The sequence below is a fragment of the Marinomonas sp. IMCC 4694 genome (genome assembly GCF_008122525.1).
In the GTDB taxonomy this organism is placed as follows: Bacteria; Pseudomonadota; Gammaproteobacteria; order Pseudomonadales; family Marinomonadaceae; genus Marinomonas.
On sequence record NZ_VSRV01000002.1, the window covers coordinates 1 to 46952 of the forward strand.

The 46952-nt window shown below is 48.6% G+C and carries 1 protein-coding gene; it reads right to left on the reverse strand.

The window, feature by feature from the left end:
• Window positions 1-46734 (reverse strand): LEPR-XLL domain-containing protein (locus tag FXV75_RS16240; protein WP_148835493.1); only part of this gene is annotated, 46734 nt, incomplete at its 3' end.
• Window positions 46735-46952: the final 218 nt, after the last annotated feature.

Genomic DNA, 46952 nt, shown 5'->3' on the forward strand with positions numbered 1-46952 from the left:
AAGACGAGCATCACTGTGGTTCGTGGTGATGGTCGCATCGTTCGCCATGGTGACGTTACGAGCCGCCAACACATCCACAGTTTTATCTGTGCCGGTAGTGGTAAGCATTGCGTTGAGCAACACGTCTTGCGCTGCGTTTAGGCTGATGTGGCCTGCGCTGCTGATCACGTTGGCGTTCAAGGTCAGATCAGAGGTTGTACCGACTGCACTTAGCAATAAGTTACCGGCGGCCGTCACAGCATTGTTCGCAGCAACGGTTAAGCTACCACCCGTCACTATGACCAATTCTGCGCCACTGGTCAGGCCAGATTGTGCCGCGTCTGTCGTTGAAGCAGTGACACCACTCGCGTTCATTGTGTCAATGGTCAAGTCAACGCTGCCAACGGTGATGCTGTCAGTTTCCGTTATAAAGGTGCCCCTACCGCTCACTGTGCTGATGGTTGCTACTGTGGTGGTTAAATGACGATCACTTGCACCAATAGCATTTTTAGCATTTAGACGTAGGTTGGTTGCCGTGACGTTTATGGTGCTGCCCGCGGCATTAATCATGCTGCCGGTATCCGCTACCAAGCTCACGTTTTGTGCAACCACGTTACCCACTGTTAGGTTGGTGGCGGCATTTAAGCGCGCTGAGCTGTTGGTCGCAGTCACCTTCGCAGTGCCTGCCATCGTCAGAGCGCCAGACTCAGCGTCTAGGGAGATGGTGCCACCGGTTGATGAAATATCAGCTGAGATACCAAGATCAGTCTTCGCATTCAATACGATATTGCCTGTGGCTGTGGTCACACCTGTTAATGTCGATTGGGTGTTGCTCGCAACGCCGCTATTATTAATGGTATTGACGTCTACGGTGACTGTACCCGTTGCTACGGAAGTTGTATCGCTGACAAACACGCTGCCATTATTCGAGTTAAGTGCCCATGTGGTGACGGTTGTTTCGATTGCGTTGCTGCTTTCACCCGCGCCGTTTTGTGCATTAATAGACAATCCTTTTGCAACCACGTTGGTGCTTGTAGCTGTGGCTTGATTATCCAGTATTTGGCCTGCGGTGCTGTTCAGCGCCACGTCGCCATTAGTGCCTGCGTTGATCACGCTCAGTTTGATGTTATTCACCGCGTCTAAGCGTACATCGCCACCAAAGGTGAAGATACTTGAGCCAGATGCCATGGTGATTGCATTCTTGGCGTCTAAGTAGACCGTACCTTTATCCACCGATAAGATCTGGCTCACTGCCGCTAGGGTAATGTTACCCTTCGCTTCTAACTGCAAATTACCAGAGGTGGTCGTGCTGTCGAGTTCCACTTGACCGTTGACGGCTAGGTTACCCGTTGTTGCAATTAACTTCGTATGACCATCGCCTTGCAAGTAGATAGCACGACTGCCCGCTGTACCGGCATTAATCGTAAGATCCGTAGCAGAAATAACGACATCGCCTCCGCTGATGGCTGACACATCTTCTTGAGCCGCATCGGTTGTGGTAACGGATGTGGCATTTGATTGCACTCGTTCTACCGAAATAGCGGCAACGTTATCAATGATCAAACCGTCTGTTTCATCAATGAAAAGACCATTTTGACGAGTACTTGCTGTCAAGGTAGTCACGGTTGTTTCTAGAGCGTTAATGCTTGTCCCATTGCTGCCCACACCCTGCGTAACGTTCAATCGAAGGTTTGATGCCACAATATCTGTTGCCGCATCGCCCGCGTCTAAGACACTTCCGCCGACCAAACTGACGCTGCCTGTGCCCGCATTTAAATGGCTGATCGCCATTGTGTGCGTTGCACCGGAGGCACCGGTTAATGGTTTGGCTGAGTAACGAATATTACCGTCTTTGGTTACGGTCGTTGACGTATCTGCCATCGTTATTGCTTTACCCGCCAAGACATCAATGGTTTTGCTTGCTGCATCCGTACTGACATTGGCATTTTGCAACACGTCTTGACCCGCATTTAAGCTGATGTGCCCTGCGCTGCTGGTGACGTTGGCGTTCAAGGTCAGATCAGAACTTGTACCATTAGCTTGCAACAATAAGTTACCGGCGGCCGTCATCTCGCCACCCGTTGCCAACGTTTCAATGCTGCCTGCAGCGACAATCACAAGGTTACCGGCGCTGTTGAGGTTGCTTTGTGCAACGTCAGTTGTCGCCGTTAATGTGGTGCCGTTGGTACCAACTTGATTGACGTTAATCGCGCTCAAGGTACCGACTTGCAGAGCATCTGCTTCGGTGATGTACAAACCACCCGTGCCTGTGCCTTTCACGTCTACAGCCAGTTTCGCCACGTTCAGTTCTAGGTGATTCGCACTGGTGCCTGCGCCATTGGCATCCGCGGTTCCCGTGGTCACGATGCGTACTTCATCGGCCGTTAGGTTATTTGTTCCTACAGTAACAGCGTCGTTCGCATCGGTGATGCGGCTGGCGCTTAGGCTGATGTCGCCCGCTGTGGTCAATTGACCCAAGGCAAGCGTCGTGGTTGCTATATAACGAATGTTACCGTTTTCTGCTGTGGTGATTGCTGCCGCGTTCATGTCGATGGCATTGGCTCGGACATCGATCGTACCTGCACCCGTTGCCGTCATGTCACCGTTGGCGTTTTGAGTGAAAGTATCACTGCTCACCACACTGATATGACCGGAGCCTACGTTTAATCCCGCATCCAATGTGATTTGACCAGTGACATTCAGAAGCACATTACCGCTGCCTGTCGCTGTTACGCCTACTGAATCGTCAGTGCCGTCATTGATCGTTAAACCACCCGCGTTCACCGTTAAAACAATCGCGCCATCGGCTGTGGTGATTAGGTCTTCTTGAGCACTGTTTTGATCCGCCACACCCGCTTGTGCGTTCACACGACTAACATTGAAGTCAACGGTATCAACCACAAGCGTGTTGCTTTCTGTGACAAACACACCACCGGCACCCGCTTTAGCAGTTAAGCTCGTGACTGCGGTGTCGATGTGGTTTGCACCAGAACCGATAGCAGAGCCTGCGGTCATGATCAGACCACTTGCGGTGATATTAGCATCCGCTGTATTGGCCGCATCGACAATGGAACCTGATGTTCCTGTGATCAGCGCAACGCTGCCTGAACCTGCTGTAATAGTACGAAGCGCGATCGTATTCACCGCTTCTAAGCGAATATTACCCTTGTTGCCGGTAATGCTCGTTGTAGCGGCCATGGTGATGTCGTCACCGGCTTTCAGGTCGATGGTTTTGCCTTCGACCGTTGTCGCACTGATGTTCGCGCTGACCAAGATGTCTTGGCCTGCTTCCAAGCTTGTATGGCCAGCCGTATTAGTGACCGTACCGCCCAAGGTCAAATCAGAACTCGTGCCATTGGCTTGCAACAATAAATTACCGGCGGCCGTCATCTCGCCACCCGTTGCCAACGTTTCAATGCTGCCTGCAGCGACAATCACAAGGTTACCGGCGCTGTTGAGGTTGCTTTGTGCAACGTCAGTTGTCGCCGTTAATGTGGTGCCGTTGGTACCAACTTGATTGACGTTAATCGCGCTCAAGGTACCGACTTGCAGAGCATCTGCTTCGGTGATGTACAAACCACCCGTGCCCGTGCCTTTCACGTCTACAGCCAGTTTCGCCACGTTCAGTTCTAGGTGATTCGCACTGGTGCCTGCGCCATTGGCATCCGCGGTTCCTGTGGTCACGATGCGTACTTCATCGGCCGTTAGGTTATTTGTTCCTACAGTAACAGCGTCGTTCGCATCGGTGATGCGGCTGGCGCTTAGGCTGATGTCGCCCGCTGTGGTCAATTGACCCAAGGCAAGCGTCGTGGTTGCTATATAACGAATGTTACCGTTTTCTGCTGTGGTGATTGCTGCCGCGTTCATGTCGATGGCATTGGCTCGGACATCGATCGTACCTGCACCCGTTGCCGTCATGTCACCGTTGGCGTTTTGAGTGAAAGTATCACTGCTCACCACACTGATATGACCGGAGCCTACGTTTAATCCCGCATCCAATGTGATTTGACCAGTGACATTCAGAAGCACATTACCGCTGCCTGTCGCTGTTACGCCTACTGAATCGTCAGTGCCGTCATTGATCGTTAAACCACCCGCGTTCACCGTTAAAACAATCGCGCCATCGGCTGTGGTGATTAGGTCTTCTTGAGCACTGTTTTGATCCGCCACACCCGCTTGTGCGTTCACACGACTAACATTGAAGTCAACGGTATCAACCACAAGCGTGTTGCTTTCTGTGACAAACACACCACCGGCACCCGCTTTAGCAGTTAAGCTCGTGACTGCGGTGTCGATGTGGTTTGCACCAGAACCGATAGCAGAGCCTGCGGTCATGATCAGACCACTTGCGGTGATATTAGCATCCGCTGTATTGGCCGCATCGACAATGGAACCTGATGTTCCTGTGATCAGCGCAACGCTGCCTGAACCTGCTGTAATAGTACGAAGCGCGATCGTATTCACCGCTTCTAAGCGAATATTACCCTTGTTGCCGGTAATGCTCGTTGTAGCGGCCATGGTGATGTCGTCACCGGCTTTCAGGTCGATGGTTTTGCCTTCGACCGTTGTCGCACTGATGTTCGCGCTGACCAAGATGTCTTGGCCTGCTTCCAAGCTTGTATGGCCAGCCGTATTAGTGACCGTACCGCCCAAGGTCAAATCAGAACTCGTGCCATTGGCTTGCAACAATAAATTACCGGCGGCCGTCATCTCGCCACCCGTTGCCAACGTTTCAATGCTGCCTGCAGCGACAATCACAAGGTTACCGGCGCTGTTGAGGTTGCTTTGTGCAACGTCAGTTGTCGCCGTTAATGTGGTGCCGTTGGTACCAACTTGATTGACGTTAATCGCGCTCAAGGTACCGACTTGCAGAGCATCTGCTTCGGTGATGTACAAACCACCCGTGCCCGTGCCTTTCACGTCTACAGCCAGTTTCGCCACGTTCAGTTCTAGGTGATTCGCACTGGTGCCTGCGCCATTGGCATCCGCGGTTCCTGTGGTCACGATGCGTACTTCATCGGCCGTTAGGTTATTTGTTCCTACAGTAACAGCGTCGTTCGCATCGGTGATGCGGCTGGCGCTTAGGCTGATGTCGCCCGCTGTGGTCAATTGACCCAAGGCAAGCGTCGTGGTTGCTATATAACGAATGTTACCGTTTTCTGCTGTGGTGATTGCTGCCGCGTTCATGTCGATGGCATTGGCTCGGACATCGATCGTACCTGCACCCGTTGCCGTCATGTCACCGTTGGCGTTTTGAGTGAAAGTATCACTGCTCACCACACTGATATGACCGGAGCCTACGTTTAATCCCGCATCCAATGTGATTTGACCAGTGACATTCAGAAGCACATTACCGCTGCCTGTCGCTGTTACGCCTACTGAATCGTCAGTGCCGTCATTGATCGTTAAACCACCCGCGTTCACCGTTAAAACAATCGCGCCATCGGCTGTGGTGATTAGGTCTTCTTGAGCACTGTTTTGATCCGCCACACCCGCTTGTGCGTTCACACGACTAACATTGAAGTCAACGGTATCAACCACAAGCGTGTTGCTTTCTGTGACAAACACACCACCGGCACCCGCTTTAGCAGTTAAGCTCGTGACTGCGGTGTCGATGTGGTTTGCACCAGAACCGATAGCAGAGCCTGCGGTCATGATCAGACCACTTGCGGTGATATTAGCATCCGCTGTATTGGCCGCATCGACAATGGAACCTGATGTTCCTGTGATCAGCGCAACGCTGCCTGAACCTGCTGTAATAGTACGAAGCGCGATCGTATTCACCGCTTCTAAGCGAATATTACCCTTGTTGCCGGTAATGCTCGTTGTAGCGGCCATGGTGATGTCGTCACCGGCTTTCAGGTCGATGGTTTTGCCTTCGACCGTTGTCGCACTGATGTTCGCGCTGACCAAGATGTCTTGGCCTGCTTCCAAGCTTGTATGGCCAGCCGTATTAGTGACCGTACCGCCCAAGGTCAAATCAGAACTCGTGCCATTGGCTTGCAACAATAAATTACCGGCGGCCGTCATCTCGCCACCCGTTGCCAACGTTTCAATGCTGCCTGCAGCGACAATCACAAGGTTACCGGCGCTGTTGAGGTTGCTTTGTGCAACGTCAGTTGTCGCCGTTAATGTGGTGCCGTTGGTACCAACTTGATTGACGTTAATCGCGCTCAAGGTACCGACTTGCAGAGCATCTGCTTCGGTGATGTACAAGCCACCTGTGCCTGTGCCTTTCACGTCTGCAGCCAGTTTCGCCACGTTCAGTTCTAGGTGATTCGCACTGGTGCCTGCGCCATTGGCATCCGCGGTTCCTGTGGTCACGATGCGTACTTCATCGGCCGTTAGGTTATTTGTTCCTACAGTAACAGCGTCGTTCGCATCGGTGATGCGGCTGGCGCTTAGGCTGATGTCGCCCGCTGTGGTCAATTGACCCAAGGCAAGCGTCGTGGTGGCCACATAACGGATGTTGCTTAAACCACTCGTGATGCTGGTTACCGCGCCATCTTTCATGTCAATCACGTTGGCTCGGACATCGATCGTGCCGGTCGTGCTGATATCTCCGGCAGCAGCCTGAGTTAATGTGCCACTCGCTACCGCACTGATATGACCCGTTGCAGTACTGATGGCTTTATCAATATTCAATGCGCCATCCTGTGCTTGCAGCAAGATGTTGCCGTTGCCTGCGACGCTCAGTGCTTGCGACAAGGTTAAGGTGCCTGTTTTCGCAATCAGAACCACATCGTCGTTGCTTGCATCACTGGAATCCGTTGTTACCGTTGCGCCAACTAAAGCTGAGCCCGCTGTGGTGCCAGTCGTGCTGCCATCGGTGGCCACACGGTTCACGACCACGTCATTCACACTAGATAGTTCCAGTGCTGTGCTGTCGGTGACGTAAATACCGCCTTCAGCAACAGACAAGGCCATATTTTGCACTTCGGTTTCAATCTGGTTCGCACTGGCACCGATTGATTGAGCCGCACTCATGCGCACACTGTTCGCAAAGATATCAACGGCTATGTCGCCGTTAATGGCGGTATCGGTAATCGTACCCGTCGCGGCACTAATCAGGACAGACCCCCACGTTGCTTGATTACTCAACCCTGCAGGTGAACGATCACTGTTAACGCGCGCATCTAGCAAGCCAACCGCCACATTGGTGTTGGCTTGTAAACGAATATTACCTTGATTGGTTTGTACTCTGGTTGCCGTAATCGCCCCAGCTGACGCCAATAGTTCTATTGTCTTCGTAGCCGCTGATGTTTTTATCTCACCATTGCTACCAGACGCTGTCATGGCAATCGCATCGGCGGCTAACACGCTGACGTTTCCAGAACTGCTGCGCACGTTATGATTGATGTTCACATTCGCTGTGGTGCCTGCATTACGGGCATCCAACAAGATGTTACCGCTTGTTCCCGTGGTTTCTAACTGGTGGTTAATCGTTAAACTGCCATTTAATAGAACAAGACTGATATCACCCGCATCACCGGCAACAAGGGATACTCCCGATGTTGCAAGCGCGTCTTTCTCAACGATAAACACGCCACCGGTTGCAGTTAACTCAGCCGCGGCGGTATTAGTAATTTGGAACGAAGCGATGTCTGTTTGCAACGCTTTTGCGCTCTGGCCAACGCCTTGGGTGGCATTAAAGATGACGTTAGTCGTACCACCACTGATATTGGTGCCTGTGGTGAAACTGTCGTTAGCTTGAATCCAACCCGTTGCATCCGCGTTGTTGTCTGCAGTTAACGTTATTGTTGTTATTGCGTTAAGCGCCCATAACTCAATATTATCACCCGCCGTAAAGCTGATCGTACCGGCTGTCGACGTTCCTGTGCTGGCATCCGCTAGAGTGTTGCTGCTCATTAAAATGTCATTACCCGCGGTGAAGGTGATGCTTCCACCCGCCGTTAGGACATTCGCTCCTTGTGCAATATCACCCAAGCGTGAGGTTAAAGCGATCTGTCCAGCAGCGGTTGTTTCAATAACACCCAATCCTGTTGTTGTGATGGCTTGACCCGCTTTTAACGTAATCGCTCCTTGAATTGACTGGATAGTTTGAGCAACGGTAATCTTATAAAGATCATCACCCGCGGTCGCATCGGCTTTTGCTTCTACTGTGATTGTGCCTTCTGTTGATTGCGAAATAATACCTTGGCCACTTGCAGAGACTGTAATGTCACCACGGTCTGTGGTGATGGTAATGTTGCCCGCACCCGTATTTTGCTGTGTCGCTCTTAATACAGTGAGGTCACCATTCACTCGCTCATCACTGCTTCCTGTTAAAAAGTAATCGACCGCTGTTGCCGTTGCCGTTGTTGCGGGTTGACCTTTGTAAACATTCGCAAGGATGTTGCCAGACGTTGTATTCGTTACATCTAGGGTATTGATCTCTAACCATTGTAGATCGACGCCCGTTGCGGCACGCACAACGAGATTATCCACTCGAAGCGCCTCGTTATATTGACCTAAGAATACATTGGCTGGGTTTGCTTGCGTCACTTTACCGGCTTGCGAATAAAGTAAGGCATCCACGGCATCAATTTGGTTTTGAATGGTAATGTTGCTCGTAGCATCCAGTTTTAAGTCGCCTTTCACTTTTAGCCACTTACCTTGTGTCGAGCTGTCTTCTACCAGCACTGAGGTGCCATAGACATTAAAATCCGTATTAATAAGGAAATCACTGTCGTCCGTGGTCTCTGTTACCCCAACCGTTACACCGTTGCCGGCACGCGTTTCGGCTCGTATGTCAGAAACGTCAACCGTGCCAGAACTAGTAGGTGCGGTGAATACTAATGAATCTAATCGAGGGCCTTGTGAAACAGTCAATACCCCATCAACTGCGCCAGCTTGATACACCACCCCCGTCGTTTGCGACGTGTAAGCATAAGACTCACTGGCATTAATTTGACTGGCGAAAGCACTGGCTAAGGAACTGACAGTATGACTACCCGCCGTCACTGCAACGGTATAATCCACACCATCTAGGGTTATTGTGTAATCGCCCACGGTCGCAATGTCTGCACCACTTACTGTCAGCCCAGAAAGGTCTATGGTACGTTGCTCATGCCCAATGGTCACTTCATCAAAGGTGGAATGATCGATTCTATTCAACAAGGCATTGGATAGATTTAACGTACCTGATTGAACCTGCCCTGTACTACCGACTAACACAGCACGAGCATCACTGGTCGGACGGACAATAAAGTGTGACCCTGCTTCAGTGGCGGTAATAGCATCGTTAGACAGTAAGTTTAATGACAGTGTATTGGTTTCGATAAGAATATCACCACCATGGCCATCTTTAATCCCATTTAAGCTAAGCCCACCACTTTCGAACACAACTGAACTGGCGCCGTTAATGATTAAGCTGCCACCGTCGTTAAGCGTAACACCTTGCTTAAAGCGTACCTCACCAGTCGCGTTAATAATCAAATCACCGTTTAGCACCACAGAATCACCAAAGATGACGTTGGTTGCGGAGAGAATAGTCAGCTGATCCAGTGGTTTAACATCGACACCAACATCACCCACGCCACCAATATTACCCGTGAAATTAATCACACCAGCGGCCGATAGCTCCAAACGATTTTCTGTTATAGACGTGCTCTTAGCATTGATGGAACCATTACCTTCTGAGCCTGCCTCTACTGTAATGGAGCCTGCCGAACGCAAAAAAGCATCGCCTGAGACGACAATAGAATCCTGTATCCCAATACCGCCAATCGACGATGTTACACCGGTGCTATTTAAATAAGTGGTATGCCCAGACCCTTTGATCGTAACAGAAGGTGCGGTCAGAGCACTGTTCAAGAATATTTCCCCTCCCTCACCTGGGGCACTTAAAATGACGGTATCTTTAAAGGTTGTGTCTTCATTGATGGAAATGGTGTGGCCACCCTCTTCACTACCAATGATGATTTGACGGAAGCCTTCTTGCAGTTTATTCAGCTCAGCCGCACTTAACGTCAACTCTGTGGCGTTATCTGTACTACTGCTGATGACAATATCTTGATTCCCATCCATAGGACGGATAGACAAATCAGCGCCAGAGCTACGAATATCTCCGTCAATGGCCAACGTATTACCGGTTAATACAATGTTTTCACCGGCGGCATCGATCGGCGCAGAGATGGTTTGAGTACTGTCAGCACGACGATCGAAGTTAGTTAAGTCAGTGGAACCGCCTCGTGTTCCGGTATTCACCAACTGCGTACCGCGAAGCGTGATTAACGAAATGTTTGCACGTTGAGCACTTTCAACGTTGAGTGTGACAGCGTCGACCACAATGGCCAACGGACTGTTCAAGAAGCCAACCGAGTTGTCGCCTATTTGACGCGTAAAGTAAGTATCAAACTGGCCATCGTTTAACACGCCGCCGTCTGTCGCTAACTTACGACCGATCTCACCTTGTGCCTCGATAATGACTTTTCCAGACGTCGAATAGATGTATGGAGAGTTCGCCTCACGCAATACCGTGCCATCGAGAATATTTCTCAACTGAGCATTGGTATCAGTAGCGGCAATATTAGTAATCACGGCACCCTCGTCGGTTACCGTAAATTTACCTTGGCGCAACACCCAGTCAATACGAGTATCAAATGCGGCCGTCGAGACAACGCCGTCTTTCGTACCAAAGCTACCGTCCGTACGCAACCAGCCAGATTGGTTTGGATCCAGCAACACACTGCCTTGCGGAGCAAGCAGACTGACATCCCCTACACCATTAATGAGTATGGTACCGGCAAAGGTAATATCGCCGTCTTCTGTGGTTAAGCTGACGTTTCCGCCTTCAGTGATAATATTAGCGTCTAAATAAATACTCGAGCTAGGCGCGCCCGCGTAAAGAGTGAAATCACCGGTTTCGAGGGTGATATCCCCTGTTACGATGACTTCGCCACCCGACGTTTCCATCATCACATCGCCAGATTTTTGTGAAATCAACTCAATATCTAAGCCGCCAACGTTAGCAAGGTAAACCCCACCTTCGTTAGTGTTCGTCAATTGAATCGTGGCAATGGATGTGGTGAGCGCCTGTACACTGTTACCAATACCGTCTTCCGCCTGAATAACCAAGCGCGCTAACTCACCCGCATTAATACTCGTACCTTCGTCGAGCTCATTACTGATAGCACCACCAGATGTGATGACTATGTCGGCATCACTGGTGGTGACAATACGACCCAGAGCGATATCGCCGCCCGCCGTCAAGGCAACCTCACCCGAACCTACGTCAATTAAAGTGCCGCCTGTCATAATCAGGTCGCCAGTACTTGTGCTCAAATCAAGATCACCTGATTGCAAGTAAACATCGGCGCTTTCGCCCAAGTGTATATTTTGGTTCGCCTTGATCGTTAAATCACCAGAATCCCCCGTAATAACATCGTTTAAGCGAATGCTGCCGGAGTCGCTGACCAAGCGAATAGTATCCTCACCTGTCACTGTCAAAGCACTATCAATATTAACTGAGCCTGTTGATGTCAGATCAACCGTGTTGCCTTCATTAACTAGGCTTGTCACCTCAAGCGTTCCAGTACCGGTATTCACCAGCACAACATCACCTTGCGCCGTGATGTCTAAACTAGTGGTGTTGATCTTACCTGTGACCGTTCCACCAGCAATGATTGATAAGTTCTGCATAGCAATTGGCGTATAATCATCACTGTTTTTAAAGGTAACAGAACCGGTCACATTAAGGGTCACATTACCAGCGGTGCCAGCAAAGTCACCAATAGTAAGATCACCTTCCACATTGATGGCCACGTTGCCACCGTTTAAGGTCAACGTTGATAAGTCTAGATCACCTGTTTGAATGATCTGAACACCCGCACCTTCTTGGGTAATATTAAGGTTCAGCTCAGTCACTTTCGAATTAAGCGATACCTCACCACCCGCTGTTAAATTAAGCTGCCCAGCCGTTACTTCGCCGCCTAATGCTAAGGCTTTACCAGCAGACAATGTCACTGTGCCTGTACCGGCGTTTAAAGGATCAACAATAACTAGGTTTTGAGTAGCGGTTAAACTGACCGTACTGTCAGCTTTAATTGGCAATGACACAATCGTAAAGTTGCCTTCTACATTCAGACCAAAATTAGTCTGCTCAGTCGGCATATTAAGCACATAGTCACGTTTTATCGTTGGTGTATCGATGTTTTGGTTTTCAGAACGCGCACTGGCGGTAAAAGTCACACCCGCTTCTTTAGAGCTCAGCGTAATCGTCGTGCCACTGAGTGTTGCGTCTACCGTGCTTTCTTCCCCGTTAGAAACTTTTTCGGCCAATGTTGTCAAGATCGTCGTGAGATTTGCGCTGGCATCTAAACCAGTGGTAACCCCCGGACGAACCGAGTAGTTCACACCATCGACCCGTACCGTGTACTGAATGTCTGCAGACGCATCGCCACTAAAGCTTACATCAGTAACTTGTTTTTGCGCTACCACTGCAGCCTGCAGTGTTGACGCCATAACAGCATTACGATCTTGTTGGATAGCCGTAAATTCCGCACGAACCGCCGTAATAGTAAAGGGCGTATTAATCGCATCCGCTTCTAAACGAGCCATCGCTACGTCCACTGTGACATCACCCGTGTCCGTCGCTAACGTAACATGGCTCAGGGCACTGGCACCAATGCCCTCTATAGCATCCAGCTTAGCAGCCAGTTGCGCCATAATTGGCGTCCATAACTGATGCCCTGTAGGCGCGCTACTCGCGATTACTGTTGACACACCCTCAACAACAAGCGTCGTTGAAGAATCCCCAGCTGTAATCGAATCCACGTTGACGGCGTAAACCTGTCCCGCTATCTCAACGCTGTAACGCATGCCAGCGACTGGAATTTCATCGACTGCAAATTGAATGTCACTGACTTGTCGACTATTTACACCCGCTTCTGTCGTTGGAATAGCCCCTGTATCAAGAAGGCTACCGCTTTCTACACGATTACCATCGACCAGAGGAGCGGGTCCTGGATGAGTAAATACCAACGCGGCATTTTGACTGTCAACCCTAATGTCTAGGGTATTATCCAGCGCTAATAATTGGGCTTTGAAAGCGTCAAGTCGCAGTGCCCAAAGATCAGAAGCATCAACGGTAAATGTCTCAGCGCCGATCTTCAACCTGAGCATTCCAGGCGTAACGTTTGTTAAGTCCACACTCGTTATTTGTGACTGTTCGTTGGCCACCGCCTCTTGCGTTGGCGCAATCTCTGTGCCGTTAAGCGTGATGGTCTGTGCGGTTTCACTCACAATAACAAGCGCACTACTGCCGTCGTCATTTATATATTGAGATCGGATCGTCACAAGAGACAAAGCCGACCCTTCAGCCGCCGCTTCAGTCACTTGGGTAACTTGTGCCACGAAGTCGGTCATCACCATAGACCAAGGAGAGTCAACAATTAACGCGTCCACCTCAGGTCCTGTCACTGAATTATCACCGATTCTGACTTGCTGCACCCCTGTTGGCGCTTGAGATGGCTGTCCCAATATCATAACCGTCACCGCAGGGTAGACACCGCTAACAGAGAAGGGCTTATTATTGGCATCGGCGGTCAAAATCAGTGTTTTCGCGGCTTTATCAACGCTTGCTGTAATATCAAGTGCACTGTCTGCATTGACACTGTTCGCTAGGGTAGATAAAACCAAAGCCCACTCATCACCATCCACTGTCGTTGTAGTGGAACCAAGAGTAGAACCAAGAGTAACAACGTAATCGCCACTGGGTTTTGTTCCAGTAAAGGTGAGCGTTGTGATTTGGGCTTTTTCAGCAATAGACACGTCGTCTGTAGCATAGATCGCCGTCACAGCCGGGTCGCCAGTGACCGTTTGCAATGTCATGGTTTCAGCAGAGGCCAAGGCACTCAATGTAATGTCTTTGTTTATCTCAATCGCCAAACCTGCGACTATCGCAGCGACATCATCGCCACTTTGTGCTTGGTAAGTAAAGACCTTGGCTCCGATGGTCAAGGTGTAATCTAGACCCGCTGTCGCGCCGCCTTCAAGCGTCAACACGCCAGTGTCGGTTGCAAAGCTTGACGTTATGCTCTGTTGCACTACATTCTGCGCCGCCACAGTGGTTGTGACTGTGAAGGCTTCCCCTTCCGCTCCAGTGACTGTGATGGTTTTCTCTGCCGTATCTGCGACTGCGGTATAACCTGAGTTATCCTCCTCTAAAGAGTCGCTCAGTTGATCAAGCAGATAAGCCCAAGTATCGGCACCCTTCGCTTCAAAAGCACTCGCTTCCGCGGTGACTGTGTAGCCAATATTGGTCACATCCCCTTTGTAGACAATCTTAGTAATTTGAGGCTGTGTAGCACTGGCGACCTGTGTAGGAAGCGGTGCCGTTTGCGTTTTCAGTGCTTGCAGTGCAAAAGAAGACAAAGCAAACGGTACGTTAGCGACTTTTGCCTGTAGCTCAAGACCATCGGTCACTTTTGACACGGTCAAACGGTCACTTTCACCCGTTTCTATCGTGCTCTTTAATGCCGTCAATAAGGCATCCCAAGTGGTATAATCGCTGCCCTTAATACTGTAAATACGGGTATCAATAGGCGCGTCGTCCGTTGCAAACGTCGTGATATCACCCGATGTTGTTGAGGTGTAACCGCCGACAATGACCCGATAAGTAATAGCGGCACTCGGTAAGCTCGACGTATCAAAAATCACTTGAGAGGTTTGAGCCACCGCGGTTTCAGCAGTAACGGTTGGTTGAGAAGCGTCGTCGGCAATAGCCGTTTCAATACTGGTTTTGTTTTCAACCCCTACCGTAGACTGGTCAATGCTGTAGTTTAATGAAGAACTGAACTCTAAACGTCTTAGAGAAGCGTCCTCTAGCGTGATCGTAATATTATCTGTTGCCGCCTCAAGCTGAGTTTTCAACGACGTTAAAATAGACGACCAATCGGCTGTAATGTCGTTTTTACCTACCGTCGCGATGACAGTGTGCTCGGTAGAGGCTGAATCGGTCAGTACAACGGTAAAGATCATGCCGCTTTCAAGAGTTAGATCGGCATACTGCAATAGATCTTGTTGCTCAACCCCTGTTTGCGCTTCTTGTTTGGTATCGGCTTCTACTTTTGATACCGCTGCTGAGCTTTCAAACGCATCTGACTCTAAGCCCGAGTCCTTGAGCACAGTAACGTCTTTAAGAGTTTTACTGCCTGTTTTAGTGAAGTCTATTTTGACACGTTTATAAGGGTCTAATGCGGTTGTGAGTGTTTTGTTATTTTCCAACACTAATAACGGCCTAGCAATGTCACCGCGAATTTCGATGTTATTCGCGTACAAGTTTACCGTGGTGGCTTCGCCAGACGTAATGTCCGCTGTTGCATATTCAAAGACACGCAACTCGCCTTCAGACGCTAACGTAATACCACTGGCTTGCTTTAAGGACCCTAAGTTGACCGCGGTTTCAATTTTATCGACGGTCAAATTGCCTAAACTTGCCAGATAGATATCTTGATTAGCGCTGTCTTTGTTACCCACCACGTAAGTGTAGACTTGACGTGCATCAAGGTCTCCCCCAGAGGTCACATCAACACGGCCATTATGGGCAATAACCGATTCTAGAATAATGGCATCGGATTCATTTAGTACCAACGAGCCCGCAGAGGCCGCGGCAAAACCTTCCATTGTGGCGCTGGATTCAGCACGCACTACGTTTCGAACCAAGGTATTTAACTGAATAGCCGACGAGGAGCGAACGTCCAAAGTATCGCCAATGAAAACAGAGCTAGTATCACCCGCAATAGACCGAGCTTGTACCGTCAACACACCATTATTACTGCCTGTTTCTGGCGCTTGGTTTGCCGACACAATGGCGCCTTCTGCGACCAAACTACCACGGGTAATAATCGTGATATTTTCTGCCGCATCAAAGCCACTGACGCCACCTAAGAACCCAGTAAGCTCAAAATCTTCCTGGAGATCCAGTGAAATGTCTTCTTTTGCCCTTAATTCAAAACGCTCCGCGGCTAACTCGGTTGTTTTGACAATAAGATTACCGCCCGCTGTGCGGGTGATGACTTCGTCTTCACCTGGGAGCGTCGTACGTTGCAACGCATCCAACTGACCTGTAGCGGACATAATGACATTTGCAATCTTATTGTCGCCGCCATCTTTGTGGACAATGTTGCCATCAATGCGAATATTCGTGGCTGAAATCAGCTCTACTCTATCCGACGCCGTCAGTACCCCTGTGATCGAAATAGTACGAGGCATTTGAATGGTAATACTGTCAGACGTTAAGTTGCCAGGCAGCAAGGTGCTGAAACTTCCCTCTGTACCAAATCTAAAGCCAGGAATCGGCGGTGTATCGTTGACCACATCGTAATTGTCGTAATCAAAGTTCGTTCCAATACGATATTCAATAAAATCTGGCGCATTAAAGAAACGGTACAGGTTCATCGCGTTGCCTGCAGAAAACCCAATGCCTTTCGTAAATTGCAAGCTGTCTGTCGTATTTGAACCGCTGGCTCCAGTAAACCCAGTAAAGCCTGTGGGTGTTTCAACCAAAATATTATGCTCAGCGCTGACCAAGCGGATGCTTTCTGCTTTTATTAAGGAGTCAGCCAACACCTCTAACATACCTTGAGCTTGTATGTTGGCTTGAAGCGCTGCATTAACTTGATCGACTTTTAAACCCGTAATAAGCGATTCTGGTCGAGCTTGATCAATGATGTCCACATTCCCCGTGGTTGCGGTGACAGATACCAAGCGATTCACACTGGTCGCCACTTGAATGTCGTTACCGGCTTTGAGTGTCAAACGATCAGAAATCAGGTTAAGCGCATAATTGGTATCACCCAAAATAGAACCCGCGACGTCCAGTTCAATCAAACCTTCTGCGGCAAAAAACTGCTCTTCTGGTTTGGTTAAGTCGCTAATTTGCACGTCAACCAAGTCACCATCGGTATTTGTTTGCTTGATATACAAGGTACCATCGGCGTTTTCATAATAACGGCCAAATTCGACTCGGCCCGCGATTAGGTCGCCTCCTGTCGTTTTAATGAACAAACGGTTTTCGATTTGTGACTCGACCGCCACACTTGTATCTTTAATCGCCGCCGCAGAACGGACGTCGCCCAACACAATACGCTGATCACTGATCACACTAAGGTCGCCATTAAACACGGTAACCTTGTCCAAATTGACGCTGGAACGAATGCTTTGGTTAATACTCACGTCGCCCACACCGGTGGTTTCTAAGCGAATGGTATTCACTTGAGTTGATAACGCAATCGCCCCTCCTGCCATAATATCCAGCGTGTTTGCAGAAATAGCGTCAGCCACATCGCGTAAACTTAACGACCCTTGGGTACGCAGGGTCACATTACCGCGATCCACCGTACTGACTTGGCCAATGACCATATTGTTGGCGCTGCCCGTATTGCGTATATCAATGCTGTTACGGTTGCTCGGTGCTAATGTGGCCACTTTCGCAACGGTTAGCGCCCCTTTGGCTTCTACGGTAATCGCGCCATCTTGAGCGGTAAGGTTAGAAAGCGTGGCTCCACTGGCTAGAGCAAGGGTAATGTCGCCACGGCTGGTTGAAACAAGCGTGACGCTTGTTGCCGTGGTATTGGCAATTAAAGACAGATCCGTTTGCCCAGCGAGTTTAATGTCTCGTTCGGCTGATACCGTCAATGTGGTGGTCACAAGCTGACCACCCTCAACACTGACGCGACCTGCCGCTGACGTAGCGGTAAAGGTTTGGTCGGCACGAATAGAAGCATCAACCAAACTCACAGAGCCACCGAATTGCCCTGTTTTTAGGGTGATGTCTTGAGCCACTAGCTTAGCTTGATAATCGGATGTGATTGACCCTGTTGCGCCTGGCGCTAAGGCATTATCACCCGCTGCAACAATCATGCTTGTTACGGCAGAGACATCGGCACTCAGCTGAACATCGCGACCGGCCGTAATAAGCAGCTGATCTTTCGCCGTGAAAGTGGCCGACATATCACCCAAAGAGGCACTCCCTCCCGCAGAGATAGTCCCTGTGGATGCAGCCCCTAGGGATTGTCCCAATACGACGTTTTGCGCGGCATTCAATGCCATTTTACTGTCAGCACCCGTCACCGTTAAATTAGCCGCGTCAGTGACGGTTAAACTCGCACCTGAGTTGACGGTCATGGCGCTGCCTGCCTGTAACACAGCCACCGAAGGTAACGACGCGCCAGTGGCCAATTTGCCACCAATAGTGACACTCTTCTGTGCTTCAACCGTTAGAGTGTCGGTTGCTGTCACCACACCATTAACCAAGGTGTTACCACCAGACTTAATGGTGATGTTCGCTGCGTTTAACGTTTCGCCCCCAAAGCTACTGCCTAAAGTGTCAAGAGAGACGTAAGTGACATCCGTCACTAATCGTGTTTGTTGTTGAGTAATCGCTTGTTCGGCCCATACCGTCTGGGTTTCAAAACTTTCTACTTCCTTGGTATAAGTCACTTGCTCAAAAACAGGCACATAATCAAAAACGGTTTCTGCGTAACTTGTCCAATTATAATTTTCTGTTGCGCGTAAGTCGAAAATAGGGTTCCAGCCAGACTGCCACTCATAAGCGTAATCTTTGAACGTTTCATACACAAAACGGTCTACGTTCCAGTAAGGTTCAATTTCAAAAATAGCATGATGCTTACTATTATTATTTAAGTCGTTCCATTTACCGCCATCGTACATCTCAACGCCACTTTCGCCGCCATCGTTATTAGGCTCTCCTTTACTCCAGTTCGTATAAACCAAGTTTTGAGAATTACCTGAATTGCCTGTATCACTGGCTTTAATGAAACCTTGGCCTTTGGCATAGTAAGCGAAATCTCCACCTTTTGATAAACGATGCATACCAATCCATTCTCGTGTACCAGTAAGCTTTTCAATCGCTGTATTTTGAATTGAGTTAGTCGGCCAAGCCATATGCACATCAATGCTGGAGTTACCTTTGAGGCTCCGTAAAAGCTGCTGATAGTTATAGGCCCACTTAGCATGACCCCAATAATTTTTCTCTGTTTTAACAACAAAATAATCACGCTTATTATAACCATAGCGTTCATAACCAACTTTTTCGTAACTGGATGCAACGGCGCTCCCACCATTTTGAATTGATAAGCTGTTGGTCGTTTCAAGGAACAATTGATTTGCGGTTATAAAGCGGCCAAAATTCATTGATTTAGTCGAGTACTCTACGTCGGCCTTATTATCTGTGCCAATATTATAGCTGTAGCCATTACCCTCTGTAGTGGTGTAATAACCGCTGGTATTACTGACACCGTATGTCTTCGTATCGGTACCTGTCCAATGCCAGTCTGGCACTCGGTTCATAGTGATCGAATTAGAACCGGTACGGCCATCAATGATCTCGAATTCTCGAACACCACTATCATTTGTATATTTAACTTCCCAGCGCGCTGGGCTGTCATCATGGTCGTTCCAAATACTGCGAGGGTTAGGACCTTCCCAGTCATTGCCATAGACGCGTTGATCACCATACAATGGTTCACTGTTAAGCGTATAAGTATTGCTATTTTTAGGATCTCCATCGGAATCGGTTTTACTGCCTTTTCCGGTTTCAACGTAGGCCGAGCGGTCTTGCTCATAAATAATATCGGCTAAATCACGGTATTGGCCCACGTAGGTCTCTGCCGTCGAAGCTTCACCAAAGAAGACAACCCGTTCTACATCTTCGTTTGCGCCTTCTGGCATTAGTACAAAACGATCACGCCAACCTGCCACATCGACAGAATAGACAGTCCAATCTTGACGCGCTAAACGATCTGCGTAGGTCTGATCACTGGCCTTACCCGCCGCGTATTTAGTGGCCCATTCTGGCGTCCAAGTTTCTAATACAGGATCATTAACCCCCCGGGTTTTAAGCACTTGGGCACTGCTATAGTTAAAGTCGTAAATGGCCTTGTAACCTAATTGGCTTAACACAGCCGCTCTTGCATCCGCTGACAAGTCAGAGAAGGTTTTGTAATCATCCGGTTTTGTATAATCACTGGTCATGGCCGTATTGATGCCATAATCCGCCCATTTAATGACCTTGCTCTCCTTGTAGCTTGTTCCGTACAGACCTTTAGCATTGGTAGCATTAAAATAATCGATCCCTTCAACCAAATACTCACGGAAGCGCTCAGACGCTTTCGCATTAGGGTTCCAGTAGCCGATCTGCTGCATGTTCACCGACATGGTGTAAACATTGTTACCGACAGCAACCAGTTCTGTTCCTGTTTGCTGCTCTAGGCTGATGGTTTCCAACGTAATGATAGGGACTTTTATGGTTCCAACGGCAACATTTTGATAACCCACAATCTCATCGTACGTTTCACTTACCGTGGTATAAACTGGCACTAAGATGGTTTCAGGAGCCGCTACCAGTGGATCAGCATCTAAGGAGACGTTGCCGCCTGCTTGCACGTTGATGTCATTGGTTGCTTTCAGGATCGCCTGACCCGTAATAAAAATATCACCACCAGCCAGTTGATCTTCTGAAATAACCCCTTCAAGTTGTGCTCTTGACCATGCGGTATCAATACCCGCATTGAGATCGATACGGTCGTTCGAGGTAATAAAGCCTTGTGTACGTAAAGTGCGCTCTGCGTTGAGTAACACACGGCCGTCTTCCGCTCCAACACTGTCATAACCCGCATTAATAAGACCATCTACTCGCATTTCGGGGGCCACTAGATGCACGAGCTTATCGGCCTGAATAATGGCCGCTAGTACATCGCCGCTTTTCGCTTCGACTGTTAGCGCATTCGATGCAACCATATAGATGGTTGAATCTTCTCCCGTAGCCCACACTCGACTGCCTGCCAAAACACTGACGTTTTGTCCAGACATAACCACCGAGTCTCTGAAGTCCACATCACGTAATAACTTAATGTCACCAATGGTGGAGGTAATTTCAAGCGTACTAATTTTACCTTGACCAAGCTCTTGCTGGCCGACAACACCACGAATAACGATGTCATCTACCGATTGCAACAACATGGTACCGCCGCTACTTGTATCCAGTGTTCCCCCAGAAACATACTGGTTACTGTCGTCTAACGTTAACGTATCGATTAATAAGCCAATACCGCTGCTGTGGGTTCCGGCAATGATACTGACTTTGCTGTCGGCGCGAACAAGACCATCAACCGCCACTTGCGATTGTGAGCGTATATCAATGGTTGCATTAAGGCCCAAAGATTCCACCGCGGACTGAATAAGAACACTACCGTCTGATACCAAACTAATACGACTCGCGGCACTGCCATCCAGCGCCACCAAGGTCGCGCCACCAAATCCAGACGCATTCACACTGAGTGTACTGGCCGCTGTTTGCCAGATACCCACTCCTGACTCAGCTTGTCCAGTATTAACAAAGATCTGACCCGTAGAGCGAACGTCTGCTCCTTGGTCTGTTGTTCCTAAAATCACCGAATGGTTAGAAGTTAAGTCGATGCGTGTGCTTGCACCTGTCCAGCTGGCTTTTTGAGTATCAATATCAAAAGTAGCGCCCGACAGTAAGCTGCCGTATACCGCAATATCATCCGCTTGAATACGCAAACGTGAACTTTGATCGGTAGTATAAAGCTGGGCATCTTTTGCCAAAATAATCTGATTGTTCGCGGTGAGCGACAATTGATTACCGGCTTGAACCACAACACCGCCGGTATGGCTACCAAGCGTACCCAACAAAATCGACCCTGCGGCTTGTAACTGAATATTGTGCGATACCGCGCTAATCAGTTGTAAATTGGCCAAAATAGCATCCGAACCGGCGACAACAGACAAATCTCCAGCTACACGAATCGTTCCGGCTAATTTGACTTGTTCTGTTGCTGTTAGGTTGACCGATGCACCACTGCGATTTGCCGCTTGTTGAGTGCCAATTTCACCAGCTAAATCAAGGTTTTTAGCAGTAAGGTCTAGTTCAGATTGACTGAATAAACGACCACTTTTAGCGTCCAGGGTTAACGTGCCGACTTTTGACTCAATACTCAGAGTTTGCGGACTGCGCGCCTCGGGATCATCACTTTGTGTGATATCGCCAATTTTATTATTGATACTGATGTCATTCATGGCTTCAATATCAATGTAGCCCTTATCACTTAATACGGTGAATTCTGCCGTACCATGTGTGGTCAAACTGGTGGTATTAACTTGTGCCATGGTGCCCGCTTTGATCACAATACCTTCACGAGCAATCAATGAACCGTAAATATCCAACTTGTCTGCGGCGGTCACAGTGATCACAGCATCCTGACCACGAGCAACTAAATCACCGTACAAGGTGCCGGATGCACCTAAATTAAACTCCACGTTACCAGACAAGGTTTCAAGTCGGCTGGTGATGGTCAATTCAAGATCTTGCGCAGCAACGGTGGCGCCGGCACTGGTGAAATTGATGGAATCATAAGCACGAATCCAGCCCGCTACTCGAATATCGCCTCCCTCGGTCCCTTCCGAGATGAAGTTAACCATTGAGCCTTCTGCTGACGCGTCAATCGCATAAAAAGTATACGAATCAAGCGACTGCGTATCGAGTTGACTAAACCCAAGTAAAGTCGCCGCATTTTCGCTCGTGTTGTCGCCCACTTGTTGTAGGCTAAATTCATAGTCACTGGTCAACAATAAACGGCTGTCATTGAGGCGAACGTCAATTTTATCGGTTTTGGCCGTACTGCCAACAACAGGCGACCCCGTTGGTGAGTCAATCACGTCAAAATCGGTGCTATCAATTGCGGTTTTTAACGCTTGCGCTAATGTGATCAGACCGCCTGAACGTACCTCAGCAGGAAGCACGACCTTACCCGCGACAGTATGAGTACCAAGATCGACCGTCATGAACAGAGTAATGTCTTCTGTCGTCGTACCGTTAGCGTATTGTGCAAAACCTTCGGCAAGCACTTGCTGGTTCCACGCTGGCGCCATCAATGACACATCGCCCGTACCACGAATATTAATGGTGCTGCCTTGATTCAAGGTCTTTAGTTGTGCCGAACTCAACAACACTAAGCCAGGGTCTTCATTGTCTCCACTGACATCTCCTAAACCACCACGCAAATCAAGCAATGCACCCGCCGATAAATCTCGGCCAATTTTTAATTGACCCTGTGCGGAGATAAGGATTTGAGAATCCCCACCATAAGAATCCACGAGTCGACCTAACGTTAAGCCTTCGCTGTCACGGACACGAGTCACCTCTGCACCTGCCGCAATGACGGCACTGGCTGTCGCGTTGCTCGCTGAACGGATGTCAATCGTGCTGCTGGCTCCGTGAGTGACGATTAATGCCGAACCAGGCAGACGCACACCCACACCTGAGGTGTGTTGGCCACCGATGATGGTGATGTTATCTAAGGCACGTAATGTGCCCCCAATCTCAACAATTTCGTTAGTTGAATTAAGCGTTTCACCTCCTAGCCAGACCTGTTGAGCAGATTCAACTACTATGTTCGAAGATTCTGCTCCCCAAGTAACCACGTCATTCCGGCTGGTACCGCCGGCTAATATCTCGCCCATTAGTTGGATATCACCACCAGAATAAAGCGTGACATGGCTGCCAGAATTATCCGCAGTCACACCCCGTGATACAACACCCGCCGATGACGCTAAGATCAACATGGGCTGCTGCGCATCAAAGCCAGACAAGGTTCCACTGGTCATACTCACGTCCCCAGACGCTAATACACTGTTGGTCAGCGATAACTGCCAACCAGCGGCAAGATCAATAGTAGAGTCGGCACCCGCCCAGGTCACACCTTCAGAGCCAATCACGCCACCCGCTACAACGGCAGCGCCCATGTAAACATTTTTTCCGCCCTTAACCGTCACCGATGTGCCGGCTTGCTTCGTTTCAATCTTCGTGGTTTCGTCGACCCACACGCTCAGATCGTTGCTGTTAGCGCCGCCCAAATTCGTCCCGTCTAGCGCCACGCCACCAAGGATCTTAATATTGCCCGTTACGTCCATGGCACTGGCAACATAAGTATATCGATCAGACTGCAAGGTGAGATTTGAGTTGGCACCAAGAAGGTTGATATCACCACGTACTATGGTGTCTTGTGCGCCCGTTACCGTGAAATCAACGTTGTCTGCAAGGGTGGTCAATGTCCCGGTTAAAAGGAAACCAAAACCGCGCTGACCAAATAACTCATGTACTTCGCGTAATTCAATGCTATTGATAATGCCGTCCCCTTCTGGATCGGCACCGTAGACCATGTAGTTATTAATACCATCCGTGACGACCCAACGATTTGGCGTGTCGCCTGTTAACCCTGGTACAGTCGCATTGGTATAATCCGAACCCAAAATAAAGGTCGTGGCAAGCGGACGCTTAAGGTTGTCGTTATCTAAATACACCGTACCTTCGTACGCCGTATAGCCCAACTGTTGCGCAACGTATTTCTGCTGCTCATTAGTCAAATCTGCAAACGCAGTATCGGTGTTAGGTACGTCGACCAATTCGCTCCAAGTTACACTTTCTACTGTGTAATCTTTGTCATCACCTTCAACAAAAGACGTGGCAAAACGAGAAGCCGATGGGTTGTCAGCTTTATAGTAAAGTTCACCGCGGTACTCTTCATAACCCAATGAACGTGCAACCGTTCGTTTCTGATTGTCATTTAAGTCAGCGAAAGCCGTTGTTTCTGCTGGGACATCAAGTCCCCAATCAATATCCGTGAACACATAGTCGTCTGTTGTGCCTTCGCCCATGGCAAAACTTTCATGCCATTGTTCACTAGGCTCAGCGCTGGCATTGAAATAAACCTGACCAGTATAGTCACTGAACCCCATATGACGGACTACGGCGTCTTTTTGTGCCGTGTCCAAATCACTCCAAACCGTTCCAACCTCAGGTTTAATCGCTCCTACCCAAATGGATGTATTGCTGTAATCCGGTGCGGCTCCTGTGACTAATGCCGCAACAAGACGCTCTCCCTCAGGGGCATCCGCATTGTAGTACCAGTCGCCTTCCAATATTTCGTAACGCAAGCTATTAGCTACCGCGGTTTTCTGAGCCTTGCTCAAATCAGCAAAAGCGGTACCCACACTCGGGGTGCCTGCTGTTCCCCAATAGACGTCGTCAATGCTGTAATCAATTGGCTGACCTTCTGTTAACGTCTCGATAAAACGCTCACCGTCAGCGGCTTGATAATTAAAATACACCGCACTGTAACGATCATCCGCACTGGCAACAGGGTCATATTCGTAACCTGTTTGAGCTAACACAACGGCTTGTTGCTCTGCTGATAATTGCTCAAATGTCGTCCCTGCTACTGGGGCCGCTACGTCACCCCAAGCAATATTTTCATTTTGGTATTGTGGAGAAATACCGGTTCTAAAATCAGTCAGCACTTGCTTGTCGGCATCGGCGCTTAAATTGACGTAAACCGGACCAGACAATAAAGTGTATTCGCCTTCTGTTGGCATTGGCCCTTGACTAAAGTCGGTAGCCAAATCGCCCGTTTCAGCATTGTAGAAAACAAGACCCGTTGTGGCTTCTCCCGTATCGTCTAGTTTCTCTGGTCCCGTCACCACGGTATACCCTAGAGCTCCGGCGACTTTCGCTTTATCGGCGTCCGATAAATCCACAAATTGAGTATAAACACCCACGCTTTGTAGCGCGAAATCACTTGATTCAGTGTCTAGCGTTAGATTCTTGCTGTGAATTAAATTCAACACGGCCGCAGGAAGTTGACCGCTATTGAGAGCAGACAAAAGTTCTGCAGAAACCGTCATTTCATCAATTTTTTGACCTAAAATTTGGTCAAAGTATTCTTCATGATCACGTAAGGAATCACCGTAGTTCAACGTCATATTGCCGGCAGAAGTGACCGATCCGCCAATGAGAAGCTCACCTTGTGTATCTATAAGCAGGGTGGCGTTTTGACCTGATATTTGAGGTGTTTGCACCTCATTAACAATAGTAAACAGCGCACCTGAGGTCACTGCAGAACCTACATCTAGGTGCATAAACGTACTGGACTTAAGCGAAATACTACTGTCATCGCCACGGGTCGCCAAAACAGCGCCTTTCAGGGCGGTCAATCCTGTACCTGCTTCGATTTCTAAGCTGGCACCTTTCGCTGTTAAAACAACTTCCGTACCAATGCGTACCGCCGCATTGGTTTTAATCAGTACTGAACTGTCGGTATTTTTGGTTTGAATGACACTTCCGATGTCAGCAACGAAACCGACAGCGCCTTCGCTGTAACTTTGCATCGCACCTATGCCATCTGAGTGTTTCACCCAGATATCGACTAATGTGTCCGCTTTGATCCAGCCACCATGCAACATCTGCTCGCTTACTGTGAAGAAAGCTCTGCCTGCCGTTACGCCTGAGTTAGAAGCACCAGCCGGACCATGCACATTGGTCCGACGAATTTCTAATAGATCACTTTCCAGTATGATGTCACCTGTCGCTTGAACATCGCCAACCACTTGGATGGTGCCACCAATAATACGTGTTCGGTCTCGTAGACGAGCGTCGAAGGCCGTTGAAGCAACAGCAAATTGATACTGACCTTCAAAATTACGCAGTCCAGCACCATCACCGTCTGTCAACAATTGCATGTAGGAAGCAAACGTGGATTGTTTTAAATCACCAATAATAATGCGATTTGTGTTACTGGCATGACCGATAGTGACGTTTTGGAAGCCAGTCGATAAAGCATCGACATCACGCATTGAAAGGTTCATGAAACCATCGTACGTCCGGGAAGAGTAATCTAAACCAAAGCGAGACTGGGCCGCAGAACCTATACGATAGCTGCCGTCATCATCATTAGTGCGAAGCGTCAGATCCCCTCCACCTTGAATAGAGCCTTGTCCAGCACGGAAATCAACGTCATCCGCCTGTATATTAATATCGTGATCATCGGCCGTTTGAATGGTGCCACTGCGATGCGTTAATTTCGCTCCGCTTTGTGATAGGCGTAGATCGATTTCACCATTTTTAGCGATCAAGCCACCGGCGCGATTATCAAAGTCAAAATACGTCGCAATATCCACACTGTTTAACTCTCGGACAACAATATTGGCGTTATCCGTTACGCTATTATTGACCACGGTTAACACAGCAACATCGGTATTCAAGGTGCCGATCAAACCTTTAGCATAAATAGCCAAACGCCCATCGGGTGCAATAAAGGTCAAGGATTCGACATTCACGGCCGCGACGTCGTTGATCACAGAAAGTCCGCTTCCCGCCCAGCTATTCCCTTGGCTGGAGACACTGCGCAACACGGTGCCAGCACTTGATGTGTCGGTCATGTTGAGCATATCAAAGTCGTTTTCAAGGTTGATTTTAAGATCACCCAGCGTGAACGAACCGTTTCCGATACGTATCTCTTCGCCTTGAGTGTCTAAGTTCAACCACGCCTGATCAAAGCCTGAATTACCAATTAACGTATGTTCGCCATCCGCGTTTATATAGACGTTGGTCTCACCATCACCTGCGAAGATGGAGTTAATGCCTGCTGCATTAATTTCCACCACATTATCGCCTCGACCGAGTTGGATCGTGTTATTACTCGCGCCATTTATCTCGATGAGATTATCACCGTCTCCCGCATTAATTTTCTTATTGCCTGAATCTTGTACATAAATCTTATCGTCGGAACCGTACGTTGTAATTTCATCGTTGCCTTTACCAACGTAGAGGATCTCGCGACTGTCACCCCCAACGTATCGGTTATTGCCATCGCCTAAATAAATGGTAATAGGATCAAAGCCTACATACTTCAGATTTTCATCGTAGTAAGGCTGTGCGGTCTTGTTAACAACCGTGTTATTACCCGATCCTGAACGTAATACACTGTTACCGCTTCCGCCATAAATGAACATGCCGTCGTTACCAGCACCCATATCAAGATCTAGCGTACCCGTAGCTCCCGCTTCAACCTGAAGGTAGTCATTACCATCCCCCATATCAATGCGTAAGTCAGCGGTAACACCAGTGCCTACCTCAAAACTATCAGAGCCATCACCAAAGTCACCAACGATGGTTTTCACACCGGTAAACGTCTGAGTAAAGCCAAGACCTTCAACCGTGGTCACACCATTTTCTTCTGTTATTTGATACGACTCGGTACTGATGTCTTCATAAATTTCACCACGTCTACCGCCACGATCACCCACATTTAAATAAAGGGTATCGCCACTTTGGTTGGCTAAGACCGGATCAGGTCCGAGCTTCCATGTTTTGCTACCGGAGAAAGTAAGACCAAGCGCAGTGACCGAGAGTTTAGCGTGCGCTGCCGTTGTAAAAATGGATACTTCAGCATCTAACCCTGCCAAAGTGACATCGACAGACCAGAAACCAAAATCAATCGATAAGTCCACACTGCCGTAGATGCGTCCCGCAAAACCATTGTGTGCGAGCGTAACTTCAACACCACCATTTATAGAGATAGGGCCAAGGCCTATTTCGAAATGAACCCCACCGTGAATTAAGAACTCGCCTTTAGAGTTAACGTACCCCTCAACACCAATTTCAACCACACCAAAGAAGTCAATTTTTGCTTCTTCAATACTCAAGGTAAAAACGTCACCTTCGTAACTTATTTCCCCTTTGAACGTTCCTTCGAAAGGCAGCAATAGCAAGGAGCCTTCTAATCCAAATCGGAAAGAATCTGCCGCTACCGTTGTGATCAAATCACCGCGACTGTCTTTGGCCATATAAGCCTGACTACCAGTATTGATTTCAATTTCAACCGTAGTTTCAGCTTGCAACAGAGCTAAGCTAATGCCCAGTTTAGTCGATGCATACATTGCAAAAGTAGGCGTGCCATTGACAACACTAAACTGAGCCGCACCAACAAATTCAATTTCCCCTAAGAACCCGAGGTCAATGGTCATGTCCAGCGCTGCGTCAACACCCTCTTCTGAAATATCAAGGCGTGCTCCGCCAGACATAGTCAACGCACCGGCTAATTCAAGTGACGCTTGACCTTGAATAAACAAAGATTGGCCTTTCACATTCTCTTGACTAAAACCAAAACCAGAAGGATCGATAACCGTTACTGAGCGTTCAGTACTGGTTGTATTGATGCGCATGGCAAACGCACCCGACAGAGTAAAGACACCACCAGCTTGAATCAATACTGACTCCGCACCTGATCCTCTCAACTCCAAAGCGCCGTAGAGTCCAGCATCTTCACCTGCGACTAAACCAAGAGTACCTGTCGCAGTTAACGGCTCCAACACAGGGAGGTCTAAGACCATGTTCAAGTTAAGTTCAGTAACAACTTCTTCACCAACAACGCTTAACAAAATAGAAAAGCCACCATCTAACTTCAGGGCATCCATGATTAACAAGGAACCCTCGCCCGATAAACCTAAGTAGAAATCGGCTACTTCCGTTTTATTCGGGGGAATATTGCTGATGTCGATGACCGCTGGTAAATCTCGGCTAACTTGAAATTCTTCCGGTACATCGTAGCTAATGACTTGGCCGGTTGTATTCATCACAAATTCGAGACTGCGAACTTCTAACGCAATCGCCCCTAAGTCTAAATTAACGTCCGTTAACTCAAATTTAGCCGCTACACCTAAGCTATTAACAACCAATAAGGCTTGAGCATCACCTTGTAAGAAACCACCAACAGTCGCGGAAGCATCAATAAACAGCTCTAAACCTTCATCATTGATTTTTAGTTCAAAGGCGCCGTCCAGTTCCGCCATACCAAACAAACCAAATTTAGCCTCGCCTTGAACTTGTATTAATCGCTCATTAAATCCAAGGATGATGGGGTTTTCGCTGTCACCGGTTTCTATGTAGTAACCTGTCAATTCTGGGCCATCTTCTACCAGTTGATGAGTCGATTTAGAAAAATCGACAACGTCACCATTGCCACTGACGGTTTGGTTAAGGTTCAAGAAGGTGTTTGTTATTTCAGCGGTAACGCCATCGATTCCTACTAGGGCACCTTTCGCCAAGTCAGCTTTCACCGCGGCGTATACCGCAGGGTCTGTTGGCGTTGTGTCAAACATGAATACCGCGCCAACGTTTAAGTCTTCAACCGCTAAACCAAAGGCGCTGTCGTTTTTAACCGTTCCATCGACACGACCTGTTGTCGCATTTTCTTGCCAATAGCCGCCAACGCCCACAAAACCGTAGATATTACTCATACCTACCGCTAACGAATTGACACTACGAGTTTGACCATTCGTTAACGTTACAGACTCTGAGCCACGCTTGGTAAACGCCATAGAACCAGACGCTTGCATGACCCCGGCGATGTCACCAGAAAAATACTCTACTTTGGCCTGAATGATTTCTCCACCAAAGTCTAAATACACCGGATTCTCATTGCTGCCGGTGTCGATCATAAGGCCTTTTTCGTCCCAATGCCCCGTCAAAGGGTTAGTGTTGGCAAAGCTGGTGAAATCAACGTACGGCATGGGCAGAAGCAAAGACGCACTAGGCGGTACCAGTGATGTAAAGGACGTATTGATGTTGATTTCAACACCTTCAACCTTGGCATTTAAAATCGGATCCATGCCGACTAATTCTGCAGACGCTACGGTGGCTTTTGCCGCAATATAGGTTGGCATGGCGTTTTTAACTTGCTCTGGAAGTTCTAAACCCGCAAAACCAGACGCTTTCATGACGGCCAAACCAAAAGTAGTGCTATCCAGTTTCAAGCCGACACCGTCTTCGGGGCCGCCCACACCAGCAAAACCGGTTAGGTTGTAACCACCAATCGTCATTACTTCCATGTCATGCACCAAGGTTTCTGGCGCACCAAAATCGGCTAAGACGCCGGTGTTTACTCCCACTAATGTGTAAGTTGTGCCTTTTGAAAAAGCCAACGAGCCATCTAACTGCAAGAAGCCTGCAACATCAATGTGGGCATCTTCTACCCGTGCGGCGATGTCAATACGGTTGTCATAATTGATCACCACTTCGCTATCAAAGGTAGACAGCACCATGCCCTTGTTATCATAGGTCTTCGCAAAATCGACCCAAGGCGTTTGAGTCGGCAATTGCTTACTTTTTCCTGCGTTCATGCCGACAGACACGCCCGATAGGGTTGCCTCTAAGACACCGTCTAAACCAACGAGGCCGGCTTGTTCAATGTCTAATTTCAACGTATTAATGTCATATTCGTCGTTTTTAAACTTAACAAACGCTAAATCGACATTATTAGCGTACACGCCAACAGAGTCAGTTTCACCTGAACCAAAGTAAGGGTTGCCAACGCCGACAAAGGCTTTCATATCGGTGCCCACAAACGCCATGTAATCCATGGCAACAGGATCAGCACCACCAAACGACCCTACGCTTACAGCGCCCGTTCCACCAAGCACCACTTCGCTTTCATGACCAATTTTAAAGGCGATATCACCTTCTAAATGCACAAACTGCTCAATAGAGAATAACGCATCTTTTACACTGATCTGCGACAAGGCACCCTGTGAACCATCAATATTAATTGTGTAGGTTTCAGCGGTATCGCCAAACTCAATACCGCCAACATTGCCACCAAAACCTAAAGGAACGACTAAATTCTTAGCGGAATAATCAATCGCGCGGCCTTGGCTGTCAGCGGTGTTGATTTGGAACAGCGCCTGCTGAGCCGATAACTCAAGCAGCGGCATGCCCGTTAGCCCAACAAAATTGGTGGTGCCTTGCACTGTTACCCAATATTCAGAAGAGAAGGGGCTAAACACTAAGGCAAAAGCCACGTCTAAATCGTCGATTTTTAAGCCAACATCACCCACACCCGCAAAGATATCAATGTCGGTATAGGCAAAGGTGAAATAGGTCACATCTTCAATCGAGCCGTCACTTAAGATCAGTGTGTCGAACTCAAGCTGGATTTCCATGCCTTCTTCAGTAGCTTGTACCAAGCCAAACAGATCGACATTAAAGTCAGCAGCAAAAGTAAACACGCTACTCTTTCCTAATGACAATTCACCGGGCTTAAAGGCTAAATCACCAAAACTGATTGGAGATGATTCCAAATTAATGCCTACCAGATCAGTAGACAGCTGATAATAAGAAAAATCTAAATCTGTCGCTTCTAGCGTCAGATCATCAACCCCAACAAAAGCAAACGTATCCACTTGCCCTTGCATCATGGTCCACTGACGAGCCGCATTGGTGCGGTCGGTTAAAATGCCTAAACCGATGTCCACACCAGTGGCTTTGAAACCAAACTCGCTGTCGCCATTTTCATCGAAACCCACAAAGGCACTGACACCGGCGCCCATAAATACCAAGCTGGACACATCGGCCTGACTGTCGTTTTCTAATGTGATGGTCTGATAGGTTTTTTCGAACGCGAAAAACCCTTGAAGACTCATCACACCCAATAAATTAAGCGTTAGATCGCCACTAACCTTTAACGCTTCCCCCTTCATGTCAAAAGTCATGACGGCCGCACTGCTAGTCCCGACGCCTTCGCCGCCTAATGTAATACCCACACCTTCTGTCAAAGTCAGGTTTTGTTCAGAATAATCAATCGCACGGCCCAAACGGTCTGCGGTGTTAACGATCACATCAAGATTTTGCGCTGACACGGTAAAAATGTCGGCACCTTGGAAACCCACTTGGCTTGATTGAGCCTTCATGGTGACCCAGAAGTTATGGTAATCCCCAAGATCGATCGCTATGGCTAAGCCCAAGTCCGCTTCTTCTATGCCAAAGCCAACACCATCGGTGCCCGCAAAGAAATCTACATTGGATTTCGCGACAGTCATCATCGCGACCGAGGTTTCTGTCAAGTTACCTTGTGAGTCAATTAGCGAGACCGTTTGGAATTCTTGCGTGATGCTTACTTCGTATTCAAAATCCACAAAGTCATACGCATTCAGTTTCAGCGCACCTTCAATATTAAAGGCTAACCGGCTACCAAAACTCAGTTCGAAATTCACCCCTTCCATACTGGCGGTAATCTCGTCGCCTAAATCAAAAACAACGTCAAGATCATTAGTGAACGCCGTCAAATTGGTGCCATTCATACCAAACGCAATGTCGCCTTGAACCGTGACAACGCCAAACAAACTGGCACGGAAATCACTTAGACCAAAATAGCGAGCATTGGCAAACAAGCCTTGTTCAAAGGTGTAATTTACCCCAGCCAGTCCTACTTTTGTTCCACTGGCCACATTCGGGTTGTTTTGGCTGTAACGTACGGTCACGGCACCCGCCGTGATGTTGTCCATGCCATCGATGGCGATGTCCAAAGCACCGTTTTTCATTTCAAAACCGATACCACCAGAGTTAATTGCCAAGCCTAGGTCGGCGTTGGTTAAACTCACATACGCCGCATCGCCTGCACTCAACTTAGCGGTGACGCGGTTACCAATAGCAAACATGTCGTCGCCTTGCTTAGCAAACGCAAAGTCACCCGATAAACTCACAAAGTTTTCAATATTGGCTTTGAAACCTTTAACAGCAAACGCAATCGTATTGGCCGCAATGCTTTCGTTAAAGGTATAACGGATTCCACCGACACTGATTTCACGACCTTTTACAATCGTCGTTGTGGTGTTGGTGTACTGCACGGCAATGGAGTCAAATGGTAGCAACTCAAAACCAGAGATCTCAGCACTCAACGCCCCTTCTGTTAACTCAAACGCCATCTCGGTTTCGTTCATGATGAAACCAAATTTCGCGCCGGCTAAGCTTAAAGAAGCGACACCTTCGACACCCAGTGACGCCCCAACATTGTTACCCACCGCAATGATGTCTTCATTGACTTTTTTGAAGCCAAAGTCACCACTCAGACCAACAAAGTTGGCCACATTGGCGCTAAAGCCCTCTACAGCAAACGCCGCTGTGTTGCTTAAAATCGCGCCTGCGAAGGTATAGCTGATTGAGCCAACGCCGATGGTTTGACCCGCTGCAATGCTGGTTATGTCATTCGTGTATTGAACAAACACTTTCTCAGCTGAAACGCTCGCCATGTTGAAAATATTGGCCGAGAATTCACCTTCGCTTAATTCAAACGCCATCTTTCCAGCGCCCGTAATCAAACCAAAGCTGGCGCCGGTTAAACTCACATGCGCCACATCGCCCGCGGCTAAGCGAGCATTGACATTGTTACCGACTGCAATCAAATCACTGCCGGATTTTTTGAAGCCAAAGTCACCGCTTAAACTCACAAAATCCGCCACATTGGCACTGAAACCTTTGACACCAAAGGCGATGGTATTGGCATCGATTTGGGTCTCAAAGGTGTATTCAAGATCAAAAATTTTGATAGTGGTATCTTGCTCAACGGTGGTCGTGGCATTGGTGTATTGCACAATCACTTCGTCGGCACTGATGCCCGCTAGGCCTTCGATGCCCGCGGCAAAGGCACCGTTTTTCAATTCAAAGGCAAAGGTGCCTTCACTGTCGGTGATCAGACCAAAATCGGCGTCGTTCAAACGCACATAAGCAGGGCCAGCTTCTAGGTAAGCATCAATATTGGCGCCCAAGACTTGTAACTGTTCGGTTTCGCCTTGATCTGCTTTGGTAAAGGCGAAGGTACCGGACAAACCAACAAAGCCTGCCACGTCCAGCTCAAGGTCTGCGCGTGCTTCTAGTAATTTGCCAGACTCGCCCGCCATGGTTAAGGCATATTGGCTGTCTGGACCCGATTTCACGCTCAACACGGTCGCGTCTGTGTAATCGATGACGACTTCACGCTCAGGCAAGGCTTCTTTTACATGAGTAAAGCCTTCAACGGAGGTTTCCAGACCGATGGTGGCGGTTTTGGCTTCCAACGTTAACGTCACGTCCGCCACATTTTGGCCCAACCAATCGCCTTCAAAACGCAATTGCATGGCGCTGCCATTAAAGAACGCCACACTCACGGTTTGTTGGCTGAGTGCGGCCAGAGCCTCATTAATTGACGCCTGTACCGTGTCAAGGTCGGCCTGACTATCAATCATGGCGGTTGTGTAAGTCTCACCCTCATGGGTGAAGCTCAGAGTAAAACGCTGAGCTTTGTCGGCGGATGTGATGGCAACTTGCTGAACTTCGGCCACTTGTTCACGCCCCTGCTGATCACTGTACGGTTTTACCGTAGCAAGAGACAGAGCGGCAAAATGGCTGGTGATATTGGCCACATCGAGGTTACCCATGGCGTCGGTATAGCGTAATTCAAACGCTGCATCGCTGTCGGTGCTCAGATCTGCGTTGTAGACCACGGACACATTGTTCGCACCCACGTTGCTCATGGCTTCCAGCGCAGCGTCGATGCGTTGCGCCATAACAGCACGATCCGCGGTGTAGGCTATGTCATCTGAATAAACACCCGCCATTGAGATTTGGAAACTACCTGCGGTAGTGTCTTCGATCACATTAAGGTTAATGATCTCTAAGGTTTCAAGGTTCTGTCCCGTAAGGGCGCCACCAAATTCCACCTCAAAGACAAGACCGTTACGAGTCACGTTCACTTCACCGGTACTGCCCAGTACACTCTGTAATGCGGCTTTGATTTGTGTCGCGGTCGCATCGAATGCCAAGGCGGCCGTCGTGTACGTTTGCCCTGCATGACTCAGTTGCAGCTGATAAGTGCCGTTCGCGTTGGACGGCGCATCAACCAATAAATGCTGCGCTGAACCAGCCGCGGCTTGACCGGCTTGTGTCGTTTTGGCCGTGATGGAAGCATTTACTAAGCCTGTGGCGTTCAGGGTCAAACTGGACACATTATTTTTAGACAAAGTGCCCGTAAACTCGATGTCAAATTGGGTACGGCTGCCGGTACTTTGGCTTGTGTTTACGGCAACGTTAATGTTGCCAGCACCGACTGTGGACAAGGCTGACAAGGCGTTTTCAATGCGTTTCGCTTGGGTTGCGGCATCAGCGGAATAAGCAATAGCGGCCGTGGTTTGGCCAGCAAAGCTGACGGTAAATTGACCCGCAGGCAGAGCAGGGTTCGCGTTGGTTGTGATGTTCAAATTCGCCAGATCACGGCCCGCATACGCCCCTTGGAAGGTCACAAGGTAGTCATTGCCATTTTTGGTTACGGTCGTAGCGTCGGCGCCCAATACGGCGTTTAAAGCAAACTGTACGGTGGCCGCATTTGCGCCAAACAGAATGCCAGTGGTGGTGTAAGTGGTACCACTGTCTTTTAAGCTTAAGCTAAAATCGCCCGTGCCCGTGTAGGCCAAAGTGATGTTTTGTTGCTCATTAATGGGTTCTCCAGCCGTTGCAGTTTGCATGTAACTAACTTCTTTGCTCGACGCTGAGGAGAACAAAAAGCCCGATTTGGGCACTGAATCAATGTTTTTAAAGTTCACCACATATTTGTGACCTTTACCGGTGTAGGTTGTATCTCGGTATACTTCAATATTATTGATGCTGGTTTTAAGCAAAGTCGCGTACGCAGTACGCATTTCGCTGATGGTTTTATCTTGATCACGATGACCACGATAAACGGCTTTGACCTTAGTGGCTGGTTCTGAGACGACGAATAGCTGGTACTCGTTAATGACTTTTTCCAGCTTAAAAATAATGCCAATGCTGCCTTCTTGAGCAGGCTGGCCCGCCACCACTTGCTTCACCGATGCCGTAGCAGAAGACGGTGTTGTATTGGTCGTTGTGACCGTCAGAGCTTGAGTTTCGTTGATGCCAGCTTGGGCTGACTGAAGATTAGTGACGGACAGATCGATCTTAATTGGCTCAGGACGAATGGTGGTGATGGTGAGCAATTTCACCTCATCCAAGCCAGCATAGGCGTCTGTCACTGTGTTCACATCGACCGTGGCCGCCGCGACAGTCGCGCTCACGCTTAGGCCAGTCACGGACGTTCCAACCAGTGCACCGATAAATTCGATCACATAGCCGTCGTAACGATTGCCGGTCACACTCACATTGCCCTCACCGACCAACGCTTCAAGAGCAGTAGACAAGCTGGCAATAATCTCGCTGTTCGTGGTGGCACCACCAAGGGTAACGATTTGCTGCTCGCCCTCTTGGGTAAAGGTCAAATCGCCCACAAAATCCAGTGGAACGTCTAACGACATTTCAGTATTTACTTTGGTAATCACCTCAGGCTCAGCGGCTAACGTGATGCCTTGGTTGAGGTTGACTTGTAAGTTTTTCGCTTCAGCCGTAATACCGTCAATACCCACCAAACCGGCCAAGGCCGCATCGGCTTGTAAGCTTGTAAAGGTGCGTGACGCATCCGCTTGATCGGAGATCATGGCAAAACCGAAATTCGCAGAGCCAAGCGCCAAACCAATACGGTCTTCTGACTGACCGTTAATGCCCGCAAAAGCATTAATATCACTGCCCCCCAACGTCACCACATCGGCTTTAGCCAATGTTGTACCGTCAGATAAAACAATCGCATCAGTGGCGGTGTATTTTTCTAGGGCAAAGCCCCCTTCCACCATGAAGAAGCCGAACATATCCAGCTCAATATTAGCGGCCGCTGACAAGGACTCACCGCGATCACCATCAAGGCTAAGCGCCAAGGTGGTGTCTGAACTGGTTGCGATCGCCATGTCTGTGGCGCCAGTAGAAAAGTCCACCACATTGCCCGCGGCTTTGTCTGTGCTGTTGTTGGCTTGGTTTATCGACACTTGAATGTCTGTGCCTTGAGCCGTTAATCCATCGATCCCAACGAAACCCAAACTGGCCGCTGATGCCTCTAAAGCAGTCCAGGAACGACTGGTGTCTGTCTTATCGCTCATTAACGCCAGACCAAACTCCATATCGGTTAAGCTAAACCCAATCGCTTGATCTGATAATGCGCCATCAGCATCGCGTTCGCCGTTTACACCCACAAAAGCATTAATATCACGACCGCCTACGGTCATCATATTGGCTGCTACGACATCGTTGTTCGCTAGCGTAATGTTAGTGCTGGATTGTTCAAACGCCAGACTGCCTTCGATCGATACAAAGTCTAAAACGTTAAGATACATATCACCTGACGCGCGGGTGGTTTCACCACGAGCACCATCAATGTCTAAAGTTACATTGGTTCCAGGACCGGACAAGACTTCAAATTGTTCAATAGAATAGTCAATGACGGTATCCGCAGCGCCACCAACACCGGCCACACCGCGGTTAATTTCAATGGACAATGCCTCAGCGCCTACGGCAAAAGCGTCTAGGCCCACAAAGCCGACACCGCCCGCCGTAGCGGCTAACGTGGTAAACTGACGCGCTGCGCCGGTCTCGCCTTCGGCCTTGATTTCACTGATCAATGCCAGACCCAGATCCAGCTCAGTCACCGCAAAACCGATCGCGTCTGCTGTACCACCATTCATACCAACAAAGGCATCTAAATTAGACGCACCAAGCGTTAACACGTCGGCTTGTATTTCTGTCGGCGCTTGCGCTACTGCAGGATCATCGGAATAATTACCATCGTTCAAATAGAAACTTTGACGACGCGATTCTATGGCAAAACCACCACGCGCTTGTAAAAAGCCAAAGGCATTTAAGGTCACAATGCCGCTGGCGCGTAATAGCTCACCGGCGTTGCCCGCCATGTTCAATTGAATACTGTCTGTTGCGCCAGTGCGCACACTTAGATCGGTTTTACCCTCACTGTAGTCCACGACCGCATCACCAGAGCGACCCGCTTGGTTGATATCAATCGCTAGGGTTTCTCCGCTTACGGTCAACCCCTCTACACCGACTAAGCCCGCAAAAGCGGCGGTACCTTGTAAGCTGGTCCAAGAACGGGTTTCGTTGTCAACGTCGGTCATCAACGCCAAAGCAATATCGACATTTAAGGCTTGCAGACCCATTGCCGAATCTGTGCCGCCATTCACACCAAGGAAGGCGTCCACATCGCTGGCACCTAGCAAGAGTTGATTGACTTCAACTTCATCGCCGTTCGCAAGGGTAACGTTACCCAGCCCTTTATCGAGCGCAAAACCGCCCTCTACTTGCATAAAACCAAACAAGTCTAACGTCATTTGACCAGAGACTTGCAGCAATTCACCACGCGCACCACTCATATCCAACGCTAGATCAGAGGTTGGGCCTGTCATCACGACCAAGGAGGTCTTACCTGCGGAAAAGTCCACAACGGAACCATCAGCGGCGGCTTGGTTAATGTTCACATTCAGCGCTTGGGTCATTACGGTTAAGCCATCCACGCCAATAAAACCGGCACTGGAAATATTCGCTTGTAACGCGGTCCAGTTGCGAAGGTTGCTGTTGTCCGCTCCTTCTTCCTCGCTGGCCGCTTCACTCATCAACGCTAAGGCAAACTCCACCCCTGTTGCTTCAAAACCGGTCGCATTGGTCAGCCCGCCATTGACCCCGACGAAAGCACTGACATCATTAGCCCCAATAGTGAGCGTGCGTGTTGCCACGTCACTGGCGCTTTTATCGGCATTAAACGTGGTGATCGCTTGATTTTTTTGCTCAATGGCAAAATTGCCATTCACTTGCATAAATCCGAACAGGTCAATATCAAGATGACCCGCCGCGCGCAATAATTCACCTTGGCTGGCGTCCATCGCCAAACTCAACGAGGTAGGCTCGTTATCGACGCTTGGGCCTGTTAACACCACTAAGTTTTGTGCATAAAAATCCACTAATTGGCCGTCAGCAGACGCTTGATTCATTTCTAAGCTGAGCGTATCGGCGCTTAATGTCAGACCCTCGACGCCCTCAAAAGCGATTTGTCCCATGTTGCCTTGCAGTGCCGTCCAAGTACGAGCCGTTTCATCCGCCCCAACTTGTTCCGACAAAAGCGCTAGACCAAATTGCAAATCGCTCACAGCCAAACCTAATTGGCTGTCAGTGCCACCATTGTTACCAACAAACGCCGATAAACGATTACCACCAATGGACAACATGTCTGCATTAACCTGGCTGCCATCGCCTAACTGAACCGTTTGACTGGATTTCTCAAAAGCCACTTCGCCACTGGCTTGCAAAAAGCCATAGGCGTCTAATTCTACCGCACCTGATGCGCGCACTATTTCACCCAAGGCACCGTCTACACCAAGGTTGTATTCCACCCCTGGGACAAGGGTCGCGGTTACAGCGTTGTCACCAGAAAAGTCTAAGACACTGCCATCAGACGCCGCTTGGTTCACTAAGACCTGTAAGTCACGGCCTGCTAATGTGAGTCCATCTACACCGTCCAAGCTCAATGAGCTGGCGCTGGCTTGGAGAGCCGTCCATTGACGAGCGTCTTCTTCTGCGTCACGTTCAGAAAACAAACCCAGTACAAAGTCTGTTTCTGTCAACTGTAAGCCTATTTGCGCATCGGTACCGCCATTGACGCCAGCAAACGCATTGACTCCACCGCCTGCCACAATGAGCTGATCCACGTTGATGTCATTGCCATCGGCGTCTTTTACCGTGCTCACGGCTTTGTCTATATAGAAACCACCGGCAACTTGTACAAAGCCAAACACATCCAAGGTAAGGTCGGCGGAAATCGTGGTCATACCGCCACGCGCCCCATCAAGATTAATGGTGTAAGTGGAGTCGATACTGGTGGTTACGTTTAAAGCAGAGATCGCAAAATCTACAACAAGGTTCGGGTTCACATCCGCGATAAGATCCGCTTGAGCCACCACGGCACCTTTTTGCTCGATGTCCAGCTCTGTATTCACGGTGGTGTACGCGTATTCAATCGACATCAGCGCAAGGTCGATACCGCTCAAGCTGCCGCCGAAGGTCACATTCCAAACGCCCGTGCCTGCGCCCAACACATCAACGGCCACACCACTTACGTCAGACAAAGCGACTTCTAATGCCGCTTTAATGTCACGCGACGTGACGTCCGTTAAGGACAATGCGGTGGTAGTGTACTCTGTGCCAGAGTGAGATAGGCTAAGTGTAAAGTGGCCTGCTGCGTCAGATTGAACGCGAATTTGCTGCACTTCAGCGACCGCAGGCGCGGTTGACGTACTGCTTTCGGTACGCACCAAACCGGCTTGTGTCATGTCTAAAGCCGCTTGGCCAACTAAAGGTTCAACGATTGTACTGAGCGTACCAATGTCTTTGCCTGCTAAGGTCCCAGCAAAACTCACTTGCCAGTTACCACGGGTGGTAACGACTTGAATATCAGCACCGGCATGGTCACTGCCTAGTGCGGTGGTTAATGCTGTTGCTAATTGTGCCGCTGTAGCGTCAAAGCTCACCAAGCCCGTCGTGTAAGACTGACCATCGATAGCAAAAGATAAGCTCAAACGGCCTTTGGCGGCGTCAGAAAAACGTACATTTTGCACTTCCGTGACGGCTTCGGTCACTGACGTGACGGTTTTTGCCGACCCTTCTGTCGTCGTGCTGATCGTCACATTGACACCCTTGGTTGACTCTACGGTGATCAATGCAATGTCTTGGAAGGCGTATTGGCCACCAAATCTAAGGAAGTAAGCGGGGTCTTTTGCGGTTGATTTCTGATCAAATGACACATACACAGCCCCCTGCCCCAATGTCTCATCAAAGGCTTCTTGTAATTTAAGGGCGTTGTTACTTATGTTGCTAGGCGTAAAGATTAAGCTGCCCAGTGATTCACCAGCCACAGACAAGCTGTACGTTCTAAAACTGCCGGTTGAACCAGAAAATTGTAATTTTTGCACTTCACGCACATTACTGCCGGTGGACGTCACACCGGTTTCAATTAAGCCGCCCGCTGTCGCGGTTTGTGTGCTTGTGGTGTAGCTTGGCAATACTAAGGCGGCACTCAAACCCGAGACGGATTTACCCTGTAAAGCACCAGAAAATTCGATATCAAAGCCTTCGGCACGTGTACCGGAAACACTGACGTTGCCTGCTCCTATGCCGTCTAACGAAGCCAGCTTAGTCGTTAAAGCATTCATCAAAGCCGCGTCGGTTGTGATCGTGTCTAACGCTAGGGTTACCTTGTTCGATCCATAGCTCAGCGTCAATACACCGTCGGTGGCGCCTAACTCAAGGTGATATTGTGCGTTTTGCGATACGGGCGTAAAGGTGACGTTTTCGTAGGCGGCTGTTCCTTCAGTTTGCTCAGATACGGTCGTAACGACCTCTGGCAAGCGATGACTGACCAACAAACCAGAATAATCGACACCGGATAAGTCACCACCAAAAGTGATGGTAAAGCCGGTGTCTAATTCACCAGAAACACGCACATTGCCTTTTACATCGCTGACACCCGCGGCAATTAAGAGACCTTCTAACTTATTTTTGATGTCGTTACGAATAACGCCGCTGCTGCGATTCGACGCAATAACGACCAGGGCTTGCTGCGCCATGTAGTCGAACACCAACTCACCCGTTGTCATGTCGGTATTAAGAGTCAGTATGGTGTCCAATATTAAATCAGGCTGAGCCACTGGCTCACCTTGCGTACTCAAATTGCGGTTGATGGCAACATTAAGACTGCTTGCTGACACCGTTAGTCCATCAACGCCGATAAAAGCCGCACTGGTGACGCTCGATTGAAGCGCCATCCACTGACGTCCACTGTTGTTGGTGTCGGTCATTAACGCCAGCGCCATGTCAGCACCGGTTAAGTTAAACCCTAGTGCGTCTGCCGTGTTGCCATTTAACCCAGCAAAGGCCGATACATTTGACGTGCCAAGCGTGAGCAAATCTACGTCAACGACTTGACCATCAGACAAAGTAACCGCAGACGTTGTGCTTTCAACGGCAAAGCCGCCCGTTACCACAAAGAAGTTGGCCACATTGACATTAAGATTCGCCGCGCGTAATGACGTAAAGTCCGCCGTCGTACCGTAATCTATCTCGCCAATCAGGCCACCAAAATCAATGGTTTGCAGGCCAGTACGGTTGTAGTACAGCTCAAACGTACCACTTAACACCACGTCAGTAATGCCCACCAACGCTGCATCGCCTAAAGCGTACAAAGCATACGTTGTCGTGGTCGCGTTTATTTCAAAAATCGCCATCGCCAAATCGGCATTGGTCACACGAGCGCTGATATCGTCTGTGCCCAAATAAGCGGTCACATTCGAGCCTGTCATCATAATGACTTGCGTGCTGTCCATCATTTGACGAGTGAAGTTCACATCACCCGATAAGCCAACGCCCCCTTCAATTTGAGCGCTAAAACCAAACACGCTCAATGACATGAACGGCGAACCTACCGCCCCTGCGGCCATCGTAAGCTCTCTGCTGAGCGCGCCAACCGTTAAGGTTCTGGCGTCATCACCGCTATAGTCAGTTAAGCTGGTGTTGTATTGAAAACGTGCCGAATCGGCCCACAAGGTATCGGTTAAGAATCCAGCGCCTTCCAAAGTAAGGTTACCAGCAACGTCTAAGGCCACGGTTGAGTCGCTTTTGATTAACAGCGCTAAATCACCATTGGTCACGCCAGCTTTAAAATCTCCTACACCGAAAAGTGCCAACACATCTTCGCCCAAAATGATGATCTCATCATTGAGTTTAGAGAAGCCCATTTCGCCGCTGAACTCAAACATATCGGCAATACTAAAGCCAACATCGCCGTAAATAGAGAACCCAAAATTGGCTAAGTCAAAGTCTAAATCAAACGAACCCGCACTGATTTCAGGGAAAGCAAAGTCGGGTAAGTTAATGTCAAACACACTGATATCAAGATTAGGCAAGTCTAACTTGGGTAGGGCTAACACAAACTCAGGCAATGACAAGTTTGCCCAATCAATGTCCAAATCGGGGAATTGTGCTGACAACCCCGACAAAGATACATTAGGCCAATTCAACCCTAACGCAGGTAGATCAAAATCAAGGGCAAAACCAGACAAATTCAGTTTGGGTAATGCAAACATCAAATCCGGTAGCGACATCGTCGGCCAATCAAGATTCAACTCCGGAAATGCCATACCTAGATTAGGTAGCGTGACATTGGGCCAATCTATGTCGAGACTCGCAATGTGTAACTGAAGGTCTGGCCAGCTCATGTCTGGCCAGTTAGCGTCCAATCCAGGTAAATCAAACGTAAAGTCGAGACCGACTAGATCCAGCTTAGGCAGAGCAAACATCAACTCAGGCAAGGTTAAATTGGGCCAATCTATGTTCAGATCCGGAAAGGCGACACTAACGTTAGGCAAGGTTAAATTTGGCCAAGGTAACGTAAGATTTGGAAAGGATACATTTAAGCCCGGTAAATTCAGACCGTCTAACGCAAAAATAAAGTCAGGCAATGTCCAATCAGGCAAACCAATTTCTGGCCAGGCAGGGAAAGCCGTATTAAAAGAAGGCCAAGACAACGACACATCAGGGAAGGTGATCGACATACCTGGCAATGACAGCATCTTAATGGCCAACATCAAGTCGGGCAGCTTCATATCGCCCCACGAGAAATCGATATCCGGCAAGGCTAAATCTGGCAAAGCCAATTTAATGGCATCCAAATCAAAATCCGCCCAAGCGACATTAGGCCAAGGCAAATCGAGCGTACCCAAATGAATAACGAGATCAGGCCATGACATATCGGCCCAGTTGGCATTTAACCCTTCAATATCAAAGTCAAACTTCAGAACAGGTAAATTCAACCGCGTAAACGCAAACATCAATTGCGGAAAAGTTAAACTCGGAAAATCAATCCCTAAATCAGGGTACGCTAAATTAAGATCAGCCAGTGACAAGTACGGCCAGTTCAAATCCACACTCGGAAAACGGATATTAATGTCTGGCAAACCTAATGAAGGTAGAGCAAAGCCCAACTCAGGCAAGGATAAGTCACCAAAGTCAACATTTGGCAAAATAGCAGCCAAGTCTAAATCTGGCAAATTAAGAGTGGGCATACCCAAATTACCCAAATCGATGTAAGGGAACGCTGCCAAAGAAAGATCAATATCAGGCAGGTTCAATGACACATCAAGACTTGGGTCTAAATCAAAGAGGTTAAAATCAAACGGAAGATTTAACGGCAACATGCTAAGACCGGCCACCAGAGGCGTCACACCATCGGCTTCGGTTAAAGCCACGGTTCCAATCGTGAAGGAACCAACCGCTCCAAACTCTGCACTTATGTTGGTAATCAAGCCTGCGCCCTGCAAACCAGACAGACGCACCATAGCACCGCCTGGTGCATCACCCACTTTTAAGTAGGTGTCACCTTGCGTAAGAGACATCAACAAGACGTCTTGGGCGCCTTCTCCGCTGACAATTTCCATCGACGTTTTGGTAAAACCAAACTGACCGGCTAAGTTGTAAGAGACAGGTCCTACAGACAAACCAAGGTCTAAACTCGCATTAATCGCAAAGAAATCATGGAACTTATCGTCAGAAAAATCAAAGTAAGTGGCACCAATCGTTTCTTCGATCGCTTCGCCCATGGTATTGAAGCCCACACTAACGCCATTCACCTTATTAATGGTGATGCCTGGCAATGCGGAACCGTCAAGTTGCGTTAAAGTGATTTCGCCGGCGTTTAACACCCCCGCTAACCCGCGACTGTCCATTAACATCGCGCCATGAATGTCCGTCACATTAAGGGCCAGTCCTGCTTCACTAGAGCCCGCCGCCAACGCAATGGCACCGTTCTCGACATCCACACGAATGCTATCGAGCGTGGTAGGGTTTAAAGACAACCCCAGATCCGCAGACAAGGTTTGACCCGCGACGGATAACTCCGCTGACGCATCAATCGAAAAATAAGACGTTAGCGCACTACTGCGTTGCGTGAAATCGCCCAAGGCAATGGGGTTTACGCTCATGTTAAGCAGGTCATCACTGCTGTCATGGACAGCCTGAGCGTAGTTAAAGGTTAAATCTGTGGCTTTGAGATTAACAGTGTCTAACGCACCTGTTGTTGCAGAAACCGCCGCTCCATCCAAATAAAACCAACTACGATCATCACTCATGCTGCTTGTCGTTAGGTAATTTAAAGACAAGTCAAAATCAGTGATATCAAGGGTAAATAGATCGTCTAATGCCAAGCTTGCATCCGCTTGAGAAACACTTAGGCTCCAAACATCGAATAAAGTAGGGGTATTTGCGGTATCAAGAAGAGAATAGTTAGAGGTGTAGCCAACGGTAATATCACCGCTAATGTCAAAACCAGAGAAAGAAAGATTGCCGTTAAAACTGTAAGAAGCAGAGGTGTTAAAATAGTCGATGTTGAGCAATTCACCGTAAGTATTTTGCTGTTCAGAACCCAGAATTTCACTTAAAAAAGTAGAACCGGTATCAATGGCTTTGGTAACTAATTTTAACTCTGAGGCTGTCTGTTCAATATCAAAATATAAATCAGAGCCTGCAATCGCGAGCCCATCGACCGTATCAAACGCCCCAGCGTAGGAGCCATAAGTAAAAATGGAAAACTCATCGCCAACATTAGGCTTATAACCGTTTAGCAATTCAACCGACATCTTGCCGTCAAATACAAGATTATTCGCCACATTAATCTGGTCGTACTCGCTGCCCGCCGTCAAGCCAGCTAATTCGATCGTAATCATGGAACTGTTGGTATTCGTTAAGCTGTCATAGCTTTGCATGCCAGGCGAATAACCAGGCGACAGTTCGCCGGAGTTAAGGACGTTTAAATGCGCTGTGCCACTTCCGCCCAATACTTCATTTTGCCCAATCGTAAAATCGCCACCACTCACATAAAGATCAGTAGTGATGTTGGCCATATTAAACGGTGTATCACCTACTTGAAAATCCGCGTCCGCCTCTGGTTGATCATAAATAGACGCTTGTTGAGACGCGACCTGATTGAGCTTTTGAAAGCTTGCCAAAGTGTATTGCTCAGCAAAAGCATCAAGAGGAGCATTGGGCTCTAACAATCTTGTACTAGCCACTTGCATCGCCCCAAAAACGGGGTCACCTGATAACAAGATACGTGATTCAAGCGCTTCTACTTTAAACGCATTTTTTACAAACTTGGCTAATAACTTTGGCTTAGCGAACATGAGACGACCTTCCTAATTTCAACCGCTTTAAGACAAATACCTTAGACTAACACTGCGTTTTTCAGAGCGTAGCCGAGTCGTAACACCACATTGCACACGCAATAAATCCAGTGTCACTGTAGAGACTTGCCTTCATGGAAAAAAATCAATAGTGAATTAAAATATAATTTCATTATAGCTGTACAATTAGTCAAATAAATATTTTTTTTGCAGTTTCT